At 44.7% G+C, this 57,671-nt stretch carries 54 protein-coding genes and 1 pseudogene (1 of these 55 running past the window's edge); 14 read left to right on the forward strand and 41 right to left on the reverse strand.

Annotation, left to right across the window (positions count from 1 at the left end):
• The first annotated feature begins 141 nt into the window (after window positions 1-141).
• From ACYVD3_RS10335 to ACYVD3_RS10345, 3 genes and pseudogenes are all read left to right on the forward strand, one after another.
• A complete protein-coding gene (locus ACYVD3_RS10335; protein ID WP_460642432.1) occupies window positions 142-351 on the forward strand; it encodes a helix-turn-helix domain-containing protein in 210 nt (69 codons plus the stop codon).
• A gap of 19 nt (window positions 352-370) precedes the next feature.
• Window positions 371-613 (forward strand): hypothetical protein, encoded by a 243-nt coding sequence (locus tag ACYVD3_RS10340; RefSeq protein WP_460642433.1) that lies wholly within the window; start codon window positions 371-373, stop codon window positions 611-613.
• Window positions 614-618: 5 nt separating this feature from the next.
• A pseudogene (locus ACYVD3_RS10345) lies at window positions 619-890 on the forward strand (type II toxin-antitoxin system YafQ family toxin).
• Window positions 891-1,485: 595 nt separating this feature from the next.
• Here the strand turns inward: ACYVD3_RS10345 and ACYVD3_RS10350 are convergent.
• From ACYVD3_RS10350 to ACYVD3_RS10375, 6 genes are all read right to left on the reverse strand, one after another.
• Window positions 1,486-1,719 carry a hypothetical protein gene (locus ACYVD3_RS10350; RefSeq protein ID WP_460642434.1) on the reverse strand — a complete coding sequence of 78 codons (234 nt, stop codon included), beginning with the start codon at window positions 1,717-1,719 and terminating at the stop codon, window positions 1,486-1,488.
• A gap of 75 nt (window positions 1,720-1,794) precedes the next feature.
• Window positions 1,795-1,929 carry a hypothetical protein gene (locus ACYVD3_RS10355; protein WP_460642435.1) on the reverse strand — a complete coding sequence of 45 codons (135 nt, stop codon included), beginning with the start codon at window positions 1,927-1,929 and terminating at the stop codon, window positions 1,795-1,797.
• Window positions 1,930-1,972: 43 nt separating this feature from the next.
• A complete protein-coding gene (locus tag ACYVD3_RS10360; protein WP_460642436.1) occupies window positions 1,973-2,800 on the reverse strand; it encodes a carbohydrate ABC transporter permease in 828 nt (275 codons plus the stop codon).
• Between the two features lie 12 nt (window positions 2,801-2,812).
• Window positions 2,813-3,721, reverse strand: coding sequence for a carbohydrate ABC transporter permease (locus ACYVD3_RS10365; RefSeq protein WP_460642437.1), 909 nt, complete (start codon window positions 3,719-3,721; stop codon window positions 2,813-2,815).
• Window positions 3,722-3,730: 9 nt separating this feature from the next.
• Window positions 3,731-5,026, reverse strand: coding sequence for an ABC transporter substrate-binding protein (locus ACYVD3_RS10370; RefSeq protein ID WP_460642438.1), 1,296 nt, complete (start codon window positions 5,024-5,026; stop codon window positions 3,731-3,733).
• A gap of 79 nt (window positions 5,027-5,105) precedes the next feature.
• The gene (locus ACYVD3_RS10375; RefSeq protein WP_460642439.1) at window positions 5,106-6,386 is read right to left on the reverse strand and encodes a Gfo/Idh/MocA family protein; all 1,281 of its coding nucleotides are present in this window, start codon (window positions 6,384-6,386) and stop codon (window positions 5,106-5,108) included.
• A 359-nt stretch (window positions 6,387-6,745) separates the two neighbouring features.
• Here ACYVD3_RS10375 and ACYVD3_RS10380 point away from each other — a divergent pair, with 359 nt between their 5' ends.
• Window positions 6,746-7,690: an AraC family transcriptional regulator gene (locus ACYVD3_RS10380; protein WP_460642440.1), complete on the forward strand. Its 945-nt coding sequence runs from the start codon at window positions 6,746-6,748 to the stop codon at window positions 7,688-7,690.
• Between the two features lie 80 nt (window positions 7,691-7,770).
• Window positions 7,771-9,660, forward strand: coding sequence for a DUF5696 domain-containing protein (locus ACYVD3_RS10385; protein WP_460642441.1), 1,890 nt, complete (start codon window positions 7,771-7,773; stop codon window positions 9,658-9,660).
• 255 nt (window positions 9,661-9,915) lie between these two features.
• Here ACYVD3_RS10385 and ACYVD3_RS10390 read toward each other — a convergent pair whose 3' ends face one another.
• From ACYVD3_RS10390 to ACYVD3_RS10455, 14 genes are all read right to left on the reverse strand, one after another.
• A complete protein-coding gene (locus tag ACYVD3_RS10390; protein WP_460642442.1) occupies window positions 9,916-10,359 on the reverse strand; it encodes a hypothetical protein in 444 nt (147 codons plus the stop codon).
• Between the two features lie 148 nt (window positions 10,360-10,507).
• Window positions 10,508-11,470, reverse strand: a complete 963-nt coding sequence (locus ACYVD3_RS10395) for an AraC family transcriptional regulator (RefSeq protein WP_460642443.1) — start codon at window positions 11,468-11,470, stop codon at window positions 10,508-10,510.
• Window positions 11,471-11,488: 18 nt separating this feature from the next.
• Complete coding sequence (locus ACYVD3_RS10400) at window positions 11,489-12,358, reverse strand: hypothetical protein (protein ID WP_460642444.1); 870 nt, start codon at window positions 12,356-12,358, stop codon at window positions 11,489-11,491.
• Window positions 12,351-13,799 carry a MocR-like pyridoxine biosynthesis transcription factor PdxR gene (pdxR, locus tag ACYVD3_RS10405; RefSeq protein ID WP_460642445.1) on the reverse strand — a complete coding sequence of 483 codons (1,449 nt, stop codon included), beginning with the start codon at window positions 13,797-13,799 and terminating at the stop codon, window positions 12,351-12,353. Before pdxR ends, ACYVD3_RS10400 begins: the two co-directional genes overlap by 8 nt.
• Window positions 13,800-13,972: 173 nt before the next feature.
• Window positions 13,973-15,646 carry a glutamine--tRNA ligase/YqeY domain fusion protein gene (locus ACYVD3_RS10410; RefSeq protein ID WP_460642446.1) on the reverse strand — a complete coding sequence of 558 codons (1,674 nt, stop codon included), beginning with the start codon at window positions 15,644-15,646 and terminating at the stop codon, window positions 13,973-13,975.
• A 126-nt stretch (window positions 15,647-15,772) separates the two neighbouring features.
• Entirely contained in the window at window positions 15,773-16,981 is a 1,209-nt protein-coding gene (locus tag ACYVD3_RS10415) for an FAD-dependent oxidoreductase (RefSeq protein ID WP_460642447.1), read from the reverse strand.
• A 12-nt stretch (window positions 16,982-16,993) separates the two neighbouring features.
• Window positions 16,994-17,824: a carbohydrate ABC transporter permease gene (locus ACYVD3_RS10420; protein WP_460642448.1), complete on the reverse strand. Its 831-nt coding sequence runs from the start codon at window positions 17,822-17,824 to the stop codon at window positions 16,994-16,996.
• Window positions 17,825-17,842: 18 nt separating this feature from the next.
• On the reverse strand, window positions 17,843-18,733 hold the full coding sequence (locus ACYVD3_RS10425) for a carbohydrate ABC transporter permease (RefSeq protein ID WP_460642449.1): 891 nt from the start codon (window positions 18,731-18,733) through the stop codon (window positions 17,843-17,845).
• Between the two features lie 17 nt (window positions 18,734-18,750).
• Window positions 18,751-20,133, reverse strand: a complete 1,383-nt coding sequence (locus tag ACYVD3_RS10430) for an ABC transporter substrate-binding protein (protein ID WP_460642450.1) — start codon at window positions 20,131-20,133, stop codon at window positions 18,751-18,753.
• Between the two features lie 198 nt (window positions 20,134-20,331).
• Window positions 20,332-21,924: a response regulator transcription factor gene (locus tag ACYVD3_RS10435; protein ID WP_460642451.1), complete on the reverse strand. Its 1,593-nt coding sequence runs from the start codon at window positions 21,922-21,924 to the stop codon at window positions 20,332-20,334.
• Window positions 21,902-23,704, reverse strand: coding sequence for a sensor histidine kinase (locus tag ACYVD3_RS10440; protein ID WP_460642452.1), 1,803 nt, complete (start codon window positions 23,702-23,704; stop codon window positions 21,902-21,904). The genes ACYVD3_RS10435 and ACYVD3_RS10440 overlap by 23 nt, the downstream gene beginning before the upstream one ends.
• A gap of 173 nt (window positions 23,705-23,877) precedes the next feature.
• On the reverse strand, window positions 23,878-24,153 hold the full coding sequence (locus tag ACYVD3_RS10445; protein ID WP_460642453.1) for a GNAT family acetyltransferase: 276 nt from the start codon (window positions 24,151-24,153) through the stop codon (window positions 23,878-23,880).
• Window positions 24,154-24,327: 174 nt separating this feature from the next.
• Window positions 24,328-26,010: a L,D-transpeptidase family protein gene (locus ACYVD3_RS10450; protein ID WP_460642454.1), complete on the reverse strand. Its 1,683-nt coding sequence runs from the start codon at window positions 26,008-26,010 to the stop codon at window positions 24,328-24,330.
• A gap of 67 nt (window positions 26,011-26,077) precedes the next feature.
• A complete protein-coding gene (locus ACYVD3_RS10455) occupies window positions 26,078-26,227 on the reverse strand; it encodes a hypothetical protein (RefSeq protein ID WP_460642455.1) in 150 nt (49 codons plus the stop codon).
• Between the two features lie 54 nt (window positions 26,228-26,281).
• Here ACYVD3_RS10455 and ACYVD3_RS10460 point away from each other — a divergent pair, with 54 nt between their 5' ends.
• Complete coding sequence (locus ACYVD3_RS10460; protein ID WP_460642456.1) at window positions 26,282-26,791, forward strand: hypothetical protein; 510 nt, start codon at window positions 26,282-26,284, stop codon at window positions 26,789-26,791.
• 99 nt (window positions 26,792-26,890) lie between these two features.
• On the opposite strand, the gene ACYVD3_RS10465 is transcribed toward ACYVD3_RS10460, so the two are convergent.
• Genes ACYVD3_RS10465 through ACYVD3_RS10480 form a run of 4 tightly spaced genes read right to left on the reverse strand, consistent with a single transcriptional unit; the run spans window position 26,891 to window position 30,738 of the window.
• Window positions 26,891-28,582: an ABC transporter ATP-binding protein gene (locus tag ACYVD3_RS10465; protein WP_460642457.1), complete on the reverse strand. Its 1,692-nt coding sequence runs from the start codon at window positions 28,580-28,582 to the stop codon at window positions 26,891-26,893.
• Window positions 28,573-29,346, reverse strand: a complete 774-nt coding sequence (locus ACYVD3_RS10470; RefSeq protein WP_460642458.1) for an energy-coupling factor transporter transmembrane component T family protein — start codon at window positions 29,344-29,346, stop codon at window positions 28,573-28,575. The genes ACYVD3_RS10465 and ACYVD3_RS10470 overlap by 10 nt, the downstream gene beginning before the upstream one ends.
• 20 nt (window positions 29,347-29,366) lie before the next feature.
• Window positions 29,367-29,969, reverse strand: a complete 603-nt coding sequence (locus ACYVD3_RS10475; RefSeq protein ID WP_460642459.1) for an ECF transporter S component — start codon at window positions 29,967-29,969, stop codon at window positions 29,367-29,369.
• A gap of 28 nt (window positions 29,970-29,997) precedes the next feature.
• Window positions 29,998-30,738 carry a nucleoside phosphorylase gene (locus tag ACYVD3_RS10480; RefSeq protein WP_460642460.1) on the reverse strand — a complete coding sequence of 247 codons (741 nt, stop codon included), beginning with the start codon at window positions 30,736-30,738 and terminating at the stop codon, window positions 29,998-30,000.
• 196 nt (window positions 30,739-30,934) lie between these two features.
• Between ACYVD3_RS10480 and ACYVD3_RS10485 the strand changes: the two genes are divergently transcribed.
• Both ACYVD3_RS10485 and ACYVD3_RS10490 read left to right on the forward strand, forming a co-directional pair.
• On the forward strand, window positions 30,935-31,759 hold the full coding sequence (locus ACYVD3_RS10485; RefSeq protein ID WP_460642461.1) for a MurR/RpiR family transcriptional regulator: 825 nt from the start codon (window positions 30,935-30,937) through the stop codon (window positions 31,757-31,759).
• Window positions 31,743-32,528 carry a MurR/RpiR family transcriptional regulator gene (locus ACYVD3_RS10490; RefSeq protein WP_460642462.1) on the forward strand — a complete coding sequence of 262 codons (786 nt, stop codon included), beginning with the start codon at window positions 31,743-31,745 and terminating at the stop codon, window positions 32,526-32,528. Before ACYVD3_RS10485 ends, ACYVD3_RS10490 begins: the two co-directional genes overlap by 17 nt.
• A 57-nt stretch (window positions 32,529-32,585) precedes the next feature.
• Here ACYVD3_RS10490 and ACYVD3_RS10495 read toward each other — a convergent pair whose 3' ends face one another.
• Window positions 32,586-34,109 (reverse strand): PTS transporter subunit EIIC, encoded by a 1,524-nt coding sequence (locus ACYVD3_RS10495; RefSeq protein WP_460642463.1) that lies wholly within the window; start codon window positions 34,107-34,109, stop codon window positions 32,586-32,588.
• 120 nt (window positions 34,110-34,229) lie between these two features.
• Window positions 34,230-35,555, reverse strand: coding sequence for a 6-phospho-alpha-glucosidase (locus tag ACYVD3_RS10500; RefSeq protein WP_460642464.1), 1,326 nt, complete (start codon window positions 35,553-35,555; stop codon window positions 34,230-34,232).
• Between the two features lie 284 nt (window positions 35,556-35,839).
• Here ACYVD3_RS10500 and ACYVD3_RS10505 point away from each other — a divergent pair, with 284 nt between their 5' ends.
• The 3 genes from ACYVD3_RS10505 (at window position 35,840) to ACYVD3_RS10515 (ending at window position 38,130) form a co-directional block, all read left to right on the forward strand.
• Window positions 35,840-36,673, forward strand: a complete 834-nt coding sequence (locus tag ACYVD3_RS10505; RefSeq protein WP_460642465.1) for a MerR family transcriptional regulator — start codon at window positions 35,840-35,842, stop codon at window positions 36,671-36,673.
• A gap of 38 nt (window positions 36,674-36,711) precedes the next feature.
• Window positions 36,712-37,164 (forward strand): GyrI-like domain-containing protein, encoded by a 453-nt coding sequence (locus tag ACYVD3_RS10510; RefSeq protein ID WP_460642466.1) that lies wholly within the window; start codon window positions 36,712-36,714, stop codon window positions 37,162-37,164.
• 264 nt (window positions 37,165-37,428) lie between these two features.
• Window positions 37,429-38,130: a Fic family protein gene (locus tag ACYVD3_RS10515; protein WP_460642467.1), complete on the forward strand. Its 702-nt coding sequence runs from the start codon at window positions 37,429-37,431 to the stop codon at window positions 38,128-38,130.
• A 288-nt stretch (window positions 38,131-38,418) separates the two neighbouring features.
• Here ACYVD3_RS10515 and ACYVD3_RS10520 read toward each other — a convergent pair whose 3' ends face one another.
• From ACYVD3_RS10520 to ACYVD3_RS10575, 12 genes are all read right to left on the reverse strand, one after another.
• Window positions 38,419-39,651: an MFS transporter gene (locus ACYVD3_RS10520; RefSeq protein ID WP_460642468.1), complete on the reverse strand. Its 1,233-nt coding sequence runs from the start codon at window positions 39,649-39,651 to the stop codon at window positions 38,419-38,421.
• Window positions 39,652-39,797: 146 nt separating this feature from the next.
• The gene (locus ACYVD3_RS10525) at window positions 39,798-40,280 is read right to left on the reverse strand and encodes a MarR family transcriptional regulator (protein ID WP_460642469.1); all 483 of its coding nucleotides are present in this window, start codon (window positions 40,278-40,280) and stop codon (window positions 39,798-39,800) included.
• A gap of 116 nt (window positions 40,281-40,396) precedes the next feature.
• Entirely contained in the window at window positions 40,397-40,837 is a 441-nt protein-coding gene (locus ACYVD3_RS10530) for an ASCH domain-containing protein (RefSeq protein WP_460642470.1), read from the reverse strand.
• Window positions 40,838-41,096: 259 nt separating this feature from the next.
• Window positions 41,097-42,512, reverse strand: coding sequence for a L,D-transpeptidase family protein (locus tag ACYVD3_RS10535; RefSeq protein WP_460642471.1), 1,416 nt, complete (start codon window positions 42,510-42,512; stop codon window positions 41,097-41,099).
• Between the two features lie 79 nt (window positions 42,513-42,591).
• Window positions 42,592-43,476, reverse strand: coding sequence for a DMT family transporter (locus tag ACYVD3_RS10540; protein ID WP_460642472.1), 885 nt, complete (start codon window positions 43,474-43,476; stop codon window positions 42,592-42,594).
• Window positions 43,477-43,896: 420 nt separating this feature from the next.
• On the reverse strand, window positions 43,897-44,937 hold the full coding sequence (locus ACYVD3_RS10545) for an NAD(P)H-dependent amine dehydrogenase family protein (protein ID WP_460642729.1): 1,041 nt from the start codon (window positions 44,935-44,937) through the stop codon (window positions 43,897-43,899).
• A 107-nt stretch (window positions 44,938-45,044) separates the two neighbouring features.
• A complete protein-coding gene (locus tag ACYVD3_RS10550; protein ID WP_460642473.1) occupies window positions 45,045-45,899 on the reverse strand; it encodes a MerR family transcriptional regulator in 855 nt (284 codons plus the stop codon).
• A 316-nt stretch (window positions 45,900-46,215) separates the two neighbouring features.
• Entirely contained in the window at window positions 46,216-47,175 is a 960-nt protein-coding gene (locus tag ACYVD3_RS10555) for an ABC transporter ATP-binding protein (protein ID WP_460642474.1), read from the reverse strand.
• Window positions 47,162-48,172, reverse strand: a complete 1,011-nt coding sequence (locus ACYVD3_RS10560) for an ABC transporter ATP-binding protein (RefSeq protein ID WP_460642475.1) — start codon at window positions 48,170-48,172, stop codon at window positions 47,162-47,164. Before ACYVD3_RS10560 ends, ACYVD3_RS10555 begins: the two co-directional genes overlap by 14 nt.
• Window positions 48,173-48,175: 3 nt before the next feature.
• A complete protein-coding gene (locus tag ACYVD3_RS10565; RefSeq protein WP_460642476.1) occupies window positions 48,176-49,045 on the reverse strand; it encodes an ABC transporter permease in 870 nt (289 codons plus the stop codon).
• A gap of 4 nt (window positions 49,046-49,049) precedes the next feature.
• Window positions 49,050-49,985 carry a nickel ABC transporter permease gene (gene nikB, locus ACYVD3_RS10570; RefSeq protein WP_460642477.1) on the reverse strand — a complete coding sequence of 312 codons (936 nt, stop codon included), beginning with the start codon at window positions 49,983-49,985 and terminating at the stop codon, window positions 49,050-49,052.
• A 13-nt stretch (window positions 49,986-49,998) separates the two neighbouring features.
• Window positions 49,999-51,537, reverse strand: a complete 1,539-nt coding sequence (locus ACYVD3_RS10575; protein ID WP_460642478.1) for an ABC transporter substrate-binding protein — start codon at window positions 51,535-51,537, stop codon at window positions 49,999-50,001.
• A gap of 204 nt (window positions 51,538-51,741) precedes the next feature.
• Here ACYVD3_RS10575 and ACYVD3_RS10580 point away from each other — a divergent pair, with 204 nt between their 5' ends.
• The 3 genes from ACYVD3_RS10580 to ACYVD3_RS10590 all read left to right on the forward strand — a co-directional run bounded on the left by ACYVD3_RS10580 (window position 51,742) and on the right by ACYVD3_RS10590 (window position 54,675).
• Window positions 51,742-52,440, forward strand: coding sequence for a response regulator transcription factor (locus ACYVD3_RS10580; RefSeq protein ID WP_460642479.1), 699 nt, complete (start codon window positions 51,742-51,744; stop codon window positions 52,438-52,440).
• Between the two features lie 4 nt (window positions 52,441-52,444).
• A complete protein-coding gene (locus ACYVD3_RS10585; protein WP_460642480.1) occupies window positions 52,445-53,932 on the forward strand; it encodes a sensor histidine kinase in 1,488 nt (495 codons plus the stop codon).
• Window positions 53,933-54,348: 416 nt separating this feature from the next.
• On the forward strand, window positions 54,349-54,675 hold the full coding sequence (locus tag ACYVD3_RS10590) for a type II toxin-antitoxin system Phd/YefM family antitoxin (protein ID WP_460642481.1): 327 nt from the start codon (window positions 54,349-54,351) through the stop codon (window positions 54,673-54,675).
• Between the two features lie 127 nt (window positions 54,676-54,802).
• Here ACYVD3_RS10590 and ACYVD3_RS10595 read toward each other — a convergent pair whose 3' ends face one another.
• The 3 genes from ACYVD3_RS10595 to ACYVD3_RS10605 form a co-directional block, all read right to left on the reverse strand.
• Window positions 54,803-55,546, reverse strand: a complete 744-nt coding sequence (locus ACYVD3_RS10595; protein WP_460642482.1) for an ABC transporter ATP-binding protein — start codon at window positions 55,544-55,546, stop codon at window positions 54,803-54,805.
• Between the two features lie 106 nt (window positions 55,547-55,652).
• Window positions 55,653-56,666, reverse strand: coding sequence for an ABC transporter substrate-binding protein (locus ACYVD3_RS10600; protein WP_460642483.1), 1,014 nt, complete (start codon window positions 56,664-56,666; stop codon window positions 55,653-55,655).
• A gap of 358 nt (window positions 56,667-57,024) precedes the next feature.
• Window positions 57,025-57,671, reverse strand: partial view of an ABC transporter permease gene (locus ACYVD3_RS10605; RefSeq protein ID WP_460642484.1) — the 3' portion only. 112 nt of this gene lie beyond the right edge of the window; the window shows 647 of its 759 coding nt (coding positions 113-759); the start codon falls outside the window, past its right edge; the stop codon is at window positions 57,025-57,027.

Genomic DNA, 57,671 nt, shown 5'->3' on the forward strand with positions numbered 1-57,671 from the left:
CATATACAGCATTTGCTAAGTATTGCCAAGCATTTACAAACATTTTTCTAAATAGTTTTTACTTATATCCATATATCATCAATTAATTGCTTTACATCACAAAGCTAATGGTATATAGTGATCTTAAGAGGTGATAATAATATGACAATGGAACAAAAAATAAACATGGCCTTATCCTACAAGGGTATTAGTCAATCTGAGCTGGCCCGAAAGTTAGGCACCACACCATCTAATTTCAACCAGAAGGTAAAGAGAAACACTCTCACAAAAGAAGAACTAGAAGGAATCGCAGAGGCTTTAGGCTGCAACTGGCGGGCCGAATTCGAATTCCCAGACGGTACCAAAATATAGACTATGAGGAGGTGTTACCATGAGTTATCAGGACATAGCAAAAAACATGATTGACAAATTACCCGATGATAAAATGATATTTGTCATTAACATTCTGGAAAACATTGGTGAAATGTCGGGTGTTAATGTATATCCAGAATTTACCCCCAATGCTGAAACCATGGAGGCAATGGCAGAAGTTGAAGAAATGGCGCGAACTGGTAAGGGGAACCACTTTCCTGGCTCAACCGCTGATTTCCTGGCAATGTTGGAGGAGGAATAAAAACTATGCTCAAACTTAATGCCTCGACAAAATTTAAAAAAGATTATAAGCTTTGCATAAAACGAGGTTGGAATATTCCCTTACTTCAAGAGCCATTGACACATTAAGAATTCCTGCACCCTTGCCACTGAAAAATAAAGACCATGGTTTGTCTGGAAATTATTCTGGTCACAGGGAATGCCATATACAACCCGACTGGCTTCTAATTTACCAATTGTATGAAGATGAACTGTATCTTGTTCGCACTGGCACTCATGCGGACCTATTCGGGATGTAGGTACCTTAGGTAGCAGGCCACAACGGTTCTGTTGCCTTTTCTTAATCTAATCCATGAAATTCGTGGTTTTGGTGTCTTTTTTGATCCCTGCAATCGGAGAGGGGAAAATACCCTTTTCTTCCTTCATGACGAAAACCTCCTGCTCTCCCACTCAACGCAAAATTGCGGTCAGCTCCACCGGTACGAACCACAAGGGGTATCAATTTGTCACCCCTTCACCCCGTACTTTCAGGTACATGGGGTAACGATTCGTTAGGTCGGCCTCACTATTACCTTAGGCTCTTAATTCCTCCGTATCCATCAGGCAGCTCTCTCCTGCTGCTGTGTTCATGGCTCTTGCTCTCATAGTGTTGGCTCCTTTCCTATACCTCCTTATTAAGTTTATATGATCTACTAATAAGCCCTGCCTTTGCATTCCATCTGTCTTGTCACAGGATACTCTAATCTATACCCCATCAAAGATAAACCTCAATAATCAAAGACAATATAAAACGCCACGGAAATACTGAATTTCAGTATCCCGTGACGCATGATTATTATCTTGACACCAATTCTATACCATTTTGCATATCTCTTTTCCAGTCATTGAAGCATTTTACTCTGCTTTCGATGAAATAAGTAATTCCTTTAAATCCATGATCGACATCTCATGCTCGTCCAAAATCGTTGATACTTCCTTAAATTGTTCCAGCTTTATCTTATCCTGAATCTCTTTCTCTTTTTCACCTAAAGTTACCATACTATTCTTATATTGCTGGATCGTTTCCTGGACCTCTTTTAATTCTTCCTGAAGCTTTTCAAGCGATGTCTTTCTTACTCCTCTTGGCATATTGATTCTCTCCTTTACAGAAATATTTTATAGCGACCATATATTACCAAGTATATGCAAAGTTTCTTTTGTTTATTACTTTATAATTTCCGCTATAGAAATTTCTTCAGGAAGAACTTTTATGAAAACTTTCCGTTTTAAAGGTCTTTTCATGGCTCCATGAAAAGAAAAGGAAAGCGGATTTAATCTGCTTTCCTTTCCCTGTTTCAAACAACCCTCTTCATATTCTAAAAAACTTCCGGATACCGGTTCTTTAGCCCTTTACGCCGGTATGGGCCACTCCTTCAATGAACTGCTTCTGGAAAAGAAAAAACAAAACAACCATTGGGATGACAGCCAGAACTGCGCCTGCCATCTGTGCAGGATAATCATTGGTATGCTGTCCCTGAAGGGTGGACAGGGCCGGAGCCAGGGTCATTTTTGTTGTTGTTGTATTGACGATCAATGGCCACATAAAGTCATTCCAGGCAAACTTTGCCGTGAAAATCACAAGGGCCACGATCCCTGATTTAACCAGAGGAACCATGATCCTCATCAGGATCTGGAATCTGCCGCAGCCGTCAAGAATGGCCGCTTCCTCCAGCTCATCGGGGAGTGATAAGAAAAACTGCCGCATCATAAATGTCCCAAAGGCACTGAATAAATTAGGCAGAAAAAGCGCAAACAGCGTATCCAGAAGCCCGATCTTCTGCACAATTAAGTACTGGGGAACCAGAAAGATCTGTCCCGGTACCATCAGGACGGAAAGTACCACCAAAAACAGGATATCCCTTCCCGGAAATTTGATCCTGGCAAAGGAATACGCTGCCAGGGTACAGATCACCACCTGCCCTGCAACCGTTATGACCGTGGAAAATACGGTGTTCATATAGATCCTTCCAAAGGGAAGGGCGGTCAGAACGTTATGATAGGCCTCTGTAACAAACCGTTCCGGAAGAATCGTAGGCGGGATCGCCATGGATTCTCCCTTTGTTTTAAATGAGGTAAACAGCATCCAAAGAAACGGAAGCACGGTAATACCGATTCCTGCAATGAGAATCAGATGGATCAATAGCTTTTTTCGACTGCTCGTTCTCTTCATCGGTTACCTCCTTTAGTCGTAATTGACCCATTTTTTCTGTCCTATCATCTGAATCACCGTTACCAGCATGATAATAGAAAAGATCAAAATGGATATGGCTGCCGCATAGCCCTTATGTCCATAATCAAAGGCATTGCGGTAGAACATCATGACCAGGGTCTGAGTGCTGCGATAAGCCGTATTTGCTTTTCCGACCATCATATAAATGGTATCAAACACCTGAAAACCGCTGATGATGGAGGTGATCAAAACGAAAAATATAGTCGGTGACAGCATGGGGAGGGTGATCTTAAAGAACTGGTGAATGCCGCTTGCTCCATCCACAGACGCCGCCTCATAATAGGACCTTGATATCCCCTGCATGCCTGCTAAAAGTATGATCATGTTATAGCCTACGGTTCCCCATATTCCAACGATCATAATCATGAACAGGGCTGTCTTTGGGTCCGTAATCCAGCCGTGGGGAGAAAACTCCAACGCCTTCATTGCTGCATTTAAAAGGCCGTACTGCTCATTATAGATCCATTTCCAGACCATCGCCACTGCGGCCGACATGGTAACAGAGGGCAGGAAATAGATGGTCCTGTAAAAAGAAGTTCCCTTGATTTTTGTATTGAGCAGGGCCGCTACAAACAAGGATAACGTAAGGCCCAAGGGCACAGTGACCCCGACGTAGAGAAGTGTATTGCCAAGAGCCTTCCACAGTTCTTTATCCTTACACATTTCCAGATAGTTGTTAAGGCCATAAAAGGTGGCTACGTTGAATTTATTCACTTCATTAAAGCTGAACCAGAAGTTCTGGATAAAGGGAAAAATATAAAACACCAAGATTCCAAACAACAGGGGCGCTATGAATAAATACCCCTCTCCCCATTCTTTCCATTGCCGCTTTGCTATTTTCTTTTTTGTCGTACCCTGCATTTCATACACCTACTTCTTATTTTTTGCCAGAATCGCATCTGCGTCAGTCTTAAGCTGGCTGCATACATCTGCTAAAGGCTTCTCGCCGGAATAAGCTGCCTTTAAGGCCTCTAATTCTATATCATAGATCTCTGCCACGGATTTGCACACAGGAAGGGGATTTGCTTCACCGGAATGATTGGTGTAGGCAGCCAGGTTCAAATCCTTGTTGGACTCGGCAAAATACTTCTGAGCGTCATTCCGTGCGGAAATAACAACTCCGCTCTCTCCCTGGATCTTCATGGCTTCTTCACCGCCCAGCCATAATGCAAAGTCTGCTGCAGCGTCCTTGTTTTTACTTCCTGAAAATACTGCATAGCCAAGTCCGTTTATGATGTTCGGCTCAACTCCGTTAAATGACGGGAATTCCACCAGATTGATCTTGGTGTTGATGGCGTCATTAGCAGTATACTCAGGTGTCATATAGGAGCCTGCTAAAACCATTGCTATCTGGCCGCCTTCAAACATTGCATCGGCAGTTGTCTCTGACAATGCGGCTGCTGATGGGGAATAGCCCTCATTAATCAGGTCGATCCAGCACTGGATGCCTTCCTGGGTCTTGGGATCTGCATAGCCGGTCTCTGTTTTGTCGGCATTTAAGATCCAGCCGCCGTTAGCATATACTGTTGGGTAATACCAGGTCTGGAAATCGATGGGGCAGGCAAAAGGATACGCTCCGGAGTCAAGACCTGCTGCCTTTAAATCCTTGCATGCTTTCACAAGATCATCATAAGTCCAGTCATCGGTAGGATAAGCCACCCCTGCCTTATCAAAAGTCTCTTTGTTATACCACAGGGCATTGGTATCAAAATCCTTTGGTACTGCAATCTGCTTATCCTCAAAATTATAAGCTTTTACAAGAGCTTCCGGGAAATTCTTTTCAAGGTCTAAATCTGATTTCTTCAAATAATCATTTAAGTCCAGAAGGATTCCTCCGTCATAATAATCCTCTGCATGAAGTACATTGAGCCAGAATACATCAGGCGCTGTTCCTCCTGTTGCCGCTGCCTCCAGCTTGGTCCAGTATTCGCCTCCCTTATAAGGTGTAAGCTGGATCTCAATCTTTACATTTTCATGGGTTTTCTCATAGGCCTGAGCCATAGCCTCCATGACCGGGCGCTGCTTTTCATCCCATATTCCAAAGCTCAGTGTTGTAGGACCTCCTTTGGAAGCTTTGCCGCCTCCGCTGCATGCGGTAAGGCTCATTGCAGCCATGGCAAGGGCCATTCCCATTGCCAGCACTTTCATTCCTTTTGTTTTCTTCATAATTTGCTCTCTCCTTTTTTTATTGATATTTTGTATACAATGAACCAAGATTGAAGATGGTTTTCTTTCAACCTTTCATTTAACGAATATCCTTTAATTGAACCAGCTTTCCCCCTGAAACTCTGGACTGCTCCGCTGCCAGGGCTATATAATGGCTCTCCAGGGATTTTTCCAATGTGGTCATGGAATGACTGGGCTGGGTTCCTTCCCTGACCATATCAATAAACTGCTCCACCATCCGGTTGTCGCCGCCTGCATGGCCGGAAAAATCATCAGACAATTTGGAAACGTCTATGATTTCCTTTTCCTTTCCAAAAGGCCTTACAATGATGAGATTGGAATGAAGGCTGGCTTCAATCTCTCCCTTTGTTCCCATGAATTTGGCGTATCTGGAATTTTCCTCTGTGCAGCCTGTCATGGTAAAGCTGATGGTAGAACCGTCTGTCATATTTAAATTCACTACCTGATGATCCACTACATTATTATCGCAATGATACACGCACCTTCCATAGGGCCCGGTCTTTATGGCTTCCATAATGGATTCTTCCGTAGGATGAAGGGTGAGCACGTTGCAGGGCCAGTCTGACTTGCCATGGGCGATGCCGGTCTTTTCATTGGTTATGTAGATTTTTTCCGCATCAAAGGGGCATTCTTCCTTGGCCTTACAGCCATCTAAGCAGCGCTTTGCGGCGCCCTCCGGCGCTTTTTCCTCTTTGAATAAATAGGTGCTTCCAAAGGAATTCACGGAATCACAGGTCTTTCCGGTCAGCCACAACAAAAGGTCCATATCATGACAGCACTTTTGAAGAATCATGGGGCTGGTGATTTCTGAGTTTCTCCAGTTTCCCCTGACAAAGCTGTGGGCCTGATGCCAGTAGCCTACATTCTCAATTCCCATGACAGTGACCACATCGCCGATCACTCCGGAATCAATAAGCTCTTTTACCTTTGTGTAAAAGGGCGTATAGCGCAGCACATGACAGACAACTATTTTCCGTCCTTTCTCACTGGCAGACTTTAAAAGTTCCCTGCATTCGTCTAAATCCGGTGAAACAGGCTTTTCCAGCAAAAGATCGTATCCCTTTTCAAGAGCAGGAAGGGCGTGGCCCACATGCTGTCTGTCCTGTGTGGCAATAAACATCACATCGGCAAGCTTTTCCTGTTTTAACATCTCCTCCGCACTGGAAAAACACCGCTCCTTCGGTACTCCGTATTCTCTGGCCACCTCTTCTACCTTTGATTCCTCAATATCCGCAATGGCAGTGATCTCCATCTTTTCAGGAAGCAGCTTTGCAACGGTTGCGTAAGTATCCTTGCCTCTGCTTCCCAGGCCTGCAATGGCAACTGTAATTCTTTTCATATAATCGTCCCTTCTTATCATGGTTCTTTTTTTATCATTATATAATGAACTGGAATGATATGCTTATACTATTATCCGGACTCATTGCCAAATTCGTTGTTTTTTCCGTTATTGTGCACAAATCTTTTTAAATAGTGTTCCCTTATTACGGTGATTTCAACGGATTTTACCAAAAAATACAAAAAGAGGCATTCATATGAATCCATGAACGCCTCCGTTGGCCCAATAATTATTTTTCTCTATTATACTCTTATTCCATGAGTTTGAATTGCAAGATTGTCCTGTCTTGTTATCAAATTATCCAATCTTGCCAGCCGGTTCATTTCATGCTACCATAAAAGCCAAAGGAGGTATTCCAAATGGCATATTGCAGCACACCGTTAAATATAGAATTTGATATCCGGGAGATCATAACCGTCCACTACTTTGAATATATGAAGGATTTCGTATTTTCAGGAGAAGCCCATGATTTCTGGGAGTTTCTTTATGTGGATAAAGGGGAGATCACCGTACAGGCAAACCAGTCCATCTACCACTTAAAGGCAGGAGATGTGATCTTTCACAAGCCAAATGAATTTCATGCCCTGAAGGCCATGGGGAATAAGGCACCCAACCTGGTGGCCGTCTCGTTCCGCTGCACCAGCGAAAGCATGAGATCTTTTGATGAGAAATCCTGTTCCTTAAATCAGGAGGAGCGTTTCCTCATTTCCAGGATCATCGCTGAAGCAAGGCAGGCCTTTTCCACTCCCCTTCACATCCCTTCCGTGGAAAAGGTGGAACTGGCATCTTCCCCTGCCTTTGGAGCTGCCCAGCTCATCCTTTTGTACCTGCAGATTTTCCTGATCCATGTAAAACGGAATCATTTTGAAGTGGACAGCGGGCCCATTCATGGGGTTCTGACCGAGCAAATGGCCCTTTCCTCCAATTCCACCCATTTGGAGCAGATCATTCAGTTTATGGAATTCCACATCTGTGAACACCTTTCCATAAAAGCCATTTGCGATGAATTCTCCATAAGCCGCTCCACCCTCCATTCCCTGTTTCACAAAGAAAAAAACTGCGGGGCCATTGACTATTTTAATTTAATGAAAATCGAGCGTTCCAAGGAGATCATGCGGGATGGCAACATGAATTTTACGGAGATCGCGTATTACTTATCCTACAGCTCCCTGCAGTATTTTTCCAAACAGTTTAAAAAGACAACCGGAATGTCTCCCCTGGAGTATTTTAATTCCGTCAAAAAATATTCCAATGAGATCACAAATGCCAGCAAGAAAAAGAGGGTGGAGGACCGGATGATTTGACAAGATTCTGTGATGATACCATAAGGCTTTTTTCCAAAAAAGTGCTATATTAGAACCATCAAATCAGTGGAGGATGGACAATGCAAGACATTATAATCAATCAAACCGCCTTGAGCTTTGAGGAAAGCTCCCTCCTGTTTTCTATAAAGCATGGGAATGCGCTTTGGAAATGGGACAAAGAGTATAGGCCCCGCCTTGTGACCGGCGGACAGACCGTCTATTTCCAGGACGCCGCTTCCATCACCCATAGCCAGTGGAAAACAGGGGCAGGAGAAGGGATCATCAGCCATTACCAGGGCTTTCAGTTAGACGGCAGGGATCTTGAACTGGCCTTTGAAACGGTTTCATGGATGGAATATGCCACAGAGGACATCCATTTTGAATGGATCCCCCTGACAGAAAGCAGCATCCCGGTTTCAGAAATATACTGGCCCGGATACATGGAGTTTGAAACGAAAAGCGACCGGTGGTATACTCTTTTGAACATCCAGCAGGGGCTGCTCATACCAAACACCTGGGAAACACCCCTGGAAAAACTGCCCTTTGACGGTATGATGTGCACGGCCGGCTCTTACATGCCCTGGTTTAGCCAGGTAAAAGATGGGGAAAGCTACCTGGCTATTTGTGAACAGCCCTGGGATGCCGCCTATTATGCGGAGCATCCGGTAAATGGTCCCTATACCCACACCGGCATCAAATGGCTGCCAAGCCTGGGGAAAATGAACGGCCGCAGGACCATGCGGTATTCCTTTTTATCAGACTGCGATTACAATGACATCTGCAAGCATTACAGAAGCTATGTAAAAGAGCAGGGCACCTTCTGTTCCCTGAAGGAAAAGGCCGCCAAAGCTCCTGTTCACAAGCTGGTGGGCGCTTCTTTCATCCATAAGGGGATCAAGACCCTGGTTATGCCGGACTCCCGCTTCTTTGACCCGGAAAACCCGGACAAAAACAACCATGTATACAGCTTTGAGAAAAGAACCGGTGAGGTCCATCATTTCGGCAAGGATTTAGGCCTTAAAAAGCTGTACCTCCATCTGGATGGATGGGCGGAGCCAGGCTATGACAACCAGCATCCGGACTACCTCCCCGCCTGCGAAGAGGCTGGGGGCTGGGAAAAGATGAAAGAGCTTGCGGATACCATGCACAAGTATGGTTACTCCTTTGGCATCCACGACCAGTACCGGGATTATTACCGCAGGGCAAAAACCTTTGACCAGAATTTTGCAGCCCAAAAGCCTGACAAGACCCTTACGGAGCATGCCAACTGGGCAGGCGGGCCACAAACCTATTTGTGCGCCACCCAGGCTCCCTATTATGTAAAAAGGAATTTTACTGAAATCAGGAAAAACGGAGTGGAATTAGACTGTGCCTACTTGGATGTGTTCACCTGCAACGAGCCTGACGAATGCGACCACCCATGGCACCGGATCAACCGGAAGGAATGCCTGGACTACCGAAGTCTCTGCTTTGAATACCTGATTTCCCAGGGGATCCTTCCAAGCTCTGAAGAAGTGACGGACTGGTCCGTAAGGAGCCTTGTGTTCTGTCATTACGCTCCCTATTCCTTTATGATGCACGAGCCGGGAGCTGAGCGCCAGGGGATGGGGGTGCCTCTCTTTAACTTAGTATACCATGACTGCCTGATCATCCCCTGGATGATGGAAAAATATGAAAAAGAGGATTTCATGCTCTATGCCCTCTTAAACGGCGGCGCACCCTATTTTATCCGGGATGGGGCTTATGAAAACATCGACGGCTCCTTTGGCGGCCATCAAATCCTTTCAGAGGAAGAAATGGCTGCCCGCTGCGGCGTTGTTGCTTCCCTTCACGAAAAGGTGGCTATGTGTGAAATGCTGTCCCATGAATTCATAGAAGATGATCCTTTCCGGCAGCGGACTGCATTTGCAGACGGCACTGTGGTTGAAATCGATTTGATTCACGGGACTTTTAAAATCAAAAACAAATAATAGGGTCCATATCGTATTTTCCACAAAGCTCTGCATTGTCAAAAGATATGCTGCTTTGAATTAAACCTAGCTGGAATAACAGGAAATCCTTCCTTTCCCTCTGGAAGGATTTCCCAATCTCCTTTATAAAGGAAATCAGACTCCCTGATTTGATTTCGGCACAGGAATTAATGCAAAGATATGCAAGAAAAGCGTAATGCCCTGCCAGACTTTACGCTTTATATGCAGTATAATATATTTTGTTTTACCGGTTGACTATGAGATTTCTTTGGCTCTCAGTTTATTATCGTGCCTTTTGATGTATAAATCCTGAATTTCCTGTTTCGCCTTAATATCACTGGTAAGATGTATGGCTTCATCGAGTTTACGATTTAAATCTAAATGACCTTCTGCAATGACCATAATGTTATGGCTGATTTCGTTTTCAAGTGTTAGTTCAATTACGGATACTTTCTTTTTTAAAATTGCTATGTCAGTCTTAACCTCCTGCATGTCAGACTTGACCTCCTGCATGTCAGACTTGACCTCCTGCATGTCAGACTTGACCCCCTGCATGTCAGACTTGACCCCCTGCATGTCAGCCTTGACCCCCTGCATGTCAGCCTTGACCCCCTGCATGTCAGCCTTGACCTCCTGCATGTCAGACTTAATATTAGTTACCGCCTGTAATAAAAGCTCCAATTTTTCACTATCAGTCATACCCAGCCCTCCTAAATTTAATGAAAATATTATACCATATGCCAAACGTAAAGTCACTACACATTTATTCTTTCCAGGCACGAACTGACTTTCGCAATTTTAGAGCCCCCTTCTCTCTTCACCTTCCGTATTCTTCCCTTACCTCTGCTTAAGAAACCGAATCCCTGTATTCCTTTGGGGACATTCCGTAATAGTTCCGGAAGATCCGGTGGAAATAGCTGGTATTATCATAGCCCACTGCAATGGAAATGTCCGCAACAGAAAGCCTGGTATTTAAAAGAAGGAAAGAAGCCTGATTCAGCCGCTTCACCTGCAAAAGCTCCTTATAGGTCCGCCCGGTCAGTCTCTTTATAGTCCGGCTCAGCCAGTAAATATTGTAATTAAGCAGAGCCGCAAGGTCAGTCAGCTCCCCCTCCTTATAATTTTCGTCAATGTAAGTGAGGACCTGAAAGATCAGCTTCTGTTCAAAGCTTTCCGGAGTATGGCTGATCTTATCCGTATAATGCATGAGCTGGAGGAACAAAAGCCCCATGGTGATCTGGTTGATGCTCCTTTTATTAGGCTGGTTGCTTAAAAGGGTCCAAACCATGTTTTCCACCAGATTCTGTACCGGCAGCACATCTGCTACCTGGAAATGGAGGTAGCTGGCGTAACGGGGATCAAAACAAAGGCAGCCTACCAGGAAATCCCCCAGAAGGTTTTCCTCTTCTCCCATCATTTCAAAAGCAGTGTCAAAAAATTCCGGCAGAATAATGAAGTTTACCCCAATGTCCGCCTCTCCTGCCGGAAGGATCTCCTGGGTGGCATGCTGGTTTAAAAACAGCAGCTCCCCTGTTTTTAAAACCACCGTTTCCCCGTCAATAATATGGACTGTTTCCCCCTTGCACATATAGATCACTTCAATGTAATTATGCTTGTGCTTAGGGAAATGGACAAACCTGGTATGGGGCCTGATGGAGATCATCTTTCCGTGCTCCAGCATCTTTTTGCTGTCAATGATAAGGTCCTGCCCCTCGGTATACCGGTTGCGGTCAATTTCCGTCCGCCCATTGATCATTTCCCGTTCCTCGTCTGTAATGACTCCCAGACGGTCTAAGATTTCCTGGTTCACCCGTCAAGGCCTCCTTTTTTAAGCCTGTGGAAAAACCAGCAGGTTTTTCCACCTGTCCTCTCCTATGGCGCTTTCCCCTAAAATATAAGCATGGATATCATCATCCTTTGCCATGAGCTTGTAAATGGGCCCGCCGGAATCATCCGTATCCTTTATCCACCGGTCATCCTTTACGATCACGCCATCAGCCACATAAAACTGCCAGACGGCAGCCTCCCCTTCTGCATTGGTGCTGGTGTAGGTGATCTCTCCCTGCATCAGATCATCCTGAAAAGCCCCTCTTTTTGCATTGAGCTTTGTAATTCCCTCTGATACCCCGTCGTAATAATTGTAGCCGCATTCCCCGTTTCCGTTCATCTTTCCCTTCACCCATGTCCCATAGGAGTAATCATAGCGTTTCCCTTCCTCCAGTTCAAGGACCTGAAGGGCCGTACACTCTCCCTCCGGCTTTCCTGATGCAAAATTTCCGTAAAAAACCGTAGAAGCCTTTACAAACACCAGTCCTTTGCCGGAAGATATCTCCCCTTTCACCCTTGTCCCGTCATACATGAAGGGAAAGTCTTTCCAGGGAATCTCATAACCGCTTAACACTCTGGCGGCCCCTTCTAAGTCCCCCTGGTCAAACAGCTCTGTCAGCCGGGTTAAAAACTCCTCATCTCCGGAGGTAAGGATTATCTCATCCGATGAGACCTCTTCCAAAGGCGCTGCCAGAGCCTTTGCTTCTGCCTTTCCCACCTCTGTATAATCCCCGGCTGGCTCTTCATATTCTTTTTCATTCCTTATGGTACCGGCAATGCTGAGCAGCAGCAGAAGCACCGTAATAAGCCCGATCCAAAGGATGATTCGAAGGTTTTCCCTTCTCTTCTGATCCTCCCAATTCTCACTCACAAAATCCCTCCTTATGGTCACACACGGACCAGGCCCGGCAAAGCAGGGTAAGTCCTGTTCTTATCTCTTCTTCCGTAAGGCTTGCAAATCCAAGAACAACCGTTGACGGATAGTCATTATGCTCTTCATGGATAAAGTATCCCGACATTCCATAAACCTTAACCCCGGATTTTTCCGCCATATTTATGAGCAGGCTCTCCGCCCTTTTCTTCCTGTCCGTTAAAAGCAGATGAAGCCCCGCATGTTCTCCCCTGATCAAGAACTGGCTTTCAAAAGGCTTAAGACCTGCTGACAGCACGTCGTGCTTTGCCTTATAGACCGCCCTCATCCGGTTTAAATGGCGCTCGTAATGTCCTTCTGCCATAAACTGATAAAGGATGTTCTGGTCAATGCGGGATACTGTGGAGGCATAGAAATTCATCCTCTCCCGGTAAACGGCTAACAAAGGTGCTGGCAAGACCATGTAGCTTACACGGATGGCAGGCGCAATGGATTTGGAAAAGGTCCCGCAGTAAATGACCCGGTTTCTTCCGTCCATTCCCTGCAAAGCAGGGATGGGCTTTCCCTTGTAGCGGAATTCACTGTCATAATCATCCTCGATGAGATACCGCCCCTCTTGTTCATAGGCCCAGACAAGAAGCTCCTGCCTCCTCTTTACCGGCATTACGATGCCGGTGGGATACTGGTGGGAAGGCATCACATAGGCGATGTGAGCCCCGCTTTTTTCCAAAAGCTCCACATCCATGCCGGATCGGTCCATGGCAACAGGAACCACCTGGTACTTTAAGCTGTGAAAGACCCGGTAAGCCTGCTTATAGGTGGGGTTTTCCATGGCGATCACCTGCTCCCTCCCAAGAATCTGGGACAGCAGCATCAAAAGGTATTCACTTCCTGCTCCCACAATGATCTGTTCTGCCTGACAGTTCACCCCGCGGGCGGAATGGAGATAGGAACGGATGGCTTCCCTGAGGGCAGGTTCCCCCTGGGGATCTCCCGGCATGAACATCTCCCGGTTATCGTCTACAAGAGTATTTTTCGATATCTTTCTCCAGGTATTAAAGGGAAATGCACAAAGATCAATGCCTCTGGGGGAAAAGTCTACCTTCCATTCCCCAGCCTTTTCCCTGCCAAAGGAGGAGGGAGGAAAAAGAGACGGAATCTTATCCTTTAGTTCCTGGCCCGTGTGCACCAGGCCCTCGATCCTGCATACAAAATACCCCTTACAGGGGACAGCCTCAATATACCCTTCTGACAAAAGCTGTTCATAAGCCATCTGGGTGGTGCTGCGGCTGACCTTTAGATTCTCCGCAAGCTGCCTTGTAGACGGAAGGCGGGTAGCCGGACTTATATTCCCCTTTTTTATTTCCTCTTTGATATAGCTGTAAATCTGGCTGTAATAGGGCATTCCAGACTGGTTTTTTAAGGGTATCAGAAGTTCCATGAAAAACTCCTCCTTTCCTGCTCATAGGTTTGGACACAGCCCCCCGTTTTACCGGGTGTAAAGACATACCACAGGATATCCTTTACCGGATATGAAGAAATGCCGCACGTCCTTTTTCTCCCGGTCATGCAGCATTTTTCTCGTTTGACCGGCCATCACGGCCTGTCATAAGTTTATTTTGTTATTTTAAAAGAACTCTTTAATGAAACGATCCGGTTAAATACAAGATGGTCTTCCCTGCTGTCCTTGCAGTCAATACAGAAAAATCCGTTTCTCACAAACTGGAAACTGTCATAAGCCTTTGTGCCTGAGAAGCTGGGCTCCACATAGCAGCTCTTTAAGATTGTCAAGGAATTTGGATTTAAGTTTAAGCTGCCGTCCTCGTTAAGCTTTCCTTTTTCTTCATCCACGATGTTTTCATACAGACGGCATTCCGCCTGTACTGCGGTGGAGGAAGCCACCCAGTGGATCGTTCCCTTTACCTTTCTGCCCTCAAAGCCGGAGCCGCTTTTTGTCTCCGGATCATAGGTACAGTGCACTACCGTCACATTGCCGTCAGCATCCTTTTCACAGCCGGTGCAGGTGACAAAATAAGCATTCATCAGGCGGACTTCATTGCCTGGGAAAAGGCGGAAATATTTCTTAATTGGCTCTTCCATAAAATCTTCCCGTTCGATATAAAGCTCTTTCCCAAAGGGAACCTTTCTCTCTCCTAATTCAGGATTTTCCATGTTGTTGGCAACATCCAGATACTCCACGGTATCCTCAGGATAGTTGTCAATGACCAGCTTGATCGGATCCAGGATCGCCATCAATCTGGGTTTCTTCAACTTTAAATCTTCACGGATACAGTATTCCAGCATGGCATAATCCACGGAGCTGTTGGCCTTTGATACGCCTACCAGATCCACAAACATGCGGAGGGATTCCGGGGTGTAGCCTCTTCTTCTTAAGGCTGCAATGGATACCAGGCGGGGGTCGTCCCATCCATCAACGATTCCGTCCTCCACCAGCTTCTTAATGTAGCGTTTTCCAGTGATCACATTGGTCAGATACAGCTTTGCAAATTCGATCTGGCGTGGAGGATTTGCATATTCGCACTCCTTAACCACCCAGTCGTAAAGCGGCCTGTGGTCTTCAAATTCCAGAGTACAGATGGAATGGGTGATGCGCTCAATGGCATCCTCTATTGGGTGGGCAAAATCATACATGGGATAAATGCACCACTGATCCCCGGTGTTATGATGAGTCATTCGGGCCACACGGTAAATAACCGGATCACGCATGTTGATGTTGGGAGACGCCATATCGATCTTGGCACGGAGAACCCTTTCCCCATCCTTATACTTGCCTTCCTTCATCTCTTCAAACAGCTTTAAGTTCTCTTCCACGCTGCGGTTCCGGTAAGGGCTTTCTTTTCCCGGAGTCTTAAAATCCCCCCGGTATTCTCTGATCTCTTCCGCAGTCAGATCACAGACAAATGCCTTCCCCTTCTTTATTAAAAGAACGGCGCAATCATACATCTCCTGAAAATAATTGGAGGCAAAGAAAAGGCGGTCCTCAAAATCAGCTCCCAGCCACTTCACATCCTCCATGATGGATTCCACAAATTCTGTTTTTTCTTTTGTCGGGTTTGTATCGTCAAAACGGAGGTTGAATTTTCCACCATACTTCTGAGCCAGGCCATAGTTAAGTAAAATCGATTTTGCATGTCCGATATGCAGATAGCCGTTAGGCTCCGGCGGAAATCTGGTCTGCACATGATCATAAACGCCCTCTGCAAGATCCTTATCTATCTCCTGTTCAATAAAGTTTTTAGAAACCACTTCTTCTTTGTTCGCTTCCATTTCTCTTCCTCCATGTCAGTAATTCCAATAATACACTATCATACCATACTTCATTCATTTAGGAAAGGGGGAAATAGAACTACAGCTCTGAAAGGTAAATCAATCCTAAGGCTGTGGAATTAAAAATCACACCGCGTTGATTCCTGCCTGTAGCCGCCTGATATCTACACTTCTGACATTCTCCGACGAAAGAGCCAGATAAGCCGCAGCTCCTGCTGCCTCACCAATGCCGTAGCAAGTCGGCATAATCCGTAAGGATGAGTGCGCTTTATGACTGGCCGAAATTGCCCGTCCGGCAATCAATAAATTGTCTGTTCCCACTGGTGTTAAACAGCGGTACGGGATTCCATAATACTGATTTTCTTCTAAATCCCGAATTTCTGTTCCATCCCCTAAGGGATTGTGAATATCAATCTTATAACTGCACCAGGCAATATCATCTTCTGATTTTTTATAATCTAACACATGCTGATCATCCAGTAAATAATCTCCTATGATATGTCTGGACTCGCGGATTCCAACTTGTGCAGCAGTTGTCATAAGGTACGCATGTTCAAATCCTTCCACATGTTTTTTTAAATATGCAGCAATTTCCCATGCCTGCTGGCGTCCCTCCATTTCCGCTTTGGAAATATCCTTTATATCAATGGGATTGATTCCTGTCATTCTGGTCATGTTTACCGCTACTTCACCTTTTCTGGGCAGTCCAAAATATAACACTCGTCCCTGGGGCAGCCCATGTTCTTTGGGAACCTCATATTCCACTCCGCCACAGACCGTTTTATGGACTCCGCCCATTTTAAACATTAAGGTCACCGGCTGACAGCATCCGTCTTGCTCCCTTCCAACCGTCAACTGACAGTCTGCATAAGCCGCCACATCGCCATCTCCAGTTGCGTCAATAAATATTTTTCCGTTTATCAATTGATTCCCCGATTTATTGACACAGGCGATTTGCGTAAGCCTGGCCCCATCTCTTGTTATGCCAGAGACAAAGGTATGAAATAACACGTCTACACCTGCCTTCATACACATCTGATCCAGTACCAGCTTTAGTGCTTCTGCGTCAAAGGACAGAGGATCACCAGAGCCGCCAAATGCCTCCATATCAGTGAGCTGATCCGTTATCTCTTTAAAGATACCATTGATTAACCGTTGTTCACCGGCATAGTAATTCATAAATGGCGCCACCAAACCTGCGGTTCCCATTCCCCCTAAAAAGCCATAACGCTCAATCAATACCGTTGACGCTCCCCTTCTGGCCGCTGCAATTGCCGCTGCAACTCCGGCTGGGCCGCCTCCTGCTACAACCACATCATACATTTCTTTCACCATTCTATACCCCCCCTAACCCTTTACCGCTCCGGCTGTCATTCCCTCTATAAAATATTTCTGGCCAAGAATAAACACAGTAAACATTGGAATCAGGGAAATAGACGTCAGAGCCATAATGTAATGGTACATTCTTCCATTCTCATCAGTAAAATTAGCCAATGCCAGGGGAATCGTTGCTAAATTTTTATCTCTGATAAAAATCAGCGGAGTTTCATAATCGTTCCAATGATGAGCAAATACCACAATTGCAAAGGTTGCTAATGCCGGTTTTACGATTGGCAGCATAATCGAGTGCCAAATCCGAAAATGGGAAGCACCATCTACCTGTGCTGATTCAATTAATGCGTCTGGAATCTGCATAAAATACTGTCTCATTAAAAAAGTTCCAAATACTGCATATAATCCTGGAAGAATCAGCGCCCAATGTGTATTTACCAGATTAAGCCTTGTAAACAACACAAATTTAGGTACATAAGTAGCCTGACTCGGAACCATCAATGTGGATATGTACAGCAAAAACAAAATATCTCTGCCCTTAAATTTCATCTTAGCAAAAGCATACGCCGCTAATGCACTGGTAATACAAGAACCAATTACATTAATTGATGTCACTTTAATTGAATTAAAATAGGTAAGCCACACATTTTCATGCTCAAACAAGTATTTATAGTTCTCTAAATATAAATAATCCGGAATCCATTTAATCGGATAAGAAAAGATATCTGCCGGCCTTTTAAATGAAGACGAAATCATCCAAACAAATGGAATTAGCATTGTAAGAGCAATCATATAGATTATGACCGTGATTACCGCACTTTTCACTGTTATTTTTTGTTTCTTCATGACTTAATCACTTCCTTATCAATAGTTTACCCATTGCTTCTGCTTCTGCCACTGAATAATCGTCAAAATTAAAATAATTGCAAAAAGCACCATCGCCATTGCAGACGCATAGCCAAATTTATAAAATTCAAAGGCTGCAGTGTAGATATAATAAACCAATACGGTAGTCGCCCGTACCGGTCCTCCTTGCGTCATCATCTGAATCGGTCCAAAAACTTTAAAAGAATTGATGACTTGTGTTGTTAATAAAAAGAAAGTCGTTGGAGATATCATTGGGATGGTAATCCTGGTCAGACAGATCCACCAACTTGCACCATCAATTTTAGCAGCTTCATATAGATCCTCTGGTACACTTTGAAGTCCGCCGATATAAATCAATGTACAGTATCCCAAAGATAACCAAATCATCATCACCATAATGGAGGGCAATGCCCATTGTTTATCAGCCAGAAAATTAGGTACATTCTCTATGCCAAACATTCTTGCACCGTGGCCAATGGGTCCCTCTTTGCTATAAAGCATGGACCAAATCATGGAAATCGCCACAATATTTGTAATATGGGGCAAAAAAACACCCAATCGGACTAATTTCTTTCCGATGACATAATCATTGATAAAAACAGCTAATAATAAGGCCAGCACTAAGGTTACAGGCACAACCACAAGTGTATAGACCAGATTATTAATTAACGACTGCCTAAACCAAATGTCACTCCACATGACAACATAATTTTTCACACCAATTAACTTGATATTATCAAATCCTGAGATCATATCCCACTCTGAAAAAGAGATATAAAAAGAAAACAAGATAGGAAATGCTGAAAAAACCAACATTAATAAGTAACTTGGGGCTATAAATAAATAGCCCTCAAGATTACGTAAAATTTTTCTTTTCCTTACGTTCATAGAAATGTTGCTCCTTTTTATTGTCTGACTAACACTTCATCGCATCTGCTCTGCATATTTTCAAGTGCCGTATCCAAATCATATTGTTTTAAAAAGTAAGCTTCCATTTCTTCTTTCATAACTTTAGCAATTTCTGCTTTCCCGGTGTTATTCACGTCATATTGCATATTGTCATACTTTTTAAACATAACGTTCTGAAAGGATTCAATATCAACTAAATCTTCCGCACCAGCCAGCATTAATTCTGCTATTCTGTCTGTATTATAATTCTGATAAAGAGGAATCCTGCCGCCTTCAATCATGGGGTCATAGCCTTCTGTATAATACCATTTGATAAATGCCATTGCTTCTTCTTTATACTTTGATTTAACATTGATTGACATATCATCTTGTGTATTAATTGCTGCATAGTATGTCTTTTGTTCGGCTGTTAAACTTGGAATCTCCACAAATCCCACTTTAAAATCTCTTGGGAAAGTAGCTACATCCTTAATATTTCGAATGTGATGGCTTCCGGCAGCTACCATGGCAACCTCTCCGTTGAAAAAGATAGGGGCTTCATTTGCGCTGACTTTCTGTACAATCATATCCTCCCAGGTCATCATCGAACCATCCACATACATCATTTGGTTCATCACTTCATACCCTTTTTTAAGGCTCTCATTGGAAACAAAATTTGTAGTTTTTCCATCTTCATTCATCCAAGAATCCTTATTGCCATTGGTGGCAACAAATGTATTGATAACATTACCGTCTGTACTCTTTAAAAAACCATATACTTTTTTAGAACCTTGTTCTACGGTTAATTGCTTTGCCACTTCACTTAACTCTTCCCATGTCCATGATTTGGGGATTTCAATTCCTGCCTGTTCAAACATATCTTTATTTACCATAATAAAATCTGCCTGCTTATAGGTTGGAATCGCATAAATCTTTCCATCTTCCGTAATATTATTTTCTGCAACATCTCCAAAATCACGCAATACATCAATATCATACTGCTTGCAAAGCTCCGATAAATCTAAGGCAAGATTGGCACTCACTCTCTTTTCACGTTTCTCCGCACCATAACTAAAGAAAATATCAATTTGTTCCCCGGAAATCAAAGCAGTATCCAATTTTACATTTCCCTGTTCATCATTGACATATCTGACATACTCTACTTCTACACCTGTATTGAGGGCATTGTAATTGTCACATACTTGCTGAGGCCCTTTATCCTCTGGTACTGCCCCCCAAATTACCAGCTTAATCTTTTCACCATTATTTCCTGCTGCATTTGATTCTTCCTGATTACCTGTCTGCGCTGCCTTAGTTGTCTCTTTTACACCCGATGTACATCCGGTCAATGAACCTGCTGCCAATGCTGCTGCTAACATATAAGATAAAATTTTCTTCATAGTCCCTCCACTCCATTGCTTTCATTTTTATTTTCTTACCCCATCATTATAAAAGAAAATATTGTATGTTACAATGTAATGTAATTCTGGATATTTGGCAATATCGTTAGCATTTTTCCTTCCGTAAGGGACTATTTTTATTCCAACTTTTAAATAAAACAAAAAAGGTATTTTATTTGGATTTTAATACAACAATTTTTATCTTCGCAACTGGCTGGGGCTGATTCCTAAATGCTTTTTAAATAATTTACTGAAATAAGATTCATCTTTTATTCCCACCGCCCAGGCGGCATCATAAATTTTATATTGCTTTTTCTCTATCAGTTCTTTTGCTTTTTCCATCTTCACCCTATTTACATAGTCATTGAATCCCTCGTTCATTTCTTTTTTAAATAGTGTGGATAAATAGCTTTTATTCACATGGCACATATTGGCAGCCTGATCAAGGCTGATTCTTTCTCCGATATTTTCTTCAATATATAATTTGATCGTTACAATCTCCTGCCGCTCACCTCTTTTATTAATCAAGCGCAAATTCTGTTCAACAACATATGTAAAACTAACAAAACAATCTACCATCTCAAACAAATAATCCGCTTGTTTTACCTGTTCTGTCAAAACTTCTTTTTCAAATTCCTGAATATTGGATTCCTCAAAAAAACGCCGGATAATCCGCCGGAATTCATAGGCCAAATTAACGAAAAATTCTCTCACCTGCTTTGGTTTAAAATAATTTTGATTTAACCAGACCTCCATCTTTTTGAGTGTCTGCCGACAGCCATCCATATTCATACTAATTGCGCAATTTCGAAAATCTGTTTCCAAAGAAGTCTTGATCACTCTGCTGTGATGAAAATTTTTCAGGAAAATATCTTCCCAATACACAAGATCCCCTCTATTTTGATAGAAACAATGTTCTATCGCCATCAGGCTCTGCTCATACCGTTCCTTTAACTCTGTAAAACTTGCCGGCTTTTTGCTGATCCCAAAAAAAGACTGAAACTCCAGATAATTTCCTGTTATGGTATTGAGTTTATCGCAAAACTGCCGGCTTCCCATGGTACTTAAATGATTTGCATAGACAATCAGATAATGCCCCTCCTGCATTTCAATCACATTGCTTTCCTGATTTGCTAACAGCTCTTTTATAATATTGGTAATGGAAAATTTGAGAAGCTGACTATCTCCAATCTTGCTTCTTGAAGGTGCCCGCTTGTAGTCTTCAATTACCAGGTATATCACCCGATACCCTGTCTGCGGCACTTGGTATCCTAATAATTTAAGCTCCCCCTGAAAATGTTCTTCCCCAATGCTCCCATTTAGATAACTTCGAAACAAGTTTTCCAGAATAATCTGCGCTTTTTGATTCATCAATTTTTCTAAGGCAATATTTTTATTCGTCTTCAATTGATCTTTCTCAATGGTTTTTTGTACCTTTGCCAATGCCTTTAATAAAACCGACTCTTCCATGGAAAGCTTCAAAATATAATCCTCGGCTCCCAATTTCATTGCTGTTTTTACATATTCCATCTCATTAATACAGCTTAATACAATAATTTTCACACTGGGGAAATCTCTTTTTAAACATTGAATTAATTCGATTCCATCCATTACCGGCATTTTAATATCTGTAATAACAATATCCGGCCGTTTCTGTTTCACCAATTCCAAGGCTTCTTTGCCATTGCCAGCCTGCCCTGCCATCTCAAATCCATTTTCTTCCCAGTGAATGCAGGAGGCAATACCAACCCGAACAAGCATTTCATCATCAACAACAATTATCTTTAACATAGACACCTCTCAACAGAGGAAGCATCAGTAAAATTCTTGCCCCCTCCTTATAATCCCTAACCAATTGTACACCATAATCACTTCCATATTTTAGCTGGATTCTCTCGGATACATTTTTAAGACCAATTCCGCTATACACAAAACCCGTTTCATCACTATATGCCTCTGGTGTAAATCCTTTTCCTGTATCGGTTAACATTACCGATAGTTTATCATCTATCTGGGTAATATCAATAGAAACAGCTCCTGGCTGAAATTCCAATCCATGGACAATCGCATTTTCTACAATTGGCTGTAACAAAAATTTGCCTATGAGACATTCTCCTAATTCTTCCGGCATTGAGATTTGCAGTTTAATATTGTCTGTGTATTTTGCATTTTGAATAAAAATATATGCCTTAATTAAATCAATTTCTTCATTTAAAGTAATTTCCTCCACGCCTTTATTCATACTAACCTCTAACAGTTTCCCAAGCTCAACAATCAGCTTTGCAATGTAATCATTCCCATTCATCAATGCCGACCATTTGATCGTATTAAGTGTATTAAAGAGAAAATGAGGATTAATCTGCGCTCTGAGCATCTCATATTTAAGTTCTGATTTAGTCCGCTCTTCCTCGACCACTTGATTTACTAACTCTTGTGTGCGTTTTATTAAATAATCAAATGTATGTATTAAATCTTTTACGTCACTGTCAAAGTTTTTTTTCATTTGCCGGCTGGAACTTTCATCAAAATGATAACTGCCAATTTCCATATTTCTGATATTATTAATCAGATTTTTAATTGGATTTGTAATATATAAAATCACAAAAATAGTTAATGATAAAATCGCTATAAAAATACTGATACTAATTAAATAAGTTTGATGCTTTAAATCACGAATCTCTTTCATAACTTTATCGTAATCAGATAATGCCACCACTGACCAGCCTGTTTTACTTAACGCCACTTCCCGGTAAAGGTAACTCTGTCCATCAATTTCAGCGATTTCTTTCCCTCCCTCCAATAGCTTTTCATTTATATGAAAATCATGGTTAGATTGATAAACCACTTCTTTTTGTTCATTAACTACGGCAACGGTAATGCTGTCCATATCGTCACTAATGATATCTTTGAAATTACTAATATCCATATTGATCATGATTACCCCCAATGTTTTATTGGAATAATCATCCTTGATTCTTCTTCGCATTGAAATACATTGAAACTCTTGGTCAAACCCATAAACAAATGGCGCCTGCCAAACGATATTATCGCTGTTTTCGTTAATTCCACTGTAATGGCCTTGCTTTGCAAAATCGTTTAGATAGAACTGTTTCGCCTTATAGCTGCTGCTCATATCATTTGAGCAATATGCAATTCCATTCATTCCCAGTACCATAACATCTGTGGCATAATTATAAAACATATTGCTTTTGGCATAAGATAACCTTGCCTCAATGTTGATCATTGCAATCACATCGAAATTGGTCAGATCGTATAAGTTCCCAGGAGGTTCCTTCACTTGAACTGTGTTTTTTAAATTTGACAAAAGGGTTTTATCTGTTGTTAATATGTTTGATAACTTAATGCTGTTTTCTAAAATATTTTCTATATTTTGCTTGATTTGAATAATATTTCCATCTAATAATTGCATCTTTTTATCGATCAGACGTTTTTCTGCCTTGGAAAAATTGTAACTAAGTAAAGAGAAAAATGGAATGAAAATAAAGATAATTAAGACAATCACGATACGAACCTGTAAACTTTTCAGAATCTTGTAGATTAAAGTTTTCAACCTTTTCTCCTCCTCTGCAAATGGTATTGTTTACATTATAATTCATAGTAATCAATTCTGCCAGATTAAATAAAAGAAAAGGCGGGTATCCGGTATTCCGGTTCCGCCCATTCATAAAATTTTTCCGTTATTACTGAATCAATCTTCTGTGGGGACAAAAAATATACAGAGACTCATTTCCTTGCGGCCTTTTCCCAGACCAGCCGGTTTTCCTCATACTGATGATTGATCCAGTCCACCACTTGTTTCCGTCCCTCTTCCGTAAAAGGAAAGGCCGCCCGTATTTTTTTCTCTTCAGGAGTCGCCTCATAGCAATAGGGTTCCGGATATACCACGACAGAAAGTTCTTCCTCTTCCTTTTTTATCCGGTAGCGCATCCCTTTCATGCTCCCGGTGTAAGCCTCTTTTTTAAAAAACTGTATGGGCACAAAGGTATCTTTATTAAGCATTTCACGTTCCTCCTTATCTATACGCTTCCATATATCAAACCCTATATCACCATCCTTCCATTGTCAAGAAGATCCTTTGTTTTCCCACAAAAAAGAAAGGCTGCTGCCCGGCTCATGTTGACAGCCGGAGCAGCAGCTTAAGGCTTTACTCCCATATATTTCTGCCGGGCAGCGCTATTTCTTTGCGCCTGGCCCTGTTTTCTTATTGCCTGAAGTACTGGAAACTCCAGGTCCGATCTCACCCCCTGTAGAAGGAGCGCTTGTTGGAATCTCTGTCTCAGGTTCCCTGGTGGCAGGAGGAGCCGCAGTGGTGGGCGGAGCCGTGGTCGGTGCTTCCGTAGGCTTGGCTGCAGTGGTGGGCTCTGTAGCAGGCTTTGTCTCTCCCGGCTTTGAAGTTCCGTCGGAGGCTGCCTTGGATTCCGTTCCAGGCAAATGATAGCACAAAACCGGAACCCCTGATGCAATATTCTCAAACATGGTCTTTGCCACGGCAGGAGGCAGATTGACACAGCCGTGAGAACCGCCGGTCTTATAGATCGTGCCTCCAAAGGTACTGCGCCATGTGGCATCATGAAAACCGATATTTCCGTTAAAAGGCATCCAGAAAGACACCGGTGTCCTGTAATTTTCTCCTTTTAAGGTAGCATCCCTCTGCTTATAGGTAAGAGAATATACTCCCGCAGGAGTGGACCAGCCCTTTAACTCATTACCGGATACAAAATCTGAATCCACCACAAGCTTTCCATCTTTATAGAAATACAGATGCTGGGCCGTTAAGTTCACTTCCACGTAAGTTCTGCCGTAATCAGCGTCCCCGTGGCTGGCTGCCTTTTGTTTGTAAACAGGCTCCCTGGCCTGGCTCTGTCCGGAACGGATCAGCTCTGCCAGTTCATCTGCCTCGGCGCTTTGGTCCATTCTCCAGCCATAACTGCCTCCCGTGATCTTTATTGTCTGCCCATAGGAGGTCTTTAAGCTTTTTGCCTTGTTGGATGTATCATACTTGGAGGCCAGCTCCTTCACATAAGAAGTGACAGCGGAGCTGTTTAGATAAACCTTTCCATCTTCTCCGATTCCGATCCACTTTGAAATCGTATCGCCGTTTAAAGTCTTTTTTTCATCTCCAAAGCTGTATGTAATGGTAACATTGGCGTATTTGTTCAGTGTCTGCACCTGGGCGATCAATTGGGGATCGTCAGACGGGATCTGTGGTTTTACGTAAGCGTCAAGCTCTTCCAGGGAAATCTCCGGTTTTAAGTTTATCACAGCCTCGGAAATCCCTGTCCTCACCTTTTCCGGGTCCAACTGGTTTCCTTCCTTGGCAGCCACTATTGTGTAACCCTGTCCCGATACATAGTCGGAAACCCGGGCGTTCTCCGGCTTCTCCACAAGCTCATCTTTGAAACAGGATAAGCCGGAAACAGCCGCTTCCAATTTGTCCTTGTCATACTGTATCATGGTTCCTATATCAAATTCCTGGGGCGTTTTTATGTGCTTCAGCCATTGGTAGGTCTTCTGATCTGCCAAAAGCTTTTCAAGGCTTCCGTCAAAAACCGACTCAAGGCCGATATCCTTTCCCTTTATCTCCTCTGGGTTTCCCCCTCTCTCCCTGATTGACAGCACATACCCATCAATTCCGGAAGCGATTGACTTCTTTACTTCTTCTATGGATTTCTTAGATGCATCCATACCATTGATCGTGGTGTTAGGGAAAAACACCTTTTCATACTGCCTGCCCGTCTGGAGATAGACCAAAGCAGCAATCAGCGCCGCTGCAGCTACAGTTCCGCTTCCAATTGCTGCCCAACCCTTTAATCCCAGTGGCTTTTTCTTTCTGCTGCGCGGTTTCACGTTTTCCATTTAATTCCTACCTCTTTACTGACCTTTTCGTTCAGAATTTATTATACATGAAAAACGCGAAATTTGTCTAAATATTTACGGTATATTTCTTGACATTTTTATTACGATTTCCCCTTTGACGCCCAGCCTCCCAGGGCGCAATGGGATTCCTGGAAATAACTTCCATTTTGGAGGTCTTAAGAAAATTCCGTTTTTTCATGAATGCAAAATATTTCATAATGCCACTTCCTCCTTCATAAGATAAAAATAAGAATGATGAAAAGGATCTTTTATGGCACGCTATTCTCCTGTATACGGAACAGTGACTTCCGTCAATCCCTTAATGACCTCTTCTGACGATAAAAGCTGCACCATGATTATTTCTGTAATGAGTGAGAGCCTGGGACAGATCAATTTTATTGTAACTCCCCAAACCTATGTCCTTGACCAGTACACCTTTAACACCGGTGATTTCATCGTTGCCTTCTATGATACAAAAGCGCCTGTGCCCCTTATTTATCCACCACAGTTTACAGCGGTCGTCCTTGCGGAAAACAGTGATGGGTATGAAGCTGTTTTTGATTATTTTGACGAAGACCTGATGAATTCAGACCAAACCCTGAGACTGAGCCTGTCCGATCAAAGTGAGACAACGATCCTCCTTTCCAACGGTCAGACCTTCTTTTACAATCCAGGCGGCCATTTTCTTCTTGTTATTTACGCGTTTACCACGCGCAGCATTCCGGCTATCACCACTCCCCTGACGATTGTAGTCTTCTGCCCTCCTGACAGAAAAACCTAGAAAGGCTTAATTCCAACATAAAAAACACCTGGCTTCAAAGGAATTCCTCTATAAGCCAGGCGTTTCCTGCCTGGGGATAAAAGCGCAGAGACATAATGGCTATCTATCCCCAGCCTTCATATCTTCTGCCGTCATAAATGCACCTTCATAGCCCAGGAGTTGGCACAGCCCGGTGGTATGGGGCTGCTCCAGCCTGGCCTTGGACAGGCTTTCTTTCTCATAAAAGACCTCTTCTCCCGGCCCGTCGGAAAGTACCTTTCCGTGAGCCATGATAATGACCCGTTCAAAGTATTCCGCTACAAAATCCATATCATGAAGGATGGCCAGGACAAATTTCCCCTTTTCCCTTAAGGTACGGACAATTTGTCCCAGCACGGCCCTTCCTCTTGCATCCTGGGCAATGGTCGGTTCATCTAAAATCAGAACCATGGGGTCCATGGCCACCACCGAAGCTATTGCCACCATTTTCCGTTCCGATAAATCCAGATCATAGGGGTTTTCCTCTGCTGCCTCCATAAGTCCTACCATTTCAAGGGCTTCTGCGGCCCTCTTTTGTGCCTCTCCCCGGCTCATCCCTAGATTTAGGGGTCCCACCATGACCTCTTCCATCACCCTGTTTTTAAATATCTGGTCATCCGGGTTCTGGAATACATATCCCACCTTTCCTGCAAGCTGCGCCACGGTCCTTTTGGATATATCCTCGCCTTCAAAGAAGATCTCCCCTTCATCAGGCTTTAAAAGTCCCTTCAGCAGCTTGACCAGAGTAGTTTTTCCTGCTCCGTTCTGGCCGATGATGGCAGTAGGTCTTGGATCCAGGCGAAGATCCAGGTGCTCAATCACCGGAGTGTCCGGCTGGTAACGGAACCCAAGATCCTGGATCCGGAACACTTCCTGACCCTGCTCTCTTTCCTGTTCTTTTATAAAGGTCCTTCCGGAAAGCCTTGGAGGAAACTGTTCCCTTAAATCTTCCATCTGTCCTAAGGTGACAGGATAAAGCCTGTCCTCTCCCTCTTTCCTGCAGACATCAAGGGCCCTGCATACCTGGGTATAAACCGGCGGTTTAACCCCCAGTTCCTCCAGATCATCCCTTGAAAAAATCCGTTCCGGAGTATCATAGGCGATCTGCTTTCCTTTGTGGAGAAGAAGGATCTTATGGCAGTAGAAAGCCAGCTTCTCAATCTTCTGCTCCACCATAATAATGGTGATGCCTGTTTTCGCCAGCTTGTCAACCACCCGGAACACTTCCTCGCTTCCCTGAGGGTCCAACTGGGATGTTGGCTCATCAAGAACAATGATCTGAGGTTCCATGGCAAGGATGCTGGCAATTGCCACCCGCTGGGTCTGCCCGCCGGATAAATCAAAGGGATTCCTGTCTCTATATTTTTCAATATCCAAAAGCTTTAGATTTTCTTCCACCCTCTTAAAAATCTCTTCCCTGGGAATCCCCAGATTCTGAAGCCCAAAGGCGATTTCCTCAAAAACCGTATCCTTTGCTCCGGAAAGCTGGTTAAACGGATTCTGGAACACCAGCCCCACCTTCTGGCACAATGCGGCAATGGGCGTCTTGGCCGCCTCCGCTCCGTCAATGAAAATCCCGCCGCCGTAAGCCCCCCGGAACATGGTGGGCACCAGACCGGCAAAGGCCTGGCATAAGGTGCTCTTTCCTGCCTTGTTTTCACCTGCGATTCCGATAAACTGGCCCTTTTCCACCTGAAAATCAAGGCCGTCAAGAGCCAGGTCTGACCTGTGGGGATACCGGTATTTCAGATTTTTCACTTCAATCAAAGCCATACAAGCACCCTCCATAGAACAGAACCAGCAATGAGCAGGGCCATAAATGACATAAACGCCTTGTCCCTGCCATTTAGCCTGCGTTCTCTTAAAAATGTCTTTTTGTTCCTTGAATCAAATCCCCGCACCTCTAAGGCAATGGCTCTTTCCCTGGTGTTGATCAGGGAGCTGCTGACCACAGGCGAGATCAGGGGGATAAACGCCCTGGCTCTTACAAGCAGGCCCCCTTCTGTTTCCATGCCACGGCTTCTCTGGGCATCCATGATAGTGTTCATAGTTCCCATCATCTGGGGGATGATCTGGAAAACAGAGCTGATCATATATCCGAACCTGGGGGAAAAGCCTGCCTGCTCCAGTGTCTCCACCAGGTCCGCAGGCTTGGTGGTCAATACAAAGGTAGCAAAGGCCAAAAGCATGTTTAAGATATTAAGCCCGATCCCGGACGCATAAAGAAGCCCTTCCTGATAAAACACAAGAGGGCCGAGATGGAACAAAGCCTTCTGGTTCTCCTGGTTAAAAAGGCCGTGTATCAAAAAAATAGTGATGATGATGGTAAAAGAAAATGCGATCAAGGGCAAAACCTGACCTATGATCTTCCCGCTGACCAAAAGGCATAGGCTGAGGCCTAAAAACAGGACGTACATCCACAGCGCACCCCCGATTAAGGGTGCGCTGACGGCGGCCAGGATATAGAACATCTTAGCAAAGGGATGGAGCCTGGTCAGGAATGTATCTTTATCCACGTAAAGACTGATACTTTTCATATAATTCTGCCTTTCCTGCTTTAATCCAGACTCAGTACTTCATCATCCACTTCGTAAAGGGAGGTCAGTTTCTTTGGAAGTCCTTTGATGATGGCAAACACGATCAAAAGGGTGATCAGCTTATCCGGCACATCCACGATGACTTCATCAAGGAAGGAGCCAAGGGCAACGGGAAGTCCTGAGGCCTGTGACCAGGCAAAGACAGCATCTCCCCAGATGTTTCCGGTTGTCCCGCCCCAGAAAATAATGTTTAAAGGAGTGGAAATCACAACAGCCGTAAGGCCTGCCACACAGGCAGTGAGAATGGCTCCTGAAAGCTTTTCCATACGGCCCAGCCTTGCCATGATTCCTACGGCCACACCGATTCCCAAGCTGGTCAGGGCATAGACCAGAGTGATGGAATCACCGGTGGTAAAGCCGTAAATCAAGTTGTTGGCTGCTCCGCAGATTCCGCCGATCACAGGACCGCCCAGAATGCCGCCGATACAGGTGCCGATGGAATCCAGCCAAAGAGGCAGTTTTAAAACAGACGCAAAAAGCTTTCCTAAATAATTGATTCCAATACAGGCCGGAATCAGTACAAAGCAGGCCGCATTCAATTTCGTTTTAAATAAGTTTTTCATCTCTTCTTCCTCCATACATGTTTTTCTTTCAACCTTTATCCAGCCGGACAAAGGCTTCCAAAGCCGTGAGGATCTCCAAATGCTCTCCCCTCATCATAGCGGATTCTCCAACCGTATAGCTGTTGATGTTATCTTCTATGGATTCCTCATGCTCAACCACCACATTTAAAATAGAGGCGGTTTTCACTCCCCGCAGTCCACCCACCACAAATAACGCTGCGGTTTCCATATCAGAACCCATCACTCCTTTCCCTGCCCAGTAGGCGCAGACCTCCTTTTCCTCATCAATGTAAAAGCTGTCATGGCTTCTGGCAATTCCAACATGGGTTCTTGCACCCAATTGTCCGGCGCTTTCCATGCAGGACAGCAAAAGCTCCGTATCCGGCACAGCCGGATAAATGGAATCCACATAAGAGGACGAGGCTCCGTCATCCCTGACAGCCCCATTGACCAGAATCAAATCCCCAAGGCGGATTCCCTTTTGCAGCGCTCCACAGCTTCCGATCCGGATCATGGCCTTCACCCCGATCCTTGCCAGCTCCTCCACTGCAATGGCAGCGGACGCTCCTCCAATCCCAGTGGACACCGCCATGACCGGAACTCCCCTGTATTTTCCTTTAAGACTTCGAAATTCCCTGTTCCAGGCCAGTTCCTCCACCTCTGTGAGACAGGCTGCGATCCGGTCGAGACGTTTTGGATCTCCCGGCAGCAGCCCATAGGGAACGGCATGTTCTTCCGACAGCTTAATATGAGGCATGATCTCAGCCACAGGCATCATCTCCTTTCACCCTTTCTATGTCCTGAATGTAGCACAAAGAGGCCATCCTGTCAATCTGTTGCCCTAAACTGATCCTGATTCCACAGGGCTTTTCCCAGGCAGCCGGCCCATTTCCCACTGGTCCCAGCATTGACTTATCATGTATTCGTGATAAAATGGACGAAAGAGATTTTTGAGGAGGTTTCCCATGGTCACACTTCATCTGGATGACGCTGTTATCAAAAGTTTGAGCAGCAACGAACTGAACATCCTGAAATTTGTCTATGAACACACAGAAGAGGTTCTGGATATGAGCATACAGTCACTGGCCTCCCAGACATCCTATTCCTCTGCCACCATCCTGCGTTTCTGCAAGAAACTTGGGTATTCCGGCTTTGCGGAGTTCAAATATGCCCTCCGGGCCGAAGGAAGAAAAGAAAATTCCGGGCCTGCTGCTTCAAAGGCACAGGATTTCACCACCCGGATCCTCATTGACAGCCTGTGCTCCAACGTGGAAGGAACCTCCAACCTCATATCCCAGGACCAGCTCAGCCGCGCCTTCCGGTATTTTGACAGCAACTGCACCATTTACCTATGGGCGCCTGGAGGGATCACTTCCATTCTAAGCGACTATTTTGAAAAGCTCCTTTTCTCCATCGGACGCCAGAACGTGTACAAGATCGAATCCGGCAAAATGGGGGAGCACATTTTGAGAAATATCCATACGGAATCCCTGCTGATCCTGATCAGCACCACAGGGGATTTCGGCCCCACCCTGCGCCTTGGAAAAATCGCCCGGATGAACAATATCCCCATCCTCTCCATTACCCCATATACCAACAATGCAGTTGCCAACCTGGCCACTGTCAATTTCCGTTTCTTCACCGACCAGCGGGAAAACTCTGGAGCGGAGTTCACCTCCAGGCTTCCGGTATTTTATGTGATCAACGTCATCATACACAGTTATCTTCACTACAAGCTGTCCGTCAGAGAACAGGCAGAACAGGGAGGAAACCATGATTCCTTTATTTGAAAAAGCACGTCAGCTTCCCCTTACGGATACGGAAAAAGAGATCCTAAAGTATTTTGAATCCAATCTTCCCTCTTCCGTATATGCCAATTTAAACGATTTAAGCGCAGGTCTGTATACCTCCAACGCCACCATTGTCCGTTTCTGCCAGAAGCTTGGCTTAAAGGGCTATAACGAATTCAAATACCAGGTGCGCAAGGAATTAAAGCAGCTTCACCCTCAGACCTTCCGGACAGATGACTTGGTCCACCACTCCCTTGCCCTGTTTAAGGACAATCTGGATCAGGTGGATGAGGAGAAGCTGGAGGAGATTGCCGGGCTTTTAACCAGCGACCGGCCCATCTATATCTACGGCTCTAATTTAAGCTCCCTGGCCGCCAAATATCTTCAGACGGTCCTGACTACCCTTGACTATCCCTGCATTCTGGTGGAATGGCAGCGCCTGCTCAATGGGCTTATACACGAGATCAGCAGCAATGCCGTTCTTTTCATCATCACGGCCCATGGAGATGCCAGACGTTATCTGTCGGTCTTTCGCAAGGCCAAGGCCCGGGGCGCCATCACAGTCCTGCTCACCTGTGAAAAGGACAGCCCTCTGATCCCCTACAGCACCATCGCCCTTTGCACCAATGACCTGAATGAAGAATACCGCCATGTAGATATCAATCCAAGGCTTGGGATCTTCACCATTGTCCAGCTCCTTATTGAACTGGCCGCCAGGATCAAACAGAATTCAAAGGCAGACACAGACGGCTCCGCCACTCTTCCCTGATAAACTAAAAAAAACTGTCTCACCATGACTGGCACGGTCAGACAGTTTTTTTGCTTATTAATATTTTAATACTTCCCTTACGTTAGAGGCGATCCCTTCCACCTTTGGCCCATAAATCACCTGAATATGGGTATCACCGGAACGGACAAATCCCATAGCGCCTGTTTTCTTTAAAAGCTCTTCACTCACCATCCCCATATCCTTTATGTCCACACGAAGTCTGGTCAGACAGTTGTTCACCACTGCGATATTATTATGTCCACCAAGTCCTTCTATGATTCTGGATGCCAGGACATGCTGCTTTTCCTCCATGGTGCTCTCCTTGGAATCCGGCTCTTCTTCTTCGTCGGATACGTCGACAGAAAGCTGTCTTTTCGTCAAGTAACTTTTGAATACAAAATAATAGATCACGGAGAAGAAGGGTCCTGTAATGATCACCCAGTACCAGCGGGATCCTGGCTGGAACACGCCCCAGATCAGGAAATCAATCAGGCCGCCGCCTGTGTTTCCAATCGTGACCTTAAATGCCGCCATGAGCATAAAGGACAGGCCTCCCATTACCGCATGGAACAGAAACAGGGGCGGAGCAATAAACATAAACGAGAATTCCAGCGGTTCGGTAATTCCTGACACAATGCTGGCTGCAACGCCTGCGATCATAAGAGCCTTTACCTTGTTCTTTTTTTCAGGAGGTGAGGTTCTGTAAATGGCCAAAGCCGCTGCCGGAAGGCCGAACATCATCATGGGCATTTTGCCCTGTCCTAAAAACACCGTAAATTGCCTGAGTTCTGAAATGTCTACCTTGTCAACAAACTGCAAAAAGATGTTCAGACACCCTTCCACGCCTTCATAGGTCCCTCCGATGGAGGTGGTGCGGAAGATTCCGTTTAAAACATGATGCAGACCGGTGGGGATCAGCAGACGCTCCAGGAATCCATAGCCGAATACCCCTGCCAGCCCTGTGGCGGATATCAGACCTCCCATACCGTCAATGACCATGGACACAGGCGACCATATGATCGGTGCCACCAGACCCACGACCGCCATGGCCATGATGACCACAATCGCCACAAACCGTTTACCTCCGTAAAAGGAGATTGCCACCGGGAAAGAAATTTTGTGGTACCGGTTATGGAGCGAAGCGGTTATAATACCCGAGACAATACCTGCAACCGCTCCCATATCCAGTGTCTCTACCCCCAGGATGGTGGATATCTTCAAAGCTCCGAAATTCATAAAACCGGAATTAATCATACATGACGATGCAACCAGAAACGTATAATATCCGATAAAGCCTGCAAATGCCGCTATTTCCTTTTCCTCCCTTGCCATACCAAAGGAAATGGAAATGGAGAACAGCACCGGAATCAATGTAAATACAACACCTGATATTTTATTTAAAGTAAAAATAATGAAATAGATAAGCCCCTGCTGTAAAAATGGAACTGCCGCCTGTACCTGCGCCTTCATAAGCGCAGAAGTCAGCCCCAGAACAATTCCACAAGCGGCCAAAGCTGCAATGGGCATAAGCAAACTGCGTCCCAGAGCAGAGAAAAAGTCCATCACCCTATTTTTTTTCATGATAATATCCTCTCCCGCCGCAGACACCCTTTTGCTGCGGCGATACATCCTATTTTCTTATGTTTTCCCGGGCGAGCATATTTCAACTCACTCCCTCCAATTTCATTTTGCCGTATCCCCTTATTTTAACTCCGGCCACATGCCTTTATTAGCCTCGATCAAGGCATCCAGCACTTTTCTTGCCTTCTTTGCATCGTTGATCAGCCTGTTAAGAGTAAACGCCTCCAAAGCTTTCTGATAAGAGTTCTCAAAATACGCATCCACGATCAGCTTTTCACAAGATACCTGGTTTACCAGAAGTCCCAGATAGAACTGGGGAATATTTCCCACACTCATGGGACGGGGGCCATTTGCGCCAAGCTCGCACACCACTTCTACCATGGCATCATTTTGCATATTGGCAATGGCTCCGTTGTTTTCGACGATCATGATATGCCTTTCATTCTTATTGTAAGCAATGGATTCCGCAACCTTAATCATCATTTCCGCATGAGCATCGGAGATCTCATCAAACTTGTCTCCCAGCTTTCCTTCCCGGATCACCTCTGCACATTCGCTGAATACCCGCTTTTCTCTTCCTGCCATAACCTCATCGGCCCGTGTAAAGTCAGGATCCAGATGACTGGCCTTGTATTCCGGATACAGGTAATACTGGTCATAGGTATTAGGCAGGAAATCCGGGAAATCTTCCATGAGCGTCTTTACCATTCCGTAGGTATCCAGCCAGGATTTGTCCCTCTGCTCCGCATCCTGGGGCAGGAATCCGTTCTGGGCAACCATTTCCCTGATCTTAGGAAGCAGGTCTTTTCCTGTACTGACATCATACATATGGGTAAACCAGCCATAATGGTTCAGTCCGAAGTAAACCGGGTCCAAATCCTCCCAACTGCATTTTAAAAGCCTGCTGCAGGAGCGCACTACATTCTCCGGCTGGTCGCAGATGTTTAAGATCCTTCTGTCATCAGGAAATTCCCTGCGGAGGGCTTCCGCAACAATGGCAGCGGGATTGGAATAATTTAAGACCCAGGCATCCGGCGCATAGGTACGGATATCATGTACGGCCTTGATCATGTCCACACAGGAACGAAGGCCATAGGCCATTCCGCCTGCCCCACAGGTTTCCTGTCCCACCAGTCCCATGCTAAGGGGAATGTGCTCGTCCTTTGCGCGCATGGGAAGCCCTCCGGCACGCATTTGCATGAATATGAAATCCATTCCTTCATAGGCTTCCTTAATATCAGTGGTATAAGAGAAATCCAGCTCCGGAAACCGTTCCTTAAAGAGAATCTCACCATACTTTCCAATGGGCTCCTGGCGGTCGCTGTCAATATCAAAGAGCACCAGCTTCCTTAAGGGAAACGCTTCTCTCAACCTGACAAATGACTTCAGGAATCCAAGTGTAAAGGTACTTCCCCCTCCAACGATACATACATTAAATGCTTTCATTGCTTTTCTCCTTTTCAACATTTCTGGTTGTTCTTTTCTAATGGCCTAATGATACTTCATTTCATTTAATATGTAAATAGTTTCACATATATACGGATACCATCCCATATTTTAATATTTATTACTCTTATAGTAATTTTTTTCATTCCCATAAAACGACGTTTTTTCAAAGACCAATGGCCCATAAAATAACCAAATACCGATTGACTTTACCCCTGGGACAATGTTTATACTTAGATTGAAAAAAGAAACACTAAACTGCATGTTACGTCAGGAGGCGCTTTGTGTTATCAATAGGAGAATTTTCAAAAATATGTGAAGTATCGGCGAAAACACTTCGTTATTATGCTGAAATAGGGCTGATTGTACCCAGCGAAGTAAATCCTGAAAACGGGTATAGATATTATTCCATTGAACAGCTAAAAAACATGTTGTTCATTGATCGGTTAAAATCACAACATTTTTCATTAGAAGAAATCAAGTCCATAATGAATGCAGATGAAGCAGACAGGGGCCATATGCTTTATTCATTTTTGAATAAAAAGAAGCACGATCTTCAAGATAGGGTTACGTCTTTAGAGGCTGCCTTACAACTGATTCATGATGATATGTCATGTCTGGAAAACGGAAATTCCGTGATGTCATATCTTGATCGGATCGATGTGGAACTTGTGGATGTCCCGGCTATGAACATTCTTTATATTCGCAAAGTATTAAGCATAGAGGAATGTTCAAAGGGGTATGTGGGATTCTTTAGCAGGCTCTTTGAAAAAATTGCGGTGAACAACCTCACCATGACGGGAATGCCTATGACCATGTATCATAATCCGGAATTTAATCCCATCAGATATGATATAGAATTTGCTATCCCTGTTAAAGAATTTGTCACCGGAACAAGGGATTTTAAAGCCGGTCTATGCGTAAAATCAGTAATAAAGGGGGGATTTTCAGAATTAACGTCCGTCCATGCCAAACAGCGTGAATGGGCAGAATCAAAAGGATATGATTTTATTAAACCGCCCTTTGAAATATACAGGAAAAGCCCCGAAAACCGGGAAGAACGCACCTCGCCGGAGGACAGCATCACTGAGTTTTATTATCCTGTTAAGAAAAAATAAGTGCAGGGAAAACCTGTCCATTTGAAAGGAAGATATTTATGAAAGTTAATGTGGAGAATATTACAGCCCAGCCGATTGTTTACATGCGTCAAACCGGACCATACGGCGGAGCGGAGAATTTTCAGCTTATGGAAAACATGAAGCAATGGATACGCAACCACAACCTTTGGAATGAAGCCGGTATCATATATGGGATCCCCCAGGATAATGCCGCAGTCACTTCTCCAGAGAAATGCCGTTATGATGTTTGCTTTGTTTCTGAAATTAAGTTCCAGGATAACTGGATTCATCATGGTACATTGCCGCCTGGTGTGTATCTTGTCTTTGAAGTTTTACATACTATTGACGAGGTAACGCATTTCTGGGAAACAATCAGTGAGACTTTGGCACGGGAAAAACAACAAATGGATGAAAGCCGCCCGGTTCTGGAACGGTATAAAATCAGGCTCATTGAAAAAGGATTTTGTGAGTTTTGTGTCCCAATTCTTTGATGAATGAAAACACGCCGGGGCACGTCTTGCAGCCAAAGCCTGCAAACTAAAGACTTTTTCAGGTGTAACACTTTTTCTATTTTAACATATTTCGGTGCAACACTTTTTTTGAAAACAGCTAAAACCTACAGAAAATCAACGAAAACAAGAGTAACACTCACAATTAGAAAAAATATTTTGTTACTGCAATATAACTATGATATACTAAGGCTAAAAAACCATCCTGAAAATCGAAGGAAATGTAAGAAAGGAAGGCGCTATCCCATGAAGGTAAGAGAATTTATACTCAGTAATCAAAAGTATTTCGAAGATTACATCACACGCAGCACATACCACTCTAACAGAATTGAAGGAAATACACTCTCTTATGCGGAAACTTATGCCATTTTATTTAATGACAATGCATTTTCAGTAAACGCTAAGCCCGGGGAAATATATGAAGCCATTAATCATAAATATGCTTTTTCGTATGTACTGGATCATGCTGAAGAACAATTAAATCAACAAATGATCAAAGATATTGGTATTTTGATAAACAAGAATATATCAGATATTTCCGGTTATCGAAATGTACCGGTTCTTATTCAAGGAGCAGAGCATATTCCTCCATCTGCACATGAAATTCATCAAGCTATGATGTATTTTATTAATAATTATTATAAAACGGATTGTAAATCCATTTATCAAAAGATAGCATACAATCATATTCAATTTGAACGCATCCATCCATTTGAGGATGGTAATGGCCGGACCGGCAGACTTTTAATCAACTATGAATTAATCCACAATAATATGCTGCCTATAGTAATCCCAGAAGAACAACGCACTCGATATTTCAAATGCATTGCTGAACAAAATACAGATGAACTATCCATATTTTTCCAAGATCTACAACATATTGAAAAGGAAAGAGTCAAATCCGCTTTTATCAATATCGCTGACAAAACTATTGAAATGGAAATTTAAGCAGTGTCACAAAACCGCCAAAGGTACTTGCTGTTGCTCTAATTCGCCATCAGAATCCTGACAGGGTGAGCCGCCGCAGATAACCAATATTATTAATTCTACTTAATGACATAACGTAAGAAAGTGCACCCGCCGGGTGCTCACACAACGGGGGTGTTGCAAAACTAACATAAGTTAGTTTTGCAACACCCCCTGTTTGTTTACATAAATCATAATTTGGGAGAAATTTCCTAATTATACAAAAAACAACGCCTTTCGGCGTCATTCAAGATATTTTACCATCTTCTTTTAGCTTCCATGGGTCCCCTTACACAAAACCGGTATTGCCGCCGCTATAAGGATCATACCCATAAAAGCAGGTGCGGCATGGCCAAGTGATACATAAATTTGACCTCCAATAACAGGCCCAATGATTCTTGCCAAAGCCTGAATGGATTGGCTGCCTCCCTGGATCCGTCCTTGTTCACTGGAATCGGCAGACTTGGAGACCATCCCATTAAACGAAGGCCCAAAGATCGAATCACCAAAACCAAAGATAAACATTCCGGCGATAAGAAGGGGATAGAATGAAAACAAAGCCGATGCTGCAATAAAACCGTAGCCTATAATCTCCGAAACCATTCCAAGAATTGCGATCTGTACATCACTAAGTTTTAGCAAAAGCTTTGGCATTATGAAACCTTGTGAAACAATGTCCTGGACGCCCATAATGGAATACATAAGCCCGATGACCGCAGGCTGCCAATTGAAAGTATCCACTGTAAATTGTGAAAAAACTGCCTGTAAAGATCCATTAGGGATCCAAAGCAAGAACGCTGAGACAAGCAGCCTTTTTAGATTCTTTATGGAAAGTACGTTTACAAGCTGGGTAAATGGATTCAGTCTTACAAAAGTGATCTCTTTCAGTCTGTTGTTCTTGTGAAGGCTTTCAGGCATATACAACATTCCAAAAATAACATTCAATAACGTGATGACTGCTCCAAAATACATGGGTACAGAATAACCGAACCTGGCAAGTAATCCCCCCACAGTCGGGCCGATGACAACGCCCACACCTGAAAACGCACTCACCCAGCCAAAATATTTGACTCGTTCTTCTCTTGGCGTGATGTCTGCAAAATAGGCGAAGATGGTGCTTATGCTCCCGCCTGTTATACCTTCTATTATGCGTCCGGCAAACAGAATCCACAAAGCTCCTCCTATGCCAAAAATCAAGTACCCGATTGCGGAACCCAGAAGGCATACTAAGAGCAAAGGACGGCGGCCATATTTGTCGCTCAAAGCTCCAAGTCCGGGGGCCGCAAAAAACACGCAGACTGCATAAACAGAGGTCAGCATGGTAACAACGATGGCCTGCTCTCTGGGACTGCTTGTATAGGGCTGGACTAAGTATGGGACAACAGGTGATATGATACTGAAGCCTATTCCGCAAAGAAACACAGACATAAGACCGAATATTAATGCCTTTTTATCTACGGTTTGTTCTGCGCTCTGTTCATTGTGCGATCTAAATTTGAACATTTAATTCTCCTCTCAAAAGTCGTAATATTGTTTCCTCGGAAACATAGTCATCATATCCCAATTTTGTTTCCTTGTCAACAAAATATTGAAAATAAAAATGCAGCCCCTTTCTCAAAAGAGTTGGGCTGCCTGTGATATCATTTCCATTATTCAAATTTATTTCGATTTACATCGATTCCACGTTTCTTTATCTCTTCATCCAAATGCCTGTTATATCTTTCCACCAGCTTAAGCATACAGTCAAACTGCTCCTCTGTCACCTGCTCAAATACGGCTTTATCTCTCTCTTGAAATTCTCTATGCAATTTCTCATGAATATCATAAACTTCTTTCCCTTGCTCAGTGAGCCTAAAATAGATTTCTTTCTTATTATCTGGCTTCTGATAGCTTTCGATAATGCCTTTTTTTATAAGTTTTTTGGTCATTTTACTTATGGCACCGTTGGTCATATAAAAGGACTCCGCAAGTTTTGTCACATTGGGATCTGCATTTCTACCAATGTATTGAATGCAATGTACTTCAGAGGGCTTATACTCCTTAAGCCTGTCTTCCATCTTAGACTTATTAAGCCAGGCCATCTTGTTAAATACGTCTCTGAAACCCATCATGATCTGTTCTTCCTTATTCATAGCCAGTCCTCCTACCTGTTGGTGCATTAACAACATTACATTAAATTTTTGTTTCTATTTCAACGATATTCATATAATCTTTCAGGAATTAAGCCGGATTACCGGAAAACCGGTATTTATCCCCGAAATACAACTTTAAATTCCTCGCATACAACCAACATATTTTTGTCAAATGTTTTACCGGCTTCTGACATACAATTGCTGAAAAAATCTTCGTGTACCTTTTCCCAATAACTGAGGGAACGGTCGCCTTCCCCTTCTTTATAGGCATGTTCTTTGCTCACCTGGTTAAACGGAACAACATAAACTTTAGTTGTTTGTATAATACAGGCCGCCTCATCCTTTGAATCAAGAATCACACTGTAACTTCCGGCTTCAGGCAACGGCTCATTTTCCATTTCATAAAGGGGATAAGCAGAAGCTGTTCCAGTCTTGATTCCATCTAAAGCTAATTGAGCCAGGCCATCCGGATCACCGCCAAAAGCCCAGGCCTCATATTTTACATCTTGTAAATTTTCTTTACTCATAAATAATTTCCACATATCTTTATCTGTCATAGGTTTTCCCCTTTCATATAATTTTCTTTTTAAATATACATTCTGGTTTATTAACCGAATATATTCACTGGATATGTTCAAACAGGAGCTTTACGCTGATGCCATCAATATCCTGACAAACAGTATGGAACCTGCAAAAATCTTTGCTAAAAAGGGCCGCTGCAAAAATAAGTGATTGCTTACCTATTTTACAGCGGCCCGCCTCATTTATGTTGCTCTTAACAAAAGGGTAGTATTGCTTTTCTTATTATTCACCTGATTAATAATGGCAAATTACAGGAATCCCAGAGTAAACCAAACCGTATAAGGCCTTTGCCTTATCCGGAGGAAGGTTGATACAGCCATGGCTTCCCTTTGTCTGATAGATGTCTCCGCCGAACCTGCTTCTCCAGTTGGCGTCATGAAGACCGATTCCTCCGTTAAACGGCATCCAGTAATTCACATGGCTTTCATATTCGTAGGTGCCGTCCGCTTGTTTCGCTCCCCGCAGGACCCGGTCTGTCTCCTTATATGAGAGGGTGAAAATACCCTCCGGAGTTGTGTGGTTTTTGGAAACATTTCCTGTCACACAGGGGGAATTCCATGCCAAAACACCATCTTTATACATGTAAACATGCTGGGCCGCCATATCTATCTCAACAAAAGTCCCGCCCCAGGCTTTGCTTCGGTCAGCCACTGTCTGAACATACTTTGGTTCCCTTTTCTGGCTTTGCCCGGACTGAATGAGAGCAGCCAGGGCGGCGGTTTCTCCCGCCTGATCTATCTTTTGGCCATAGGAACCAGGAAGAAGACGGGCCTTTCCATCTGTGACACGAAATGCCCGTTCTGTTCCTGCTGTATCATACTTATCCGCCAGAGCCTTTATGTAAGCCGAAGTCTTTTCCCCTCTTACGTTTATCACTTCTCCTGTCATCCCCGATATCCAGGAACAGATTTCCTCTCCTTTTAAAACCTCCGACTGGTCTCCAAAGGCGTATGTAATTTCCATTTCCCTCACACGGTTAAGAGCATCACGCTGCGCAATCAATCCGGCATCCTCTGAGGTGACGGTAACGGTATCATAACAGCCTGATTCCTCAATATTTATTTGGGGAAGTTCTTCATTTAATGCAGCCTTGACCGCCGCTTCCAATTTTTCAAGGTTCACGCTGTTTCCCTGTACTTCCGGAAGGATGGTAAAGGGAATTCCCTGCTGCCAGTCAGAAATCCGGGCATTCGCCGTAGCCGTAATATCCTTGCCGCTTATGCAGGAAAGAGAATTCAGCTTTTCTTTTAACTTTCCTTCATCATAGCTTGCCGTTCCCTTTTGGCTATGGGTATTGTCGGCGGCAGGTCCTGCCACCCGTCCCGTGGCATTCTGTTCCTCCAGTACCGTCTGCAGCCCTTCCGTAAGGACCACCTGATAGCCGATTTCAGGGCCCTTAATAACCTCTGTCACGCCGCCCTTGTCCTTAAGGGAAAGCTGATATTCCCTGCCATAAAAACCTTCTATCTGTATCTTCGCTTCTTCAACCGTCATTCCTCCCACAAGGACTCCGTTGATCCTGGTCCCCGGAACAAATTTTGAAACGTCATCTGCCAGTGCAATTGTCGTCCCTGCCAGCATAAATATAACTGCCAGGAAAACGCTCTTTCTCACCGTACTCCCATGATTTTCTTTCCTGATCATTACCATAAATCCTTTTCTACTATATTATGGAAAATAATTCCACATTTTCTAGGTTAACACGATTTTACGGGAATCACAAGAAAAATCATTCCCCATTTTTCTCCACTTTAGAATACAGATACACGCCTCCAATGGTAATCAGACCTCCTGCAACCTGTAAAGGGGTCGGAAACTCAGCAAAAAGGAAAACAGCAAATATGGCCGCCACCACTGGCTCACAGAGCTTGGACGCCGATACAAAAGAGGGGGATAAATATTTTAAACACCAACTGAAAATACTGTGTCCCAGCAGAGTGGAGAAGACAGCCAAAAGAAGCCCCACCACCACAGTGCTGACCCCATACCCATGGAAAGGGATCCCTGCCCCTGCCGTAAAAATACAGAGCACCAATGCACAAAAGGCATAGACGATATAAGTGTAGGATGTTGTCGACATTCCCTTTCGCACTTCCCGGCCAATGAGAGTATAAACCGCTGAGAATACGGCCGCTGCCAGGGCAAGCCCGTCTCCTGACAAATGGTCTCCTCCTGCCGAATAATCAGAAAGGGCGATGAGCAGGCTGCCAAATACGGTAATGGCAATGCTTGCCAGGGCGGCTTTTCTGATCCTGCCTTTTAAGAACACCATAAATCCCAAAGCCACCCAAATGACCTCGGTGCAGACGATTGCTGTTGAACTTGCCACGGTTGTCTGCTTTAAAGACTCAAACCAGGCAGTAAAATGAAGGGCCAGAAATATCCCGCTCACCCCACACAATGCCATGGTCTTCCTATCCGTCCGCTTCAGCTCCTCCCGGACCTGCGCTTTCCCAAATACCACCGGAGTCATAAGTCCCACCGTCCACAAAAGCCGGTACGCAGCCGTCACCACAGAAGGCGCTTGGGAATATTTGACAAAAATCGCAGAAAGGGAGATTCCTATGATCCCGATCATGATCATGACCATGGGATGCTTTTCAAGAACTTTCATTTTTCTTCTCCTTTGTTATCCTTGTCTCAATGCATGCCCTCTGATTATAACATCACTTCCTATATTGTCAAAGCATTATGGAAGAGTGAAAAAGAACCGTACTTCCAGATTCATATCATTTTTATTATGCTTTTTCTGTCATCCATTCGAAACTCCTATGATACTTTCTGGAATAATGAGGAGGGTTTTCCATATTTATACAACAAATGTTATCATTCGATATTCAACCATTACTTTTATTTATGTTTTTTGCGGATTTTTCCCATCTTTCGCTTGAATATTGAGATGAGCCATTTAATTCTATTTGGAATGCCCTTTGGTCTGCTTAACCTCCCAATTCTCCTTTCCTGACCACGGAAAAGATCCCCAGAATCTGCTGCCTCTGGGGATCTTTATTCTTTTACTTATTGATCTTGGTTCTTAGCCTTCCAGATATAAATGAATCGGATAAGACAGGTACTGGACATCGTCAAGCTTTTCAACCGTTACAAATCCTGCGGGAGCATTCAGAATGGTTGGAATGCGGTTTACAACGGTTGCACAGGTATGCTCTACCGTAGCAGGCTTCTGAACGAAGAAGGCAGTATCCGGTTCTCCAATGATTTTCCAGTCGCACATGTCTCCATCATCCGGGCCGTAAACCTTACCAATGCACTGGGTCTCAATGACAGGGCCCTGGAAGGTTTCCGTAGTAACAACCGCGCTCATGCCGATGCAGTTGCCCTTGGGGATGGTGGCTCCCAGGGTTTGGGAATATAAGTCTTTATCGTAGAAATACGGAACGCATTTCTGTGTCTGGGATTTGATGGTCCAGCCCATTTTGTTGCACAGTGCTTCATTGGAATTCCAAACATAGGAAGGCTCCAAAGTGGTTGGATGAGCGATCTTTTCCTCAAATTCCTCAGGAGTCAGTCCTGCTCCGTGAGCCTCGGCAAGAGCAAGGCCGTAGTCTTCCACATTATAGCTGACTGCGCCTTCTATGCGGTCGATCTGGTGAATGCCGCCTGCCACACAGCCGATCATGTTGATCCAGTAAATATCCTGCATTCCAGCTCCAACGATGGTACAGCCGTTTTCCTTTGCCAGAGCATCCAGGCGGTTGGTGATGGCCGAAGCAGTTGTCCACGGATAAATGGCCTCCTCACAGGTGGTTACCACATTGATCCCTCTGGAAACGCATTTTTCAAAATGAGGATATACATCATCCATAAAGCTGAACAGGGTCACTATGGCAATATCTGCATCGCATTCATCCAGAACCACATCTGCATCGCTGCGGATAGGAACGCCGATTTTAAATCCAAGACCGGCAAAATCTCCCACATCCATGCCTACCACTTCCGGGTTTACGTCAATGGCACCTACAATTTCCGCACCTTTTTCATATAAGTATCTTAAAATATACTTTGCCATTTTTCCACAACCATACTGTACCACACGGATCTTTTCATAATTCATCATCATCGTCATCCTTTCTATATAAAAACTTGTTTTGGAGTTCTGCTCCTGATGCCTTCATTATAAAGGTTATAGAGGGTATCAGGTCAATGGAGCAAAATCACCAAATATCAGGACATGCGGACCGGCACCTGAAGGCGCAGGAACATGCCCCTTTCCTTATAGTCAAGAGGTATTTCGACGATGACCTCGCATATGTAATCCCCGGTCACCGTGTAATGATTTTCTTCTATGGCCGCAAGCAGACGGTCCATGTATTCCTTTTCTTTGGAAAAGCGGTCACAGTATATGCATAAATAAGATCCGGCCGGTATCATGGTTATCAGCTCTTCATTAACGTATTCCTGGTCCACAAACACGAACACCTGAGTGGAATACAGGTTTCGTTTCATAAAATTCTCACGCTTTAAAATGGTCCCGGCATTGGCAAAGTAAAACGGAGAGATGTTACGGGCCGCCATATCCTCCTTTAAGCTGCGCAGCAGGCGCTCGTACTCATCAATTTCATAATCATAAAAATTGGTTTTCGTCTCTTTCACGTACATCCGGCGCTTTGGTATGTATTCCAGCACAATGGCCCCGTCCGGAGGAGCCGCCTCATACCGCTCATAGCTGTCAAGAGTCCGTTCAATGGCCCGTTTTTGAAGATTTAGCTCTACAATCTTCTGGTCAATGGCCTCCCGGTTTTCTATAAGAAGCTGCTTTACCCGCCCCATATCCCACTTTTTCATGTGGACCCGGATCTCCTTTAGGGGCATCCCAAGGGCTTTCATGTACCGGATCATGTCAAGCTGGGCGCTTTGGCGGATGTCATAGTAGCGGTATCCGGTGTTTTCATCCCGGTACAGGGGAGAAAACAGCCCTTCCCTGTCGTAAAGCCTCAGGGTCTGCTCTGATATATGATTGATTTTAGCCATTTCCCCAATTGTCATTTTTTTAACGTTTAAATTTGTCAATTTTATCATATTCATCAATCTCCGCAGTAAATCATGATTGTTTCTGTATTTATTATACAAAATAAACCTGATACTTACAATAAGGTTTTTGATAATTTCTTCACATAGTTTAAATAAAAACAGAGGGCTAAAAAAAGCCCCCACAGACTGTTAAGAAACCCCATTGTTTAAAAAATGAGGTTTCTTTTAATTCTTATCACTAAAACCAATAAATTGCATCTGCCAATACCCCCTCCTCCACGAATTCAATGAATTGGATTTGGGTGGTATGACATATGGCATTTCTCTTTCAGTAATGGATTCCCGGATTACTGGGCAGGTTTTATTATTCTGCAAGCGTACACGCCACAAAGTGATTCGGACGCAACTCCTTAAGCTCCGGATTCTTCTGCAGACAATGGTCGCAGGTGAAGTCACAGCGCTTGGAGAACCGGCATTCGTCAGGTAAGTTTACCGGGGAGGTGATCTCTCCCTTAATCAACTGACGCTGGGGACGATCCTTTCCCACTACCGGGTGTGGAACTGCTGCCAGCAGTGCTTTGGTGTAGGGGTGAATCGGCTCTGCAAACAAATCATCAGAGCTTGCCTTCTCGACCATCTGCCCCAGATACATTACCGCGATATCGTCAGAAAAGTATTTTACTACGGACAGATCATGGGTAATGAAGATGTAGGAAAGGCCGCGGTCCCTCTGAAGCTGCTTCAGAAGGTTTAAAATCTGTGCCTGAATTGATACATCCAAGGCAGATACAGGCTCATCACAGACAATGAGTTTGGGATTTACAGCCAGAGCACGGGCAATACCGATTCTCTGGCGTCTGCCGCCATCCAACTCATGGGGGTAGGAATTGACGTATCGGGATGAGAGGCCAACAATCTCCATCAACTCCCGCGTCTTTTTCTCGATGGCCGCTTTGCCGCAGACCAGTTTGTGTTGGATCATTGGCTCACTGATGAGCTGTATGATGCTCTGTCTGGGATCCAGAGATGAAAAAGGATCCTGAAAGATTATCTGCATTTCCGTACGCAGCTTACGCATCTTTGCAGCGCTATAAGCGGTGATGTCCTCGCCGTTAAAAATAATCTTACCGGTGGACGGCGGGGTCAGCTTTAACAAGGTCCGTCCGGTGGTGGACTTGCCGCATCCGGATTCCCCTACAATTCCCAAAGTCTTTCCATACTCCAGTTTAAAGCTGACACCGTCTACGGCATGAAGCTGTCCGGCCGGTGTATTAAAATATTTTGTCAGATTTTCAATTTCCAATACATATTTACTTCCCGGCATCCTCATACCTCCTGAGCTTGAAATTTTTGTCCTCATAAGCCAGGCAAGCCACGAAATGGGTGTCACCGGCCAGTTTCAACTCCGGCTGTACCTGCAGACAATGCTCTGTCACATAAGGACAGCGCTCTGCGAAAGAACAGCCTTCCGGTAAGTTCATGGGATCCGGCATCATACCCTGAATCGGTTCCAGCTCCTCACCGCGCTTTTTTAAGTTGGGCATAGAGTTGAATAATCCTTCCGTGTATGGATGACAGGTATGATTGAAAATTTCATCGGCAGTGCCTTTTTCCACGACCTTTCCTGAGTAGATAACTGCCACTTCATCACAAATCTCGGCCACAACGCCAAGATCGTGAGTGATTAACAGCATGGACATCTCGTATCGTCTGATCAGTCCCTTCATCAGTTCCAGTACTTGTGCCTGGATTGTTACATCCAGGGCTGTAGTTGGCTCATCGGCAATCAGCAGTTTCGGATTACAAGCCAGTGCAATGGCGATGACCACACGCTGTCTCATACCTCCTGAAAACTGATGGGGATAGTCACAGGCGCGGCTCTCTGAAATGCCAACCATCTTAAGCATTTCTTTCGCCCGCTCCATGGCTCCCTCTTCGGAGATGTTTTCATGCAGAATAATACTCTCTGCGATCTGCTCACCAATGGCCATAACCGGATTCAAGGCAGTCATGGGATCCTGGAAGATCATGGCAACATCGTTGCCCCGCATTTTTTCCAGCTCCTTTGGACTCTTCTTCAACACATCGTCACCATCCAGCATAATGACACCGTCCCGAATAACTCCCGGCGGATTCGGCACCAGATTCAAAATAGAAAGGGCGGTGGTAGTCTTTCCAGCGCCGGTTTCACCTACCAGACCCAGGGTTTTTTTCTTGCCAAGCTGCAGATCGAGTCCATTGACTGCCCGTACACAGCCGTCATCTGTCTCATAATTGATCACCAGGTTCTTAATATCTAATATAATTTCCTTCATACTCATCACCTACTTTTTCAGTTTTGGATCCAGCGCATCCCGCAGCCCGTCGCCTAAAAGATTTAAAGCCAGTACCGTTAACATGATGGCAAGTCCCGGTATTACGCAGATATAACTGGAATTTCGGATAAAGTTACGTCCCTCGGAAAGCATTGCCCCCCATTCCGGTGCCGGGCTTGGAATGCCAATACCCAGGAAGCTTAAGGAAGAGGCAGCTATGATGGTAGTGCCGATGGAAAGGGTAATCTGAACAATGATGGGGGAAAGACAGTTGGGAAGGATGTGCTTTGCAATAACCTTCCAGGTGGGAAGCCCCATAGCGTAGGCTGCCTCCACATATTCCTGTCCCCGGATGGTCATAACGGAAGCACGGGCGATTCTTGTGAATGCCGTTGCAACCGTCACACACAGAGCCAGCAACAAATTCACCGTGTTGGTTCCGAACAAGGACACAATAACAACTGCAATCATAATATTCGGCACTGCATACAGGATATCGTTTGTTCTCATAACCACCTGATCGATCATGCCGCCATAGTATCCGGCTAAAGCGCCGCAGATCACACCAACCACCAGACCGATGACCACGCTGCCCACACCAATTACCAGGCTGTAGCGGGCTCCGTACAAAACTCTGGCGAAAATGTCACGTCCCAGGTTGTCAGTGCCAAACCAGTGCTGAGCATTGGCCGGCTGAAGCTTTAATGCGGGGTTAATCCCAATCACTTCCGTGTCATAATCGAAGATAAAACCGCTGGCAATGGCTACTGCAACCAGCAGCACCAGAAAACCCAGACCGATCATGGCACCTTTGTTTTTCTTAAGCCGCCTCCAGACCTCCTGGGTCTGTGAACGGCTTTTTACAGTCTCTGCTGCCATGATATCACCTCTTTTTTATATACTGCGCCTTGATTCGCGGGTCAAAGAATGCATATACCACGTCCACCAGCACGTTTACGATACTCATGAGGACGCAGGACATGATAATCGCCCCGGTTACCATCGGCGTGTCGCGTTTGGAAATAGAATCAAAAATCAACCTTCCCACTCCCGGCCATGCAAATACAGTCTCAGCCAGTACGGATCCGGTCAAAACGTTGCTGAGCTGCATCCCGACTACGGTGATAATCGGGATCAGGGCATTTTTCAAACCGTGACGGAGAATCACCCGTTTCTCATCCGCCCCCTTAGCCCTGGCAGTGCGCATATAATCCTGACGAAGCACATCCAGCATAGAAGAACGTGTGGTCCGGGTAATCAGTGCGGCAAGTCCCATGCCAACTGTCACGGCAGGAAGGACCAGGGATAACGGACCGTTACGGCCGCTGGATGGCAGCCAGCCCAGCTTTAGTGAAAACAAAAGCATGAGCATGAGCCCAAGCCAGAAGTTGGGCATGGAAACACCGAAAAGTGCAAATACCATCCCAAGATTATCCTTCCAGGTATTCTGGCGTATGGCAGTATAAATGCCAAGGGGAATGGCGATCAGCACTGACACGAAAACAGAGGCACAGGCCAGCTCCATGGTGGCTGGCAGTCTTTGTATGTAAGCCTGGAAAACATCCTTTTTGGTTACATAGGAGGTGCCCAGATCGCCCTTTAGCATCCCGCCCATGTACTTAAAATAACGAATAACAAAGGGGTCATTAAGCCCCAGCTCTTCTCGGATCATCTCGATCTGGGCCTCCGACGCATTGTCAGGGGCCAGAGCGAGGACCGGATCTCCTCCTGTCATGTTCATAGCGGAGTAGATCAGAAACGACGTTATCAGGATCACCGGGATCATGAGAAGCAGTCTGTTCAGTAAATATCGTCCCATAAGCAAACCTCTTCTATTCTGTCACGTAAGCGAATCTCCAATCGTGGTTTCCGCCGCCATATAGGTAGGTGTCCTGCAGATTCTTATTGTAGGCAATGATTAAGTTCTTAATGTACAGCGGGACCTGCGGGACTGCCTCAACCAGGTATTTCTGCAGCTCTTTGGAGTATTCCAGGCGCTTATCCGGATCTTTTTCAGTCAGAATTAAGTCGGTCAGTTCATCAGCCCTCGGATCGGAGTAGTGATGATAATTGCTGCCGGAGCCAGTGTAATATAAGTCACGAAATACGAAATCAACCTTGCTGTCCTCGTTCCATCTCCACAAATACAGGCCTTGGGTACCATTTACACACTCGGTCTTCAGTGTAGCCGGCTCTACGGTCTGGATTTCGATATCCATACCGATACCTTTCAAGTTCGCCTGAATCAACTGAGCTACCTGTCCGTAATCGCTCTCATTGGAGATAAGTAATGGAATTTTTCCGCCTGGGGTATAGCCGCTCTCTGCCAATGCCGCTTTTGCTGCATCCACATCATAGGGATACCCTTCCATGTCATCAAAAAAGCTCCACAGGCCACGGTTTAAAATGGTAGTCTGAGGCTGTCCCTTACCCATCAAAACCACATCAATGATAGAATCGGAGTCAATCGCATGTGCTACCGCCTGTCTTACTTTTAAGTCGTCCCACGGAGCCTGGGTTACGTTGAAGCCAAGATAGAACAGACGGGTACCGGGTCTCTCAAATACGGTTACATTTTCATCAGCTTCCAGATCCGGCAGGTTGTCCATGGACGGATCGATACAGACATCAATTTCACCGTTTTGAAGGGCAATGGCCCTGGTAGAAGCTTCCTTGATCGGACGGAAGGTAATGCGGTTGGAGCCCCCTTTCTTGTCCCCCCAGTAGTTTTCATTTCTTACGAAGGTTACTTGCTCATCTGGTTCCCACTTATCCAGTTTGTACGGACCGGAACCGATCAGGTAGGGCTCGTCCATACCGCTCTCATAAGCTGCCTTGGACTGAATACTCACCGGAACAGAGGCAAGAGACTGTAAGAACTCATTTGAGTAGCTGTCAATAACCAACTCCACGGTCAGTGAGTCGATAACATTGACTTCAACAAGTCCCTTTAATACGCTGAGCTCATTTTGAAGGCCCATATCATAAGTGAACTTAACGTCCTCCGCAGTCAGCGGGGAGCCATCGGAAAAGCACATGTTATCATATAGTTTGAACTCGATGTGGGTGTCGTCCTTGAACTCCCAGCCGGTGCACAGACGCGGCTCAATCGTGCCTTCATTTGTGAAGAAAATCAGAGTTTCGTGAGTGAGCTTCAATACAATGTTGTTGGTAGCATCCTGTTGTTTCTGTAAATCCAGGTTGTTGATATCAGCGGCGGTCCCGATAATCAGTTCCTCTTTGCGGGCAGAGGTACCGGCCTCAGACTTGGCCTGGCTCTCTACCTTGCTGGTATTGGCGCTTCCTCCGCAGCCCGACAGAACAAACATTGTAAGACTTGCAGTAAACAGTAACTTAATCCATTTTTTCATTTTTCCCTCCTGTTACTCCTTATACATATGTGTATATTCTACAAAATTTTATCACATATGTTGATTTTATTGTTAACTTTATAATAAAATAAATTTATGGCAATCATGTGGCATTTTACGTTCAAATTTGTGAACTTTATGTCAAAAATGACATGAAAAAGCCATAAATTCATATTATAGTGGTAATAGAAAGAGAGGTACATAATGACAACAATACTGATCTGTGACGATAACCGGCAACTTGTTTCCGTGCTGACCGAGTACTGTGTCAAGGAGGGTTACACAGTACACAAAGCTCATGATGGACAGCAGGCCCTTGAAATATATGAAAGAGAGGATATCGATCTGGTACTTTTGGATATTATGATGCCGGTCAAGGATGGATTCCAAGTGTGCCGGCAGATTCGCAGCAGCTCCACCATCCCCATTATCATGATCACGGCACGGGGAGAGGACTTTGAGAAGATCATGGGACTGGATATCGGTGCCGACGATTATATTGTGAAGCCCTTTTCCCCGGGCGAGGTGATGGCCAGGATACGTGCCATTATGCGGCGTATGGATCAGGCTTCGGGAAATCTGCAACAGAAGCAGTTATTCATGTATGACAATTTAAAGATCTCGCTGGACAACCTTACGGTGACGGTAAATGAATGCCCTGTCAACCTGACAAAGAAGGAGATTGAACTTCTCTGGCTGATGGCTACCCACCGTAACAGGGTATATACCCGTAACAATCTGTTGGATCTGGTGTGGGGCGTGGATTATTTTGGCGACCCACGCACCATAGACACCCATATCAAGCGGCTCCGCTACAAGCTGTCTGACTTAAGCCACCCCAACTGGCAGATCAAGACGGTCTGGGGCTCCGGCTATAAATTTGAGATCAGGCAGGATCGGTGATAAAATGAAACGGAAACTAACCGCGCAGATCCTTCTCTATTTTACCGCAGCACTTGTTCTGATGTGCAGTACGGTAGGAGGGATTTTTCTGATTATTTATACCAGAACTACAGTGCTTAACTATCGGTCAGGCTTCATACAGAAAACAGAGGCAATCGCTCACTCTCTATGCGTGTATTTTGAGCAGGAGATACCGGAGTCTTATCCGATTGAGGAGGGGCTTAAAGAGCAGATGAAGCAGAACAACTTGAGACTTGGTATTTATCTGGATTTCATGGACAACATTGCCTTAAGCAACCTTTGGATCGTGGACAGCGCCACACAGACGATCCACGTGGAATTTGGCAAATATAATATTACCTATTCCTCCATCCCTGCAGAAGCGAGAACTCTCATTGATTTGGCCATGAAGGGAGAAACCTCCGTCAGCGAACGGTGGTCTGATAGAATGCTGGAAAAAAACTTCATTATTGCTTCACCAGTGAAGTTCTCTGATGGCAGGACTGTGGCAGTGGTGGTCATCCATGCCCGCACCGGCGACATGTTTTCCACAATTATGGAAGCTGGCTGGGTGCTGGCCGGGAGTATGCTCATCGCGCTGCTGGTGCTGATCGTTCCGTGTCTGATGTTCTCACGTACCATTGTAAATCCGCTGAAATGTATGGTAGAAATTACCGTAAGGATGACCAAAGGAGATTATACGGCAAAGACCGGAGTGAAACGCCAGGACGAGCTTGGAATCCTTGCCAATAATATCGACATACTTTCTGTACGGCTTAAAGAAGCAGACCGGCAGCAGGCGGAGCTGGAACAATTGCGCAAGACCTATATTTCTAATATTTCCCATGAATTACGTACCCCGGTGGCGGTGATCCGCAGTTCTCTGGAAGCACTCTGTGATGGGATTGTGACAGGCCAGGAGCTGGTGCAGGAATACTATAAGGAGATGCTTGCAGAGAGCGTTCACATGAATCGGATGGTCAATGACCTTTTGGAACTGTCCCGATTGCAAAATCCCAGCTATCATATAGAAAAGCAGCAGATTGACTTTATGATGGTTGTAGAGGATGCGGTCCGGACCTTAAGGCACATCGCACAAAATGCGGGGCATGTCATAGAACTGAATACACAAGACGGGGAAGTATTTCCTTTCTGCGGGGATTATGGCAGATTGCGCCAGATGCTGGTAACTGTGTTGGACAATGCCATCAAGTTTTCGCTGCCAGGAAAGCCAATCGGGGTGACGGTTACGATTGATGTCAACGGCTGCACTGCAATAATCAGCAACAGAGGTACCGGTATTCTAGAAAAGGACCTGCCTCATGTGTTTGAGGAGTATTATATGTCCATTGGCGAAACCAACCGGACCGGAACCGGTCTTGGTCTGGCAATTGGGAAACGGATTGCAGACCGCCATAACATCGGCATTGAGGTTACGTCAGTGCCTGGTGAGAAAACTTCTTTTATCTTCCGGATGCCCTGGCAGAGATAATTGTAGAGTTTACTAAACAAGTCTCTGGCTGCCTGCAGATAACAGCAGCATCTTCCCCATAGTATTATTTTCCAGACAAGGGGAAAAGGTATGATTTTTCCCTGTTGAACCGCCATGCCCGTACTGCCGGAGCAGACTATTTTTAAAGGCGCAAAAAATCCGCAGAGTATAATTTTTCTGCGGATTTTATTTATCCTTAATTCTTAGCTTTCCAGATATAAATGCATTGGATCAGACATGTAATTTGTAAGTGAACTACAAGCATTGGATCGAAAAGATTCAGAATTCCCCTCTTCTTAAAATTAGTTACAATCAAATGTAATTATAATTTATCTATAAATTTTCCAACACTCTATTGATAATCATTGTTTTTTCGCATATACTATTAGTAAGAATAGAGAAAGGAGGAATCGTAAATGGCTATCACTACCGATGTATTAAACAGTCTCATACCTATCACTCAATTTAACAAAGGGCAAGCTTCCAAAATTTTTGACCGGCTGCGCACAGAACGCCAGCTTGTTGTTTTAAAAAACAATGCTCCTTCTGCTGTGATTCTTTCACCAGAGGAATATGAACGCCTGGCTAAGATTGAAGAAGACTATCAGCTTCTGCTTCTTGCACAGGAACGTATTGCCAATGGCAGCATGGAACGCACAATAACTTTTAACGATGCAATGGCCGACCTTGGAATTTCTGAGACCGAGCTTGAGGAAGCGGAATCCGTATTGTCTACTCTATAAAAGAACGAAATAGTGTAATGACAATTATCGTTGTGTCCGTAAGAACTGATAATCAGGTATATCAAGAAGCTTCCTATCGCAGAACAAAACACGATCTATAGAAAGCATCCTTTCAGCCAGGTGCTGATCATATCCCTTCTAAATGCTTTAAAATCTCCCTCTTATATTCCAGAAATTCCTTTGAAATGTTAAAATCCTTTTCCCGCGGTTTTGATTCCTTTATGATGATTTCCTTTGTAATCCTGCCGGGAGATCCGGTCAGCATACAGACGCGGTCTGATAAAAGAATGGCTTCGTCAATGTCATGAGTGATAAAAAGAGTGGATAGATGAATGTCATCCATCACCTTTAAATACCATTCATGCACCCCTCGCTTGGTCATCATGTCAAGAGCGGAAAAGGGCTCATCAAGAAGAGCGATGCGATTTGAAAACAGATACGTCCTTAAAAGGGCTGCCCTCTGCCTCATACCGCCGGATAGCTGGGAAGGGTACTGTTTCTCCGTCCCCTCCAGGCCAAACATCTTAAAATATTCTCCCGCCTTTTTTCTGGCCTCTATTTTTTTCATGCCCTTAATAAGAAGAGGAAGGGCCACGTTATCCACGATGGTGCGGTAAGGCAGCAAAAGGTCCTTCTGCAGCATATAGCTGACAAGTCCCGGCTTTCCGGTGATCTCTTCTCCATCCAGATACACATGCCCCTCATCGGGCAGGGAAAGACCGGCAATGATGTGAAACAGGGTGGTTTTCCCCCCTCCGCTGACCCCCAGAAGGGATACCAGCTCCCCTTCCTTGAGCTCTAAGGATACTCCTTTTAAAACGGTCTTACTATCAAAGGATTTTGTTATGCCTTCCGCCTTTAACTGTGCCATGGGCCCTCCTGAAAGTTTTATTTCTGCAAGCAATAAGCCGGATGCAGGAATGAATCCATTACTGCATCTGGCCAATGGAAGCCGCAAAGGTCAAATCTCCTGCAGCTTACTGGGGCAGATAATCGTTTGTAAATCCGGTATTTTCCGGAAGCTGAGGATTTGAAAGGCCATTTTCATTCAGCCAGCCATAAAATCCGTTCCACCGGTCCGGGTCAATGTACCCCCATACATCCACGTCAGCCTGATACTTGTCCGCCAGATATTTCTGACTTTCCATCACCAGCTTTTCATCAAGCTCCGGCGCAGCCTTAAGTAAGATGCCGGCTGCTTCTTCCGGATCCTTTTGCGCGTCCTCATATCCTTTGCTTAAAGCGCTTAAAAAGGCCCTGGCAGTCTCCGGCTCTTCCTTTAGAAATTCATTTCCGGCTATAACCACCGGCGTATAATAATCAAACACCGGATTCAAATCTGCAAACTCAAAGTAATCCGTATCAAGGCCTTCCACTTCCATCTTTACGCCAGCCCATGCATAAAAGATCCATATGGCATCCACTGTTTTTGACTTTAACGCGGATACTTCATCTGTAACTGTGCTTGGAACCAACTGTACCTTGGAAAAGTCTCCTCCGTCAGCCTCTACCACGTCCTTGATCATAGCTTTTTCCACAGGAAGGTCCCAGGTGGCGTATTTCTTTCCTTCCATTCCTTTTGGAGATTCCATGCCCTCTCCTTTTCTGGAAATAATGCCGGAGGTGTTATGCTGGATAACCGCTGCCACTGCTGTAATGGGAAGGGAATTTTCCCCTACCAGAGCCGGAGCCATGGAGTCCTGGAAGGACATGCCAAACTGGGCTTTTCCTGAGGCCACCAACACCTCAGCCCCATCCTCTGGCGGCTGGACGATCTCCACCTCAAGTCCAGCTTCTTTAAAGTATCCTTTTTCCTCCGCCACATAAAGCCCGGTATGATTGGTATTGGGAGTCCAATCCAGAACAAAGGTCACCTTTTTCAAATTCGGTGTTTTTTCATTCACCGCCTGTTTTCCCTTTCCTGCACAGGCAGTAAGGGATGCGGCCAAGATTGCCGCCATAAAAATTATTAAACCTGTTTTTTTCACCATTTCCTCTTTCTCGCCCATGTTATTTGGGCATAAAGGTATACCCGCAGGGCATAAAGGATCCCTGGAAGGGGCTTCCTCCAATATTGTTGTATCACTGATTTGTATCCTAATGAATCAAACGAATATGCCCGCTTATCCAGCTTATTTATAAACCCATGGTCAAGCGGATATTCGCGATCCGCTCCGCTGCTTGCTCACAGCGCGCCCCGCTTCACCGGGCATAACCGAATAGCAGCTATGGCTGCTTGTCAAGTGGAGCTTGTACTCCACCTGACATAAGCAAGTCCTCACCACCACTTAATACTTTTCCATTTAAAGCAGTGGGACTTACTTGATTCGGTTAAAAAACGTTTTTCGTTCAATCTTCCCATGGCATGCATTTCTTTGAAAGCATGTCCACGCCTTTCATGAGAAGAAGACTGACAGCGGATATAAGAAATATGACTGCAAACATTTTATCAAAGGCAAAAGATTTTTTCACCCTGGTCATATAAACCCCCAGTCCGCCAAAGCCTCCCAGCCATTCGGAGATGACCGCTCCCACCACCGCGTAGGAGACGGATATCCTGAGGCTGGCAAAAAACTGCCCCATGGCTCCGGGAAGCTTGATGTAGCGGAATATTTTCATTTTTCCCGCCCCCATGGATCTTAAAAGGTTCACTGCATCGGGACTTACCGACTTAAACCCCGTAAGCAGGCCCATGGTAATGGGGAAAAAGGTGGTCAGCACGATCAGGATCACCTTGGGAGCCGTTCCATAGCCGAACCACAGCACCAGAAGAGGTGCAATGGCCACTGTGGGAACGGTCTGGGTCAGGACGATCAGGGGATAAAAGGCCTGGTAAAGTCCGGTAAAATGATCCATGATCACGGCGATCACAAAGCCGGTCCCCACTCCCAGAAACAGTCCTAAAAACGCCTCAAGAAGGGTGATTCCCCCATGGAAGGCCAGAACAGGAAATTCCGTTATAAAGGCTCTTCCAACGCTTATGGGAGAAGGAAGGA

Source organism: Lacrimispora brassicae, assembly GCF_054772055.1.

Excerpts from the sequence above, each read along its gene's own strand:
- ACYVD3_RS10530 (WP_460642470.1), bottom strand. The coding sequence starts at position 40,837 with ATGACAGATAAAGATATGTGGAAATTATTTATGAGTAAAGAAAATTTA.
- ACYVD3_RS10535 (WP_460642471.1), bottom strand. The coding sequence starts at position 42,512 with ATGGTAATGATCAGGAAAGAAAATCATGGGAGTACGGTGAGAAAGAGC.
- pdxR (WP_460642445.1), bottom strand. The coding sequence starts at position 13,799 with ATGGAACTTCTGATACCCTTAAAAAACCAGTCTGGAATGCCCTATTAC.
- ACYVD3_RS10460 (WP_460642456.1), top strand. The coding sequence starts at position 26,282 with ATGGCACGCTATTCTCCTGTATACGGAACAGTGACTTCCGTCAATCCC.
- ACYVD3_RS10455 (WP_460642455.1), bottom strand. The coding sequence starts at position 26,227 with ATGAAATATTTTGCATTCATGAAAAAACGGAATTTTCTTAAGACCTCC.
- ACYVD3_RS10585 (WP_460642480.1), top strand. The coding sequence starts at position 52,445 with ATGAAACGGAAACTAACCGCGCAGATCCTTCTCTATTTTACCGCAGCA.
- ACYVD3_RS10450 (WP_460642454.1), bottom strand. The coding sequence starts at position 26,010 with ATGGAAAACGTGAAACCGCGCAGCAGAAAGAAAAAGCCACTGGGATTA.
- ACYVD3_RS10390 (WP_460642442.1), bottom strand. The coding sequence starts at position 10,359 with ATGACTGATAGTGAAAAATTGGAGCTTTTATTACAGGCGGTAACTAAT.
- nikB (WP_460642477.1), bottom strand. The coding sequence starts at position 49,985 with ATGGGACGATATTTACTGAACAGACTGCTTCTCATGATCCCGGTGATC.
- ACYVD3_RS10565 (WP_460642476.1), bottom strand. The coding sequence starts at position 49,045 with ATGGCAGCAGAGACTGTAAAAAGCCGTTCACAGACCCAGGAGGTCTGG.
- ACYVD3_RS10415 (WP_460642447.1), bottom strand. The coding sequence starts at position 16,981 with ATGGTGAAAGAAATGTATGATGTGGTTGTAGCAGGAGGCGGCCCAGCC.
- ACYVD3_RS10485 (WP_460642461.1), top strand. The coding sequence starts at position 30,935 with ATGGTCACACTTCATCTGGATGACGCTGTTATCAAAAGTTTGAGCAGC.
- ACYVD3_RS10365 (WP_460642437.1), bottom strand. The coding sequence starts at position 3,721 with ATGCAGGGTACGACAAAAAAGAAAATAGCAAAGCGGCAATGGAAAGAA.
- ACYVD3_RS10340 (WP_460642433.1), top strand. The coding sequence starts at position 371 with ATGAGTTATCAGGACATAGCAAAAAACATGATTGACAAATTACCCGAT.
- ACYVD3_RS10495 (WP_460642463.1), bottom strand. The coding sequence starts at position 34,109 with ATGAAAAAAAATAGGGTGATGGACTTTTTCTCTGCTCTGGGACGCAGT.
- ACYVD3_RS10475 (WP_460642459.1), bottom strand. The coding sequence starts at position 29,969 with ATGAAAAACTTATTTAAAACGAAATTGAATGCGGCCTGCTTTGTACTG.
- ACYVD3_RS10520 (WP_460642468.1), bottom strand. The coding sequence starts at position 39,651 with ATGTTCAAATTTAGATCGCACAATGAACAGAGCGCAGAACAAACCGTA.
- ACYVD3_RS10370 (WP_460642438.1), bottom strand. The coding sequence starts at position 5,026 with ATGAAGAAAACAAAAGGAATGAAAGTGCTGGCAATGGGAATGGCCCTT.
- ACYVD3_RS10465 (WP_460642457.1), bottom strand. The coding sequence starts at position 28,582 with ATGGCTTTGATTGAAGTGAAAAATCTGAAATACCGGTATCCCCACAGG.
- ACYVD3_RS10600 (WP_460642483.1), bottom strand. The coding sequence starts at position 56,666 with ATGGTGAAAAAAACAGGTTTAATAATTTTTATGGCGGCAATCTTGGCC.
- ACYVD3_RS10580 (WP_460642479.1), top strand. The coding sequence starts at position 51,742 with ATGACAACAATACTGATCTGTGACGATAACCGGCAACTTGTTTCCGTG.
- ACYVD3_RS10590 (WP_460642481.1), top strand. The coding sequence starts at position 54,349 with ATGGCTATCACTACCGATGTATTAAACAGTCTCATACCTATCACTCAA.
- ACYVD3_RS10420 (WP_460642448.1), bottom strand. The coding sequence starts at position 17,824 with ATGAAGAAACAAAAAATAACAGTGAAAAGTGCGGTAATCACGGTCATA.
- ACYVD3_RS10515 (WP_460642467.1), top strand. The coding sequence starts at position 37,429 with ATGAAGGTAAGAGAATTTATACTCAGTAATCAAAAGTATTTCGAAGAT.
- ACYVD3_RS10555 (WP_460642474.1), bottom strand. The coding sequence starts at position 47,175 with ATGCCGGGAAGTAAATATGTATTGGAAATTGAAAATCTGACAAAATAT.
- ACYVD3_RS10595 (WP_460642482.1), bottom strand. The coding sequence starts at position 55,546 with ATGGCACAGTTAAAGGCGGAAGGCATAACAAAATCCTTTGATAGTAAG.
- ACYVD3_RS10500 (WP_460642464.1), bottom strand. The coding sequence starts at position 35,555 with ATGAAAGCATTTAATGTATGTATCGTTGGAGGGGGAAGTACCTTTACA.
- ACYVD3_RS10560 (WP_460642475.1), bottom strand. The coding sequence starts at position 48,172 with ATGAGTATGAAGGAAATTATATTAGATATTAAGAACCTGGTGATCAAT.
- ACYVD3_RS10575 (WP_460642478.1), bottom strand. The coding sequence starts at position 51,537 with ATGAAAAAATGGATTAAGTTACTGTTTACTGCAAGTCTTACAATGTTT.
- ACYVD3_RS10490 (WP_460642462.1), top strand. The coding sequence starts at position 31,743 with ATGATTCCTTTATTTGAAAAAGCACGTCAGCTTCCCCTTACGGATACG.
- ACYVD3_RS10445 (WP_460642453.1), bottom strand. The coding sequence starts at position 24,153 with ATGCTTAATAAAGATACCTTTGTGCCCATACAGTTTTTTAAAAAAGAG.
- ACYVD3_RS10545 (WP_460642729.1), bottom strand. The coding sequence starts at position 44,937 with ATGATGAATTATGAAAAGATCCGTGTGGTACAGTATGGTTGTGGAAAA.
- ACYVD3_RS10385 (WP_460642441.1), top strand. The coding sequence starts at position 7,771 with ATGCAAGACATTATAATCAATCAAACCGCCTTGAGCTTTGAGGAAAGC.
- ACYVD3_RS10550 (WP_460642473.1), bottom strand. The coding sequence starts at position 45,899 with ATGATAAAATTGACAAATTTAAACGTTAAAAAAATGACAATTGGGGAA.
- ACYVD3_RS10360 (WP_460642436.1), bottom strand. The coding sequence starts at position 2,800 with ATGAAGAGAACGAGCAGTCGAAAAAAGCTATTGATCCATCTGATTCTC.
- ACYVD3_RS10425 (WP_460642449.1), bottom strand. The coding sequence starts at position 18,733 with ATGAACGTAAGGAAAAGAAAAATTTTACGTAATCTTGAGGGCTATTTA.
- ACYVD3_RS10540 (WP_460642472.1), bottom strand. The coding sequence starts at position 43,476 with ATGAAAGTTCTTGAAAAGCATCCCATGGTCATGATCATGATCGGGATC.
- ACYVD3_RS10375 (WP_460642439.1), bottom strand. The coding sequence starts at position 6,386 with ATGAAAAGAATTACAGTTGCCATTGCAGGCCTGGGAAGCAGAGGCAAG.
- ACYVD3_RS10410 (WP_460642446.1), bottom strand. The coding sequence starts at position 15,646 with ATGGAAGCGAACAAAGAAGAAGTGGTTTCTAAAAACTTTATTGAACAG.
- ACYVD3_RS10350 (WP_460642434.1), bottom strand. The coding sequence starts at position 1,719 with ATGCCAAGAGGAGTAAGAAAGACATCGCTTGAAAAGCTTCAGGAAGAA.
- ACYVD3_RS10380 (WP_460642440.1), top strand. The coding sequence starts at position 6,746 with ATGGCATATTGCAGCACACCGTTAAATATAGAATTTGATATCCGGGAG.
- ACYVD3_RS10430 (WP_460642450.1), bottom strand. The coding sequence starts at position 20,133 with ATGAAGAAAATTTTATCTTATATGTTAGCAGCAGCATTGGCAGCAGGT.
- ACYVD3_RS10435 (WP_460642451.1), bottom strand. The coding sequence starts at position 21,924 with ATGTTAAAGATAATTGTTGTTGATGATGAAATGCTTGTTCGGGTTGGT.
- ACYVD3_RS10335 (WP_460642432.1), top strand. The coding sequence starts at position 142 with ATGACAATGGAACAAAAAATAAACATGGCCTTATCCTACAAGGGTATT.
- ACYVD3_RS10510 (WP_460642466.1), top strand. The coding sequence starts at position 36,712 with ATGAAAGTTAATGTGGAGAATATTACAGCCCAGCCGATTGTTTACATG.
- ACYVD3_RS10470 (WP_460642458.1), bottom strand. The coding sequence starts at position 29,346 with ATGAAAAGTATCAGTCTTTACGTGGATAAAGATACATTCCTGACCAGG.
- ACYVD3_RS10525 (WP_460642469.1), bottom strand. The coding sequence starts at position 40,280 with ATGAATAAGGAAGAACAGATCATGATGGGTTTCAGAGACGTATTTAAC.